We start from the raw sequence: 57,671 nt of genomic DNA, 5'->3' as shown, positions 1-57,671 counted from the left end.
CTACACCTGTCCCGTGCTGCTATAGGCACCTCACTATTTACGCGTACAACGACCGGCAGTAGGTAAAATTTAAGGTAGGATCGCGGAATATTATTTCAAAGGATTTGTTCTGAAATGAAAAAAATAAACTTTACAGTACTTTTCTACTTTATTTCCTTTCTTCGATGGTGACAATTATTCTTGGGATTAGAATCGCAATGACTTATGTGCTTGAAGGGCCATTCCTGGTATTTTATCTTGCGTTGAGCTTTGTTGGTATTTATTCAATAATCGGACACGGAATTCGAATTTATCGTCAGTTCAAAAAAGATTAAACCTGCCGTAACTTCAGCTGTACCCTGATTCCGTATGGATTTTTCACTACCTGGTTCCAAATGCGTCAGGACGTTTTTATGGGAAACAAAAACATATCATTTTCCCCTTCAATCTGGAATTCACTTTGCACCATTGATGATCAGCATATAATATTTATAGAATCGCAAGAAATATGAGGATGAAAGTCAGATTATAGTCGAATGAAACATAGAACAAGCATCAAGTCGCTTGACTAAAAATCCAGTCAAGCGACTTGATGCTTGTTTTGTGTGAGTGGTAATCCCCTATTTTACTGTAATGAAAAGGCAGACGTTCGTTTACCACAGTCCCTCTCTGCCTTCAACTCCTCCTGAAAAGAATCAACTTCTCTGGGTAAACCAATTCGGCGTGCGATTTCATGACAGCTATTCCCATTAACATCCCTTGTTTTCACCAGGCAGCCGATGCGATGTCCTTGCTGGTTGGCAAACGGTCCATGAATCAGGCAATCCTTTTGGACAGACAGAAAAAAACCGTCGGCAAACAGACGTTCTGCCGTTGTTTGGTGCTGAATCCAGCAGTTTTTTTGACCAAATCGTGATACCCTAAGGGTAAACAGATCAAGGGAGGAACGCATCATGAACGAAAAAATCCAGCAGCCCCGGTCCGGAATGGGTTATCTCATTCTCTTCATTTCATTGTACTTTCTGGCAATTGCCCTGTTCTTCATTGGACTAAGGCAGACCTATCAGGATTCTATCCTGGGACCGATTCTTATGATCATCAGCGGGATCTGGCTGCTGATCGGCTTTGTTCCCTTCTTCGGCCTGAAAGTCCTGCGCCCGCAGGAAGCGCTGGTTCTCACTCTGTTCGGCAATTATACCGGCACACTCAAGGGCGATGGCTTCTTTTTTGTCCATCCGTTCTCTTCCACCGTCAATCCGGCGGCCGGCACCCGATTGGGTCAAAGCGGCGATGTGGAAGTCGACAAGAAGCGGAAGAACGTACTCGAACTTGGCACCGGCACCATCCATTCGGCCGAAAAGCCGGACAAGCGGATTTCCCTGAAAGTGATGACCCTCAACAATACTCGGCAGAAAGTGAACGATGCCCTGGGAAATCCGGTGGAAGTCGGTGTGGCGGTGATCTGGCGGGTCGTCGATACAGCCCGGGCGGTATTCAATGTGGACAATTACAAAGAATATCTGTCTCTGCAGTGCGATGCCGCGGTTCGGGACATCGTCAAAATCTATCCTTATGATATTGCTCCCAATGTTGACACCACCGGTGACGGAATGTTTGATGACGGCAGCCTGCGGGGTTCCACCAGCATCGTCGCCGAGCGCATCCGACAGGAAATCCAGGTTAAGGCGGACCTGGCGGGGATCGAAATCCTGGAGGCCCGCATTACCTATCTGGCTTATGCGACGGAAATCGCCTCCGTAATGCTGCAGCGGCAGCAGGCCAGCGCCATCATTGATGCACGGACCATGATTGTGGACGGAGCCGTCAGCATGGTGGAAATGGCTCTGACCAAACTCAGTGAAAACAACATCGTGGAGCTCGATCCCGACCGCAAGGCGGCCATGGTATCAAACCTCCTGGTCATCCTGTGCGGCAACCGGGATGCCCAGCCCATCGTCAACAGCGGAAGCCTGAACTAAGCCTGAATTCCCCGAAGCATCCCGGTTCAGCCGGAGACTGCTTCGAACCACGAAAGGAGTCTCTTATGCTGCAGATCCAAATCCCCGGCTGGAAGGAACTGGCCTTACACCACCTGGTCCTCGACTACAACGGGACCATCGCGGTGGACGGCCGCCTGCTGGAGCCGATCCGGCCACTCTTATCCCAACTGTCCAGTCAGCTCGCCATCCATGTCCTGACGTCGGACACCCGGGGAACGGCCCGGCGGGAACTGGCCGGACTTCCAGTCGTGCTGGAGACCTTCGCCGGCGACGCGGCCAGCATCGCCAAGGAAGCCGTCGTGAACCGGCTGGGAGCTGATTCCTGCGTCTGTGTCGGAAACGGCCGCAATGACACTCGCATGTTCCAGGCAGCTGCCCTGGCCATCGCTGTCCTGGAAGAGGAAGGGACCTGCGCCAGCCTGATCCCACATGCTCATATGCTGGTTCGCTCCAGCCAGGACGCCCTGCTCCTTCTGCTTGATCCCCAGCGCCTGATCGCGGGCCTGAGGGGCTGACTTGATATATCAACTCCACGGCAGCACATTTCCATTCAGCACTCTCATCAACTGAAGCAACTAAAACCGGTCTGGCGCCTCATCGTTTGAGGCACCAGACCGGTTTTTCAATTGAACGTGCTGTCCCGTTGCCCCTCATTGGTTGTTCCCTGAGAGCGGCGTCCACCGTTCCGAAACTGACTGCAGCTTCTTCCCGGAACGGGTTATCACCGGATCCATTCAAGATAGACATTTCGGTAGATAATATACGGAAACTGGTCCAGCAGAACGGTAGATTTGGCACCCTCGGCGATATCCTGGGCCACCGGCTGATTCTGAGCCATTGAGGTCTGGTCAAAGATTTCCTCCAACGTTTCCGGTGAGGAAACGGTCTTGCTGTAGTACGTCTGAGCGTTGGGGCCGATGTGGCGAATCACCAGATCTCGAATTCCCGGACCCTTGGGCGATGTCACGTAGTAAAGTCGGATCCTGTGAGCGCCGCCCTTCTCGGCTCCGGGCGTGTTAATGGTCCGGCCCAGTTCCGATCCTTCTATGTTGTCTGTTCCGTTCCAGCCATAGAGTCTGGCTTCGGGATCATTGGCATAGTGCGATTCAAACCAGGCTCTGGCGTCCTCCCCCTGGGTTTCATTCTCAAACAGTATCTCCACTACAGGCGGATTGGACGGATCATCTTCCCGATGATACCGGGCATAGAGATAAGCCAGACCGTCAAAGGGATGAACTGTGCGCCCGGCGATGTTGCCGATCAGATGCCAGTTCCCGGCCGGATCCGGAATTTTGTCCGATGGGGTCTGATTCTGCTGCAGGAACACCAGTCGAAGGGCGCTCACTGTCATTTCAGAGGGAACAACGGTAAGATGCTGATTGGCATACTCCACATAGGCTTTCTGATATTTTTCTCGGAGGGCGGAAGTCGGAGCGAATTCCCAGATGGGGACCAGCCCGCCGTCTTCAAAATCACACAGATCCGGCTCACTGGCCACGCTGTCCCGCCAGTTCTTCAGCACGGCCGGGTCATACTTCATACTCAGTCCATCCACCCCGTTGCCGCCGAAGGTCATGATGGATTCATCGATGTGCTCGCTGAATTCTTCCGATACGGTGGAGGTTGACCCTTCATAATCCATGCCCAGGGAAGCGAATCCGGCGTTAAATTTTGCTTTGGCTTTGATCTCAAAGTCTTCCTTGTCGCTGACGAACCGCTTCTCAATCGCAATGTTGTAATTAAGCCGTCCTCCGACCCGGATCGAGCGCAGGACGTGGGTTCCCTTTTCGCGGAATACCGTCAAAGGATCTGTCTGTTCCATATACGCCAGAAACGCCGGATTGACATAATTTTTCAAATCCGTCATCGGATCGATGTAGATCTTGTAACGGGAAATATCATAGAAGATCGTCCCGAAATAGCTGCTGGTCTGCTCCAGATGAGTGGATGTAAAGCTGGCTTTGGTGCTTCCTGAGAAGAACAGGTAATTGCCCTCTATGCCGATGGATTTGGCAACTTCCCTGGAATAGCTGCGGGCATTTTCACTAGATACCATGCGATAGTCGCTGTGTTTGACATCATCGCGAAACAGTTTGCCATCGGCCAGCAGACGTTCAAAATCAAGGATTTCCGTTTCCTTGACACAGCCTCGCATGGCATAGTAGGAAAAGATATCGTAGCCTCGGCCCAGCGTGCTCAAAGCCGGCAGATCTTTGTCCGCCAGAGTCAGCGCAAACAAAGAATGTGATGTGGCATTCGTCTGACCGGGTCGGATGGAACCCAGGTTCCCCCAGAAGCTGCCCGGCTTGATGCCCAGCTTGCTGAACAGGATCGAATTGGCAATCTGCTTGTGTTCGGTGCTGGCAGGTGCTGAGAAGCTTCCCGGCAGTTTGATTTCCACATTGCTGGCGTAGTCTGAAGGCTTTGTAACTGGCGTTGTAGTCGCAGGAGTAGTGGCAGGCTGAGAATCCGGCGTTGTCAGGGGCTGAGTGTCCGGTACCGTCTGGGTCTGGATCGCCGATGGAATTTCAGTGGTCGTCTGAAGTGAGGCCTGCGGATCCTTGCCGCCGGAAGCCTGCGCCTGCGTCGTCAAGAAGGAAATTCCGGTTGTCGGAGTCTGGCCGGTTGTTGCGGGCGAGCAGCCAGTCAGCAGCATCCAACAAAGCACAATTCCGGTGATTCGCTGGGAATAGACTGCAGATTTCATAATAAGAAACTCCTTTCCGTAGGAAATGCATTCCCTTATTTTGATCTTACTCCCAGGGAAAAGTATGTTCAAGACAGTACCTCGACCAATTCTCAGACTGGAGGGATCCCCTGTCAGACTCCCTGAACTCCCTGAAACAGAAACAAGGATCCTCCTCATGATAAACGCACCGGTTGAAATGATATACTGGTTGTAGTCGAAACAGGACATTGGGAGGTACCGGTATGGGAATCAGGGAAAAACTGCTGGGATGGAGGACGGGGAATCGTGAAGAGCGGAACAGAACCAGTCCCCAAAAGCATGACACAGCGGTTCTTTTTGAAACGATGACGGATACGCAGCTCCTGGCCGCACTTTCTCAGCGCATCGCTCCGGCGATCCGAGCCCTTAATGAAAGACAGGTGGTCGAAGGGTTGGATGGGCCAGCCAGAACCCTGTATCTCCTGAATGCCTTTGACCGGGAAATCCGAGGCGGCGGACTCTGTCAGTTCTTTGTAAACTCCAGCCGCGCCCTGGCGCCTTGGATTCCCGACGCTTTACTGCAAATTGAAGCGTCGCCCTATGCCCAGCTCTACACCGATTTTACCCGCCGACACCAGATCGACCTGAGTGACCTGGATTCGTTTGCCATCCGCAATTTGAAAGAATACGAGGGGCAGGCTGCCCGTTATCCCTTCGATGACTTTGACCGACCCTTCTATGATCTGGAGCAGGTTCGGCCGTTAGCATCCTACCTTGCCGATTATGCCCGCAAGCATCGGTCAGAATTCTGATTGTCTTATTCAAAGAACCATCCAACGAACCATCCAACGAACCATCCAAAGAACTAGTCAATGAGCCTTCAATGAATTAATCAAAGAACCATTCAGTGAAATAACAAATGATCCTTTCGAAAAAGGAAAGCAGACCAGTCACCGCTGGAATCCACAAGGATTCGGTGACTGGTCTGCTTTGCTTTGAATCGTAGTCATGAAATGTCTGATGCCTGTTACTGTTTTCCGACCTGGCGCAGCCCCTTGATCCCGCCGGTGATGACACTGGTCGCAAAGCCGGCCCGCTGGAGCATGGAGGCGGCCGTGATTGCCCGGTTGCCGGAGGCACACAGCAGGTAGACCAGTTTGCCCTTGGGAATTTCCGCCAGCCGATCCCTCAGTTCTTCCAAGGGAATCAGCAGTCGGTTGGGGGGATCTCCCGCGTCATACTCATGCTCCTTGCGCAGATCGAGAAGGACAGAATCCTTTGCCGGTGAATTCATGAACTCTTCGGAAGAGATCGTATCCAGCCGCTCCAGCCGGCATGCGGAGGTCTGCCACTCGACAATGGCCTGAGGAATGAAGCCCCGGATCTGTTCAAAGCCGATCCGCCGGCTCTGTCGGAAGATGTCCTCCAGTCGACTCAGCTGAGTAGGATCAATGATGAGGGCCAGTGGCGTGTCCGGATCCAGAATCGTGCCCAGATGGACGGACCAGTTGTCCATGTTCAGATAGATCGAGCCAGGGATATGCCCGCCGTTGAAAGCTTCCTTGGGACGGCAGTCCACCAGGACCAGCTCCTGGTCCGCGGCTTCCTTGAGCGTCACCGGCAGAATCGCCATCCCCAGTCCCAAGGGCTGTGCTCCCGTGACATTGTACCGGCGCATCCGGTCAAAGTAAGCCGGGCGAAGCCGCATCCGGCCAAACCGCTGAATAAAAGCACTGCGTGACTCATCCTGCAGCTGTGCGTTATAGCGCCGTTCGTAGCCCAGAGTGGAATACGGCCTCTCTTCCATACTCTGACCGCAAGCTGAGCCTGCGCCATGCGCCGGCATAATCAGCACCTCGTCTCCCAGGGGCAGCAGCCGTTCAAAGACCGTCTCATACATCAGATTCGTCATGGATTCGAGCTGCTCTGGGCCATACAAATCGGTTCTGGCCAGATCTCCGATGAACAGACTGTCTCCGGTAAACACCAGGTACGGCGTCTCCCGGCCATCTTCATACAGCGCATAGGACAGATGCCCCAGGGTATGGCCCGGGGTATGGATCGCCTTTAAGGCAATTCCACCCAGCTGCAAGGAAAAACCGTCCCGGATCCGATTGCCGTAGACATGCCCCACATCCTCATGACCGGAGATGTAGATGTCAGCCCCGGTCAGCTGACGCAGCTCCTGGCTGCCCAGAATCATATCCTCATGCCGGTGGGTCTCCAGGATCGCCGTAATCTTCCCCCCGGCCTGTCTGGCCAGCTCCAGGTACACCCCGACATCACGCCGCGGATCAATCACCGCCAGATTTCCGCCATCGCCCACCAGGTAGGAATAATGGGCCAGGCCCTCACTTACAATTCGCTGTAGTATCATACGATTCTCCTTATCCTGCAGCTCTCTCTGCATTCATACGCTGCGTTGATTTTTTGCTGAATGGTTACTGAACCGACGGTCCGGTAAGAAACCGCTTTAACCCAAGCCATCTGACATCCCAAATTATTAGGTAATCTCCACTGGCAGAAACCACCGGATTGTATCTTGATCATACAACAAGAATCCTTCCAGTTGAATCCCGTTTCAGGACGTGGTTGAGGATCTTGATGTAAGTTCCTTACCCCTGGTTGTCTTTGACAGTTCATTCACTTTGGTGTTATTCTCGTCAGCCGCACAGGCGCTCAGATCTCAGATCTCAGGATCGAGTGAATCGCTGTCCAGTTCCAACTGGAAGGACTGCAGTTTGTTTCGGCTCTTTTTTTCATAGGACAGAGGAACACAGGAAATCCAGATCCATCATCCTGAGACACGCTCCCTTAAGCGGAGCTTAAAGAAATCAAAGTTCCAAAAGAATCTGATGTCCCGCAGCTGTTGATGTGTGACCCAATCCAGGCTGGTTGAACCCTGTCCGCAAAAACTGCTGCCCGATCCCCCCACTTTCCTGGTTGAGAATCGGACAGCAGTTTCTCAAGCGTTGACAGATGATAAAAAATGACCTAAATCACCCTCCGTCCCAGCCTGTTTATGTTCGTAACCCCCTGACTCTGATCAGGCAAGCCGCTGCGAAACCTCGCAGCGAATGATTCAGCTGATTAATTCAGGGGTTCCTTTGACGTTTCCATGGCAGCGTTCTCATATTTGAAAACACCTGCCACCAGGATGACTGCCGAGATGATAAACAGGTACAGGCCGCTTCCCGCAGCATTCACGGTAGACCCAAAAAGCTCCACATTCTTTGAAAAGGCAAAGTAGAGACCGATGATGACGGCCAGAGAACTTGAAATCAGTCCAATAATTTTATTCATGGGCTTGTCTGCCAATACTACATAGACCGGATAAGCAAAAAGGACTAAGAACAGATACCCTTCTTGTTGGAAACCGGAAGCACTGAAAATTCCTAAATCAACCCATTTCAAGAACAAAGAAAAAATTGCCAGGCATAAAGCTATAAAAATTAGCTTTCCCCCAAGACTCCAGCGATTAAAATTAAACTTCATTTCAATCCTCCATCCTAGTTTCGCGAAAATTTCGGCCATTTAACAAAAGTATAGCATTTTTCTGAGAATTAACCATTCATTTTCGAGATATAAAACTCTTTCTCTCACTGGATCTTTGTTTGGCCCGATCCCTACCATCGGAGGCCAATCACAGATTTATCGGTCATCCGTCGTTCCTGGTCGTTCCCTGCTCGGAGTCAGCATTGCGCCGGTACCCCCGTCATGGCGATGCTCAAGATCCGCTGGCCCGATCGCATGAACAGCTCCGGATAGGAAAATTTTGCCCGGTACTTTGCCATCAGCTCCGGAGGCAGCGAAGTAAAATCATCCTCCCCCAAACCACACACAAAGAAAGTTCCGGCAATGATGTCATAATCCTCCAGCGACCGGTTCAGCGGCAGTCCAATCAGCTTCCCTTCCTCATGACAGATCAGAGCCACCGGATCATCATACGGATACACCGCCTCGATGGGTCCCCCCACCACTGCCTGCATGGCTGCCAGTCCGCCGCTGATGCTCTGTTCATAAGGGGTCTGCCCCGGTTCAATAATCAAGATGTCCATCGTCTTCTCCTTTTATTTCCGTTTGGTGTTAGCATTCCAAAACTCGCCGGTTTTTATTCATTTTTTTCAGATTGGATGTTTCCCGATGAACTGAAACCCAAAACAAGCCAGTCGGCTGATCCTGGGGATCAGCCGACTGGCTTGCTTTATTCCTCATGATTGATGAAAGGGGGTTGAAAACACCTTTCATCGCCTGCTAAATGCGCCGCAGGTTCCTCAGGATGTCGTCGAAGGTTTTGCAGTACTTGTCTGCTCCGGTGAAATTCTCCACCTGCTTTAACCCGTCAAAGGCCGCCCCGCCGATCAGCATGGTTGGGGTCCGCGTGCCGAAGGTTTGCTTGACCTTCTCAATGATGAGCTTCACGCTGTCAATGTGAGGAGACATGGTGACGGAAAACAGGACGGCATAGGGCTTGTTTTCCCGAATTGCCTCCAGAATGCTGTCGGTGGGAATGTTGTGGCCCAGAAACAGGATCCGGTAACCTTCTTCCTCCAGCCGGTCTGTAATCATCCGGATTCCGATGGTGTGAAGCTCCGCCCCGGGCACAATGGCAAGGATCAGGCGGCTACCCGATCGCTCCTGAATCCGTCGGCTCTTGATCAGGGTCAGGTTCTCCAGCGTTATCTCCGAGATAAAATGCTCCTTCCAGACCGGTAGCTCTCCCCGGTCCCACAGCCGGCCGACTTCTTTCAGGGATCGGCTGATCCACTGTTCATGGATGACCTGGGTGCTCAGCCCCTGGTCGAGCAGGCTGGAAATGATCGTCCGAATTCTTGACTTATCGCAGCGTAGCAGGCTGGACATGTAGTCATCGAATCCGATGGGCTGAGCCGGATGCTCCGGGACACTCTCCGCCGCTGGGGCAGTGACTGCCCGCCCCAGCAGATAATCTACGCTGACCCCGAAGAGGTCACCGATTTCCTTCAGCTTGTCCAGATCAGGCAGACGGGTGCCGTTTTCATAGTTTGCCACGGTCGTCTGACCGATGCCCAGGGACTCAGCGACGGTTTTCTGAGTCCAGCCTTTTTCTTTTCGTACTTCTTTCAGGCGGGTTGAAAATATCTGATTCATCGCATACTCCTGTGGTTCTGATTGTTTATCTGTTTCTGTTCGTTGTATAATACTACCAATGGTAAGATAACTATTTCTCAGATTCTTTATCTAAATTAAACCACATATCGTGTTACTAAACAAGATTTAACTCGTTATGAATTATTATTATTACATTTTGTGTTATACTGAGCCTGAGAAGTAAACCAGGGAGCGAGTCAGACCAGCCCGGTATGCGGGCGGGAACCGCTCATTATCATAAAAAAAGAGGTGTACTAATGAATCGTTATTTGAATGATCTCCTCCGCATCCTGGAGACCGAGGATCGCCTGGAAGCGCTGCGCTTCATTCTGGACCTGATGGATCAGGACAATCTGTCCGTTCAGGAAATTCATGAAGAGCTGCTCACCCCGGCCCTGAACAGCATGGTTCCCTCCGGAGATATCAATATGGACATCTGGAAAGAACATGTACGAACATCAATCATTAAATCCGTCATCGAAAATCTGCTGCCCTATGTCGCCAGGGAGCGCGCCGCGGTTTCGACGCCCAAGGGGAAAACCGTTGCCGTGCTCTGCCCGCCTGAGGAATATCACGATATAGGCGCTCGAATGGCCGCGGATATCCTGACCATTCACGGCTATGAAACGATCTTTGTCGGCGGCAACACCCCCCTGCGGGTGTTTGAAGCCGGACTGGCCACCCTGCCCATCGACTATGTGGCGATCAGCATTTCCAATCCCTACCATCTGGTATCTGCCCGCAACATCATTGAAGGCATTCGGTCCAAATCACCGGGTGTGCGCATCATTGTGGGCGGCAATGCCATTGAGAAGCTGGGCGAACGGGCTGAAGTCCTGAAAGCGGATCGCTTCGTGCATTCCCTGAATGACCTGAAAGACCTGGAAGGAGGTGTCAGCCATGAGTCTCGCGTTTAGCATCGCGCTGCGCTTCTTAAAGTCGAGCAAAGGTCAGACCCTGCTCATCGCGCTGGGCATCGCCATTGGCGTATCGGTTCAGATCTTTATCGGATCCCTGATTCAGGGACTCCAGATTGACCTGGTGGATACGACCATCGGCCGCCAGCCCCAGGTTACGCTGGCCTCCAATACCGACGACAAGCTGATCGAAAACTACCAGCCCATTCTGGATGATGTCGCTGTCAATTATCCCGGAGTCAAGCATGTCTCCCCGGCAGCCGACGGTCCCGCGCTCTTTACCATTGACGAAGAAAACTACAGCGTGCTCGTGCGCGGGCTGTCCTTCGAACAAGCCGACGGCATCTATCAGATCGCTTCCAGCCTGAAAGAAGGCTCTCTTCCAGTCCAGGGGGACGAAGTCATGATCGGACTGGACCTGGCGAAGGAAACCGGCCTGGCCATCGGCGATACCGTTGAAGTCCTGGTGGGATCTCCTGAAAAGTCCACGATGAAGATTACCGGACTGTTTGACCTGGGGGTTTCCAGCCTGAACAAATCCTGGGTACTGACCACACTGGCCACCGCCCAGAACCTGTTTGATTATGGCGACCGGCTCACCGGCATCGAAATGCAGGTGGAGGATGTGTTTGCGGCGGATACCATCGCTCAGTCCATCCAGAAGAATCAGAGGGAAACCATTGAGACCGAGAACTGGAAGGATCAGAATGCCTCGCTCCTGTCCGGCTTGAACGGCCAGAGCGTATCCAGCCTCATGATCCAGGTCTTTGTCATGATCTCCGTCCTGCTGGGCATCGCCAGCGTACTGGCCATAACCGTTGTCCAGAAATCCCGTCAGATCGGCATTTTAAAAGCCATGGGCATACAAGACGGATCCGCCAGCCGGATCTTCCTGTTCCAGGGACTGATGCTGGGTCTGGCCGGCGCCATCCTGGGCATCCTCCTTGGTCTGGGACTGGCTTATGCCTTTACCCGGTTCGCGGTCAATCCCGACGGCACCCCGGTCGTCCCCCTCTTCATCGATCCCCGCTTCATTGCCCTGTCAGCCGGCTTTGCCGTTCTGGTCTCCACCCTCGCCGCCCTCATTCCGGCGCGCAAGTCCTCCCAGCTCAATCCAATCGAGGTGATCCGCAATGCCTAATGTCATCGAACTGAAAAAAATCAACAAAATATACGGTTCTGGTCAATATCAGACCCACGTGCTGCACGATTTGGATCTGAACATCGCGCAAGGCTCCTTTACCTCCATCATCGGCCAGTCCTGCAGCGGCAAGAGCACCCTGCTCAACATTGTCGGCACCCTGGATCAGCCCAGCACCGGCGAAGTCTATATCAACGGCCGCCGGACCGACCAGATGAAAAAAAAGGAACTGGCCGTGCTGCGAAATGAAACCCTGGGCTTCATTTTCCAGTTTCACTACCTGCTTCCTGAGTTTACCGCCATGGAGAATGTGCTGATGCCCTACCGCATCCGCAGCGGAAAAGTTCCGCCGGCCGATCTGGCCCGGGCTCATGACATCATGGATCTGGTGGGACTGAGCAAGGTCAAGGACAACCTGGCCACCAAAATGTCCGGCGGGCAGCAGCAGCGTACCGCCATTGCCCGGGCTCTGATGAACCAGCCCAAGATTATTCTGGCCGATGAACCCACCGGTAATCTGGATTCCGATACCACCGAAACCATCTACGAGCTCCTGCGTGAAATCAACGCAAAGCTTGACACCACTTTTGTCATCATCACCCATGACCGGCGCATCGCCGAAAAAGCCGACCGGATCATTGAAATCAGGGACGGACGGATTGCCCTGGACGTGTAGGAGGCAGCCATGATTCATGACACCCGGATTCAACCGCTGAATGACCAGGTCATTCGATCCGACGGCAACTACGTCCTGTACTGGATGCAGGCCTCCCAGCGGACCCGCTGGAATCACGCCCTGGAATTCGCCATTCGCGAGGCCAACCGGCTGGGGCTTCCGCTGGTCACCGGTTTCGGCCTGACCGATGCGTATCCCGAGGCGAACCGGCGCCATTACACCTTTATGGAAGAGGGACTTTTGGACATAGCCGACGCGCTGGCCAGACGCTCCATTCCTTTCCTGATCCGAGCGGCCTCGCCGGAACAGGCGGCCATTGACTGGTCCGGTCAGGCCGCCCTGCTCGTCACCGACCGCGGTTACCAGAAGCATGAAGTCGCCTGGCGGGAAACCGCCGCCCAGTCTGTTTCCTGTGCCATGATTCAGGTGGAGACCAATGTGGTGGTTCCGGTGGAGACCGTCTCGGCCAAGGAAGAATACGCCGCGGCCACCATCCGGCGCAAAATCGAACGGCTCCTGCCCGAGTATGGTTTGTCGCTGGATGAGACAGCCCTTCAGACTCAGGCCTTGCCGGCTCACCTGGAGCCCTGGCGGGCAACCCCTGAATCCATCCGCTCTCTGTTCAAAAACCTCCGGGTGGATGAGAGCGTACCTGCAGTGTCTCTGTTCTACTCCGGCGGCGAGCGCGAAGCTTCCCGTCTCTTGGAGGAATTCATCGAACAGCGCCTCGACGGCTATGCCGAGCTGCGCAACGATCCCGCCCGACACCAAACGTCCAACTTGTCGCCCTACCTGCACTTTGGCCAGATATCCCCCCTGGAGATCTACCTGGCATTGACCACCCTGCACTCGGAAGATAAGCGCTCCTTTCTCGATGAACTCATCGTCCGGCGCGAGCTCTCCATGAACTTTGTCCGCTACAATCCCCATTACGATACCTATGATGCCATCGGCTCCTTTGCCCGCCTCACCCTGGACCAGCATGCCCTGGATCCCCGCCCCGTCCTCTACTCGCTGGAAGAGCTGGAGCAGGCCAAAACCCACGATCCCTACTGGAATGCAGCCCAGCTGGAAATGACCCTGACCGGCAAAATGAGCGGCTATCTTCGAATGTATTGGGGCAAAAAAGTCCTGGAATGGTCGCCTTCCCCGGCCCAGGCCTACCACCGGCTGGTACTGCTCAACAACAAATACAGCCTGGACGGCCGGGATCCCAACGGCTACGCTGGCATTGCCTGGTGCTTCGGCAAGCACGACCGGGCCTGGTCGGAACGCCCCATCTTCGGCAAAGTCCGCTACATGAACGACAAAGGGTTGGAGCGCAAGTTCCGCATTGGCGACTATGTCCGGCAAATAGAGGCTATCCAGTCCCGCCTGCGCGAACCGGATCGATCCCGGCCTTAGGCGATGTAACACTGGGACCAGGCCGGCCACGGCGCCATCGGACGGACCCCGGCCGACCGGAATGAAAGCTCCTCATTGATTCCGGCCCCGGCACTTAAATCCGTTCCATAGAATAGCCCCGCAAACCAATGAACGTTCCCAGGATTCACTGCCTGCCCCGCGAGACACTGCTTTCCTCCGGACTCATCAGAACAAAGCAGTCACTTCTTCCTTATTCTTCTTGATTCCAGGAGCGACACCCCCATTTTAATCCCCCGTGAAATCCCCCGTGAAGTCCTCCGGCAAAACCAGGAAATCACGGGGGCTTTTGTCATTTCCCATTCAATCCTTCTCAAAGGATTGGTAAAGAACTGGAGCTTAGATTATCAAACCTCTATATTTGCGAAGGTTGGTCGATAATTGCCGGTTTATTATGGGGATGATAACGTTTTTATGATAGACTATTATCAAATAATGGGATCATTATCATTGTCTGAACGCTGTTTGAGGAGGGAATGCAATGAAACGCGCCTTACTGCCCTTGCTGTTGATCTCCGCCCTTTTGACTGGCACCGGCTGTACCGCGAAAACGGAATATCTGTCGGCCAAGGACTGGGAATCAAAGCATCCGGACATCCATGCTTCCTACCTGGAAAATAAGGAAATGGAAGCGACGACCTACGGCGGATCGATCCAGGTGGATTATCTGGAAAAGTATCCTTACCTGAAGACCCTGTATGAGGGGTACGGCTTCAGCATCGAATATCTCCGGGCCAGAGGACATGTCTACGCTCTGGAGGATGTCATGGGCACCGAACGGCCCAAGCCGGGAGCCAGCTGCCTGTCCTGCAAAACCAGTGATTTTCTGAAACATCTGGAGGAAAATGGGGTCAAGGGCAATGCCATGAAGTTCGAGGATGTTGCCAAAGCGGAAATGGAGACCATCAGCTGCTATGACTGTCACAAGAACGAGCCCGGTACACTCCACGTGACCCGGGAACATCTCAATGTCGCACTCAAGGGAATCAACAAGGAATTCAAGCCGGCGGAACTGGCCTGTGCTCAATGCCATGTGGAATACTATCTGGAACCGGAAAACAAGGCGGTGGTCATGCCCAGCGTGAACGGCCAGACACCGGAGGCAATGCTGGCTTACTATGACCAGGCCAAATACTCGGACTGGGTACACCCGCGCAGCGGAACGCCGCTGGTGAAAGTCCAGCATCCGGAATGGGAAACCTTCCAGGACAGCCTCCATGACAAGATGGGATTAAGCTGTACCGACTGCCACATGCCGGACGCAAAGAAGGCCGACGGCTCGGTATTTCCCTCGCATCACTGGACCAGCCCGCTTAAAACCATCGAAGCCTCCTGCCTGCCCTGCCACAAAGACGATACGGCAGACAGCCTGAAGCAAAAAGTCGAAACGCTGCAGGGCGGAGTGGAAACTCAGATGAACGCAACGGCAGAACGGATTGTCATCCTGATCAATGAACTGGATGCCGCCACGAAAGCCGGCAAACCCGAAGCAACCCTGACCCAGGCCCGGGAGAAACACCGCCAGGCTCAATGGTATTGGGATTTTGTCTTTGTTGAGAACAGCGAAGGCTTCCACAACAACGCCTTGTCCAAACGCCTGCTGGATCAAGCTGCCACAGTGACAGAGGAAGCCCTGGCACTGCTCAAATGATCTGCCGCATCGTCCGGGGCTCCGATTGTAAGGAGCCCCTTCTTAATTAGGAGGTTCCCTTGAAACTGCATCCCGTTTTTCGCAAACTGACCCGCCTGGTTTCCTCCATGAAATTCGGCATGATTCTGCTGTCTTTCCTGGCGCTTTTCTCCATCACCGGCACGGTGCTGCCCCAGGGCCGGCCGGAAAGTTACTACAGGTCAGCCTATCCCGCCTGGACCGGTCTGATCCGGATCTTCCATCTGGACCGGGTGTTCACCTCCTGGTGGTTTGTCCTGCTGGTGGCTCTGCTGGCTCTGAACCTGACGTTCTGCAGCCTGCGCAGCCTGCCCAGCCTGCTGCATCGGATGAAAAGCTGGCGCAGTGCCGATCAGATCCGGGCCCACCCGCCGGAATACCGCCGCAGCCTGCCCGACAATCTGTCCATGGAAGAAGCCTTCCGCCTGACGGGGTTTACAGTTCAAAAGTCCGCTGACGGCCTGTTCCGGGCCAGACGTCATAACATCGGCTGGCTTGCCTCCTGGCTAACCCATGTCGGCATTCTGCTGATCATCATCTTCTATGTCTTTGGCAAATGGTTCGGGTTTGAGACCATGGTCTACGGAATTCCCGGTTCCTCCGCACCGGTCCTGGAGACGGGCTATACCGTTCGGTTTGATGACTTTGACATCCTCTACCGCGAGGATTATTCCGTCCACCAGTACCTGACCGACGCCGCGATTCTCGACTCAGCCGGCCAGATCGTCCGGCAGGGTGTGCTTCAGGTCAACCAGCCGATGACCGGTCCCGGGTTTGACCTGTTCCAGTCCGGAACCGGCTGGGCACTGGCTGCCCGGCTGGAAAAAGACGGACAGGAACTCTCCCATCGGACCCTGTTCCAGTCCGAGGCGTATGCCCAGGACGGGGAAGACATTGTGCTTCAGTTTATGGACTTTTATCCTGATTTTATCCTGCGGGAGGGTCACCCGTACACGAGGAGCCCGTTCCCTCAAAACCCCCGAATCCTCTATGCCATCTATCACAAGGGACAGCAGGTTCAGATGGATCTCGCCGTGCCGGGAACTCCCCTGCGCTTTCTGAATTACACCTTCCATCTGGAATCCCCCCGGCTCTTCACCGTGCTTCAGGCTGTCTCAGATCCCGGGATCCCCGGAGTCCTGGCAGGCGGTCTCCTCCTGCTGGCCGGCATTTTTCTGAGCTTTTACTGGATCCCCCAGGAATTTTACGGAGTCACCGAGAACTCCGGAGCATCCTGGATCACCGCGACCACCCGCCGCAATCAGGCTCTGTTTTATGAAGAGCTTGACCGCAGGCTCAAGATCAACCCATCGGGAGGAACCAACGTATGATGCTGCCGCTGCTTGAAATGGAAAATATCCTGTTCTACGGAGCGTTTTCACTCTATGTCCTGGGCATGGTCCTGTTCTTCGTGTTCCTGGTCGGAAAGAGAGAAGGCGCCGGACTTTGGGCCACCCGAGCCCTGTGGGCCGCATTCGCCTGCCATAGTCTGGCACTGGCAGCCCGGGGCTTGGGAGCCGGCCGAGTTCCCCTGTCGAATCAGTATGAGTTTGCCACCAGTTTCGCCTGGGGCATCGCCCTCTTATTCCTGATCTTCGAGCGTCGCTTCCACTTTAAGGCCATGGGAGCTTTTGTTGCCCCGGTGGTCATCATCGTGATCGGCTATGCCGCCATGCAGAACAAGGATGTGCGCCCCCTGATGCCGGCGCTGCAAAGCGCCTGGCTCGTATTTCATGTCGCCACCGCCGTCATCAGCTACGGCGCGTTCGGGGTTGCCTTCGGCATTTCCGCCATGTACCTGATCCGGGGCCGAATGAAAGAGGATGACTTCATCGCAAAGCATGTGCCCAATCTGGAGATGCTTGACTTGATCAGTTATCGGGCGGTGGCCTTTGGCTATCTGTTCCTCACTCTGGTCATGATCACCGGCGCAATCTGGGCTCAGAAGGCCTGGGCTCGCTACTGGGCCTGGGATCCCAAGGAAACCTGGTCCTTCATCACCTGGATTATCTACTCCATATACCTGCACATGCGCGTAGTCAAAGGCTGGCGCGGCAAAAAAGCCGCCTGGTTCGCCCTCATCGGCTTTCTCTGCGTGCTGTTCACCTACATCGGAGTCAACACCCTGCTGCCCAGCATCCACAGCTACGCCGGGGCAGTGTCCACCATCCTGTAATCCTTCGTTCCGCTCAAACCGCCCTGCAACGCAACGCGCCTCCGGCAGAAAATCTGCCGGAGGCGCGTTGCGTTCTATTGATTCAGGTTGCGGAATTTATACCAGAGACTGGTTCATGAACCAGATTTGCTTGTCATATCCGGCTACATGATCTTCCATCAGGTTCACCCAGGCAAATTCATCCTTTTCATCTGCCTCGGACCGGATCTTCAGAGCCAGCTCTCTCATATGCTCCAGGTAGTTCTTGGCTTCCTTAAGAGCTTCTTCAATGGAATAGGCCCGAACTTCCAGTTCCTTCATGTCCGTATCGGCCATGTATTCCTTGATTGAAGCGGTTGGCATCTTGCCGTCCATCTTCATGCGCTCTGCCACTTCGTCATATTTCGCGAATGCGTCGTCGTACAGGAATTCCAGATATTCATGAATCTGCTTGAACGCCTTTCCTTCTACATTCCAGTGCAGGTTGTGCAGCATGACATTTCCGACCATTAAATTAGCTAAATACGTTTTTCTCATTTCATACCTCCGATGGTTGATTGAATGGTTTGATTCCATTTTCAGGCTATGCGCCTGTTTTTTCCTACAACTCTATTTTAGACTGATTCTATTTTTAAAGCAATTAATGAATGGTAAACTTCTCGGAACATTTCATTTACAATTGCAAAAACCCTTGATATGGGGCGATTTCCTACCCCTTTCAGATCCTCGGGCATTTCCCGATTGGTTCGTGTATAATGAGGACAAACTACTTCCCATCAGGATCCCGCGCAGCTGTCATCTGGCTTAAAGTCCTGTCATTGATCCAACTTGAGGACACCCCTTCTTCGGTTGCCCGGGGCTCCAGCCATGGACCGACTGCATCCAAATCCACATTCTACTGAAAAAGGAGAGATCCCATGAATCCGTCATTTCCCGCCATCGATGCGATCCGGCAGCGCACCAGTGTCCGCAACTATTCCGACCAAGTGGTCGAGGCTGAGAAACACCATGCCCTCCGGGACTTTGTGCAATCCCTGGACAATCCCTTCCACCATCCCATTCAGTTTCACTTTCTGGATCTGACCGCCTCCTCCGAGGGAGAAAAACTGGGTACCTATGGAGTGATCCAGGGAGCCCGGCATTATCTCGGAGCGACTTTGACCGAGGGGCCCCATGCCATGCTGGCTCTGGGCTATGAAATGGAACTGGCGATTCTCTACCTGACTCATCTTGGTCTTGGAACCTGCTGGCTGGGCGGAACGTTTGACCGAAAAGGCTTTGCTCAGGCCATGGCCATTGCCCCCGGAGAATCCTTTCCCATTATTACCCCTTATGGGTATGCCGCAGCGAAAAAACACCTGAAGGAACGGGCGATGCGGAAAGTCATCCAGGCAGATCAGCGCAAACCCTGGGAACAGCTGTTTTTTCAGGACAACTTCCAGACACCGCTGACGAAAGAAGCAGCGGGAGCATATTCCGTTCCCCTGGAGATGGTTCGCTTGGGACCATCCGCTTCCAATAAGCAGCCCTGGCGAGTATTGCTCCATGAAACTACATTCCATTTCTATGAGTCAAAAGCTGTCGGATACAGCGCCGCTTTCCCTTATGACATTCAGGAAGTTGATCTGGGAATTGCCGCCGCCCACTTCCATTGCTCGGCTCTTGAGCTCGGCCTGCCTGGAACGATCACGCTCTCACCACCCGACCTTCCCTGTCCGGATCCCATGATTTACCGGTTTAGCTGGCGGCCTGACCGAGATGAGGCTAATTAGTCCAGTCTTGGATCCGTTCATGACATTTCGTGGTATTTTTTGAAATCCGGCTGCTGCCGCTCGCGGTTTATTCGTTGTATGATACAATTAATTAATGAATCCGTCGACTGAACCAACCGAAGAGCAGTCCAGAAATCTGCGGAACAAGCACCCGAGGAAACAGCTAAGATTTGGCCGAAGAGGCAATTGAGGAGCTGCCAACAATCGGTCCATCAATCGGCTGCCTATTTCAGCGATTGGTTCAGTCACAATCCAACCAGACAGGAGATGAAATAAATGGCGAGTGTTGAAATCAACCGCCCCGCCCCGGACTTTGAACTGACAGACTATCAGGGAAATTTGTTCAGACTGTCAGCGCTTCAGGGAAAAAACAATGTTCTGATCGTACTCAACCGCGGGTTTGTCTGACCGTTCTGCCAGCGGCATATGATGCAGTTGCATCAAGATCTGGGTCAGTTTACCTCACGGGATACCGTTGTTGTTACCATTGGGCCGGAATCACAGGATAAATTCCGGGAATACTTTGAAAAGAACCAGCTTGGCTTTGTCGGCCTGCCCGACCCCACTCAGCAGGTTCTGAAACTGTACGGGCAAAAGGTCAATTTATTCAAATTAGGCAGAATGCCAGCTCAGATGATCATCGACAAACAGGGCCAGCTGCGCTTTGTCCACTATGGTCATTCCATGCAGGATATTCCGGACAACGCCGAAATTCTGGCCCTCATCGATCAGCTGACTTAAGTGTGCGCTGTGAATTGGAAATCGTGACTATTGTTATCACAGAAAAAGATGTGATAGCGAGTCTACTAAAAAATCAACACCATGTGATTACCGACCTACGGCAAAGAGGATTCCCGCTCAACATCCTGGCGCAAGAACAGGTAATACCCTGACCGCCTGATTCCAAACCCCGAGCCTGATGATGCCAAACCAATCAAGCTTATAATACGATCAGGATCTGATCAACGAGCAGAGAGCTTCTCTGCTTTTTTTCATTGGAACAATTGCTGACCCCTTATCCCTTGAAGACACCTGAAGACACTTGAAGACACCTTATGACAACTGATGACAACTGATGACAACTGAAATCGCTTGAAGACACTGGAGGACCGCCGCAAGTCTTTCGGAGAAAAAATTCAGCCCTGAGCTATCCGGTCGCCGTCCATGAAACCTGGACGTGCGGACCTCCAACTGATGACCGGGACCCAGCCGTCAGGCTGAATGAAGCACCCTGGCTCGATCACAGGTTCCTCGAAACTCCACTCCTGGAAATGCAAAAAAAACAGATTGACAGATATATCGCCATGCGATATATTGAAATCAGATGATACATCGCTTGACGATATATCGAGAGGAGAGTGATGGAATGCCGCTGACCGAATCCACCTATTATATTCTGCTGGCACTGGCAAGACCGAATCATGGTTACGGCATCATGCAGCTGGTAGAAGAAATGACTGCCGGGCGGGTCATCCTGGGAGCAGGAACACTGTACGGCGCATTGAACACCTTGCTGGAAAAGCAATGGATTCGTCTGGTCCGGGAAGAGGAAGAATCCCGGAAAAAGAAGGAATATGTTCTGACGCTGATGGGAGAAGCCATCCTGCTACAGGAAATGGAACGATTGGAAGAATTGCTTAAAAATGGAAAGAAGGTGCTGATGCAACATGGTCAAATTCAGACTCTACTATGATAAGGATAAAGAAGAGGTCTTCCTGAACTCAATGGCCAATCAGGGGTGGTGCATGGAGCGGTTTATTCTCGGCTTCTACCGCTTTCGCCCCTGTGAAAAAGGCGAATATACTTACCGCATTGATCTGACCAACGACAAATCCGCAGCGGAACTGCGGGATCTGTTTGAACTGATTCAGGATTCCGGCGGCGAAGTCGTTCAAACCTGGGGGGTATGGACAATCTTCCGCAAACGGGGTTCTTTTGAACTCTATACCGACCCGCAAAGCAAAATCAGCCACTACACCAGAATTCGGAACCTGTTTTTCATTCTGGCACTGGCGGAAACAGCCATCACCGTTTCCAACCTGATGTCTGCCGGACGCACTCAGTTCCCACTGATTCCTGGCTTGCTGCTTGGCCTGATCAGCATCGTTTTCTGGGTTCAGACCGTGCTGTCTCAGCATAAGATCAATCAGATCAAGTCTGCCTTATAGGCTTCCCCGCCCCGGCAAGGGCCGATGTCTGATCCTTCCGTTCCTCTATTTCATCCACCTGAAGCAAAAAGCCTGCCGCGATGGCAGGCTTTTTGCTGTATTTACTCGCTTGAAACTGTTCGTAAAATCCAGCATTTAGTCGTTGTTTGATCGTTAGAGCATTTCAAGGAACGCCGCGACTCGTGTCTCGAGCTGACCGGTATCCTGGGTGGAGTAGTCCGTCTCGATCTTCATAAACGGAATTCCGCTCCGCTTCATTGCCTGCTCCATCGAGTAGGATTCGATATTGAAGGTATGGCAGGCCTGGAGAATGACATCGATGACGCCGTCAGCCTGGTATTTTTTTACCATTTCCAGCGTATTGTCCATCCGCTGGGTATTGGGCGTCATGACGGAGCAGTGCACATCCAGATAATGGTCGGCGATGGCCTGGCGAATATCCTGAGCTGATTCATCAATCAGCTGGCGATTCGTCCGCTCCCCGGAACAGTCATCCAGACACACGATGACCCCTCCGTTTCTCTCGACCAGTTCCCCAACCTTTTGGATTAATCCGCCAGTGGGACAGCCGGTCAGCAGAATGCGCCGGGATGCCTTTGGCACCGCCGATGACGTCTGATCGAGCCGTTCCTGAATCAGCGCCTTCATCCGGCTGGTGTATTCTGCCGGGTGAAAGCTGAACCCTCCGGAATGCAGGGTGACCATCATTTCCACCCCGGACAGAGCGGGTGGATGGGACTGCTGGAGGTCAAACAGGGCACATTTTGTCCGGCGCAGCTCATTTCTGACACGAGATGCTTCCCTCAGCTTCTCGTCGGTGATCTGCACCCCAAAGGTTTGTTCGAGGTATCCGGCCAGTCGGTCAATCTCCTCGCGCCAGATCTTGCGGGCGTACGGGCGATCCTGCCCCTGAGGGAGATGCAGAACATAAGTGGGTTTGATGGCGTTCAGCAGTTCATACATTTTTTTCTTGCCGTCACAGGTGGTCTCGCCGATGATCAGGTCAGAAAAATAGGTAAAGGGGCACTTGTCGGCAACCGCAAACCCATAAGTTGACTTAATCAGGGGGCACAAATTCTTCGGAAGAACCGTTTCCGCCGCCGGAATGGTTTCATTGCTGGTTCCGCACAGGCTGATGGGGCTGAAACCAGCGGCATCAAGAATCTCCAGTGGCGTATAGGTGCAAAGACACCCGGCGATTCTTCCTCCCCTCTCCTTAAATTCCTTGGCGGTTAAAAAGGCCTGTTTTCTTTTCTCATCATACTCCTCAAAGTTGACCGGGAGGGGGGTCAAGTTCTCATTCATAGCTGCGCTCCCCTTTCGATCTCGCTTCCCTCAGGTTCCAAATGTTCGTTGAATCGTTCCAGATCCGACAGCAGCTGCTGATTTAACCGGGCAAACTCCGCCAGTGACCGATTCCGCGGCCTGGGAATATCAACCGTCAGATCCCGTTCGATGAATCCCTGACGCCGGCTCATCAGGATGATCCGGTCGGCCAGATAGACTGCTTCATCCACACTGTGCGTCACAAACACAATGGTCTTGCGGTGAGTTTCCCAAAGGTTCAGCAGCTCTTTCTGCAGTTGAATCCGGGTATAGGCGTCCAGCGCGCCGAAGGGTTCATCCATCAGCAGAACATCCGGATCATTGGCCAGTGACCGGGCGATGGCTACCCGCTGCTGCATGCCGCCGGACAGTTCATGGGGATAGGCGGCGCGAAACTTGTTCAGTCCGACCATTTCCAGGTACTCCTCGACAATGGCTTTCTTTCGGGCTTTATCGGTCCGCTGGAACGCAAGGCCCAGCCCGATGTTGTCTTCCACATTCAACCAGGGCATGAGCGAGTAGTTCTGGAATACCATTCCAATATTCCGTCCGGGTTTCTGGTAGGGTTGATCGCGATAATAAACACTGCCGCTGGTGGCAGGTTCCAGACCGGCCATAATGCGCAGCAGGGTGGATTTTCCGCACCCCGAAGGACCTACCAGGCAGACAAATTCATTCTCCCGAATGTCCAGCTGAATGTCCTTCAAAACCTCAAGGGATTTGACGTCCCCCCGGGACTGGTATGTTTTATGAATATGATCCAAAGCAATGACAGTTTTCATATACGTTCGGCTCAAGCGCTCTGCCTTGACCCCCGGACGGAATCAATTCCGCTGCCAGGGGCGGCACGCCTTCTTCAGCCTGTCTCCCTTCAAGATTAATCAATATTCTGATCCGGATTCTTCACCCTGAGGCTGGCCGTGTTGCAGCCGGTTGCTCTTAGCGAACTCTGTTTTCCCAGGAAAAGTACCGTTTCATAATGACTCGAAACACCAGATCCAGAAAAGCCCCAATCGCCCCGATGCAGATGATTCCGGTAATTACCAGGTCCATTCGCGCCAGTTCATAGGCATGCGTGATCAGATAGCCTACCCCGCTCATGCTTCCCGGAAGCATTTCGGCTGCCACCAGACAGACCCAGGCAGAGGTCAGCCCCATACGCAGGCCGTTCAAAATGGTGGGACCTGCCGCCGGCATCAGGACATGAAAGAAAATATCCTTCTGTGATGCGCCGAGCACGCGGGCGCTCTCGACCAGCACCGTCCGGACATTGCTGACGCCAAACATGGCATTCCCCCAGATCGGGAAGAAAGACCCCAGGGCGATCAGAAAGATCATGGAGAGCTTAAAGTTATCAAGCAAAGCATAGGTCGCTCCGTAGGGAATCCGGAAAATTCCAGCCAGACTGCTGATTCCAAACCAGCCCAGGACCAGCGGCATCCAGGCAATGGACGGAATTGGCTTGAACAGAGTAATAAAGTTTTCAAACAGATCCCGCACTGGTTTGAAATAGCCCATGAGCAACCCCAGGGGCAGCGCGATCAGCGCACCCAGCAGATAGCCGATGAATACTCGAACCATGCTGTATGCAATATTTTTGGGGATACTGCCAATTCCGATGAAATTATCAAAGGCATTGGCAAAATTATGAAATACGGTGCCGACCGTCGGCAGGATGGCCTGATTCCCGATGCTTCGGGCAGACAGTTCCCATCCTGCCAGGAAGATCACCGGAAAAATAAGTGACAGGACATTCAGGCGGATCTTTTTCATCTTCATGCGTATTAAAGGTGCTTTCGGATTTCTCGGAAAGCACCGTCTCCTTTCATCGGATTGCCAGACGGACCATTTATTTTACAAAAGAGAAATCGAACACGCTCTTCATGACGACATCCATGGGCTGATCCTTCAGCCGGCCGGTAAACTTGCCGATCTCCGACATGGCCTCATAGTAGGTATGCATGCCATTGGTGAAATGCTCCGTAATGGCCGTTTGATACGTCGTGTCGTTCTTCATCAGAACTGCCTTGTCCAGGCCGATGAATTCTGTCATCAGGTCAGCGGTTTCTTCCCGATGCGTCTGGGCATACTCACTCACATCCTTGGTTACCTGTACCATAGCGGCTACGACCTCAGGATATTTGGTCTTGACCGAATTCATGACATTCATGGTGCAGCATGGGAAATCGACCCATTTGCCTTCCGGCAGCTGATCCAGACGGGCGATGATTTTTCCGATGTTCTGAGCCTCGGCATTTTGCGGATTGGGTACCGGACCTGCCCAGATCTCCACCTGACCGGAGCTCATGGACGGAATCAGGTTGCTGATGCCCTTCAAGTCAGTCAGAACAACATCTGCTTCATAGTCTGCGGTATTTTCTGTTACCTTCAAGCCGGCATCCCGAAGTGCGTATTCCAATACAATCCGAGGGCTGCTGATGGCCGAGTGATATCCGCCGCGAATCGGCTTCTCGCTTGTTTTAGCATATTCAACCAATTCTTCAAACGTATTGTAGGGTGCATTGGCAGCCGCTACGATGGCAACTCCGCCGCTTTGAATGGGACACAGAACACTGACATCGACGCCGGAATCATAGGCGGTCATGATGGCTGTGCTCGAGCAGTAGGCCAGATCCATATGACCCTGTGACATCATCGTGACACTTTCGGCAGCGCCTTTGGAGTGGATAAAATTAATATTTGCAATCACTTCACCGTCTTTGATTAATTCAAGCTGCTTGTCGTTCAATGGCTTTAAGTGGATTGCGCGATCCGCAAACAACTCAGGCTTCAGAAAATTCAAATGCATGTTTCCGGTATGCAGTTCATTGCTCCAGCCTACATTCAGAGTCGGAACCTCTTTCTTCACAGCTGCAGTCGTCTGCCCCGCTTCGGTATTTCCGGCTGGTGCAGCTTTGGTGCCGCAGGCGCTCAGCAGCAGCGTTGACGCAAGTCCAATGGTCAGTAATAGATTTCTCTTTTTCATCTCTATCCCTCTCTCATTTTGTTAAAAATATGTTTAGTACGGTCACATATTATCACGCACCTCACAATTAAGTCAATTATATAAAATTTTCTATCTTTTCTGAATTGACTTATCATGATACAATATTTAACAATATATTCAATATGCGCAATTATTATTAACCATTCTTCTTTAATAACTGATCCTGATTAATTTTTAATACTTCCCCATTTTAACATTTCACAAACGGGCGTAATTACAACGCCAAAGATACTATTTCCCTTCAGAACTCTGACTTCTGTTATTCATTGGGGTTCTTCGTCTCAGGCCTCTTCCTTCTCATGGCTCATGACGCTCATGGCTCATGACGCTTATGGCTCATGACGCTTATGGCTCTTAGGTCATGGCTCTTAGCTCGCACAATCGAACTATACTCCAGACAGAATAAAAACCGCCGAATCCGGCGGTTTTTACTCTGTGGTTATTATCAACTCTTTTGATTAGTCATCCTGACGGTCATCATCGTCATCGTCATGGTCATCATCGTCATCGTCATGGTCATCATCGTCATGGTCATCATCGTCATCGTCATGGTCATCATCATCGTCATGGTCGTCGTCATGGTCATCATCATAGGTAATCCGATCGACATCCACTTCGATGATTTTTCCAGTATAGGCATTGATCGTAATGTCATACTCATTCCCATTGGCCTGAATCTCGACTTCATAGTGATTGTCATCCAGCTCCAGTTCGGTTACTGTTCCGCTGATTCGGTTCAAAGCAATCTTTCGGGCTTCGTCCCTGGTTATTCTGCTGCGCGTTTCCGTCACCTGAGGCTTTGCTGGTGCGGAAGCTTTCTGAACGACCATTTTCGATTCGGTGAATTTCTCGATTTGTCCCGTGTAGATGTTGATTTCAAGATCATATTCCTTGCCATCGGCGCGAATTTCGACTTCATAGCGGTGATCGTCCAGTTCCATTTCCACAATGGTTCCATTCACTTTTGCCAAAGCGATCTGGCGGGCTTCCTCCCGTGTGATCCGCTGCTTTGCTGCCGCTTCAGTCTTATCATTAGCAATGCTGACTGCCGGCTTTGTTGCCGTCACTTTTTTGGATTCGACTCGAAGCACGTCTCCGGTATAGGCATCAATCTTTAATTCGAATTCTTTTCCATCAAAAAGAATTTCAACCTCATACCATTTCGAATCGTCCAGCTCCAGCTCAGTGATGGTGCCGCTATACCTCGCCAGTGCAATTTCGCGGACCTGCTCTCTGCTCAGACGGGTCTTTGCCGCAACCGCTGCTTCTGATCCGGCACTCCGTACAACATCAGATGTCTGAGTGATCGTCAGCTCCGGAATCACCGACAGCTTATCCTTGGAACTTGCCAGTGTCAGAACATCCGGCAGGAAACCTGCAACCAGAGCTGCCAGCAGCAGGATCGGCGTCATCATCATTAGCTTCTTAAGTATCTTATTCATTAGATATCCCTCCCAGGTATTTGATTTGTTACCTGGTTAACTCCGGAGCATCTCATTTTATTGCATCAGATCCAAAACTTTTTTTCTTACCGCTGAGTCCCCATCTTTTTTCTAATCCTCATTGTCATCGTCGTCGTCGTTGTGGTCATTGTCGTCGTCGTCGTCATCGTCGTTGTCGTCGTTGTCGTCATCATCGTCGTCATACAGGTCATCATCATCGATTTCGTCAAAATCCTGACTTTCAAACAGTTGATGAAGATCCACATTAAGTGCTTTCGCCATCTTGACCAGATCATGGACCGACATGTCCTTCAGTACCCCGGGCTGCAGCTTTGGCGCCTGCTCGATCAGCTTGCGGATCAAGGTAGCCTTGCCTTCTGAATCATCGAGTTCATCCAGGATCTCCTCATCCAGTGATTGGATCTCCTGAACCAGAACAACCGGCTTGATCTGCTTACCCTGCAGATGCTGATGGATGAGCTGATCCAGCTTCTGCTTCTGCTCCCTGGCCACGCCTTCCCGGCGGTTGTATACGGACAGCAAAATATATTTCTCGGTCTGCGTCAGATATTTTTTTTCCAGCAGCTGATCCATCAGCTCGCCCGTCACTTCCTCCAGGGATTTCCCCCGATATTCAATGCCTTGGACAATTTGCGCGGCATCCGGATTGATGCCTTCCATTCGGATAACCTGTTCCATTTTATTAGTAGTTACCACAATGCTGGGATTGATGTCATAGTATACCTGACTGTCTGCCCAGACATACTGGCTCTGCCACTGAAAGATCAGTCCGATCATCGCGGCGGAAGCCAGTGTGAACGGAATCAGCCGCTTCAAAGCGGATCCTTTGCGGACTTGCCTTGTGATGTCATCATGTGCTGTCATTTTTTCTACCGGACGCTGCCGGAGCTCATCCAGGACATTGATCGGAGCTTGATCAACCGTCTCTTTAAGTCGTTTGAGTATTTCTTTTTCCGTCATGATCTGACCCCCTTCTCCTCCAGATAAGTTCTCAGTTTTTCCAGTGCCCGGCGATATTTGGACAGTGTTGTCGACAGCTTCAGTCCCAGACTGTCGGCAATTTCCTGATGCTTCATGCCGGATACTGCATGCAGCATCACGATTTCCCGCTCTTCCTCCGTCAGCCGCTTCAGAACCGTTTCCAGGACAAGCTTGTCTTCGGCATCCGTGACATAGGAGAAGCGCTGATCATTGGCAATCAGCTCGGGCTCGAGCTGAATCACCCGGCTCTCTTTGCGGTATTTACTGTAATACAGGTTCTTGGCAATCGTAAACAGCCAGGCCAGGGGTTTCCCCATAGGCTGGTAGAGATGCGCCGCCGACATAACCTTCAGATAGGTATCCTGCAGCAGTTCCACCGCAGCATCATGATCTCTGGTCAGCGACACATTGAAGGCGTACAGGGTCCGCTCGGTCTGGTGATACAGCTGATCCAGCGCGCCCATGTCATTCTGCCCGATCCGCCGGAACAGATCTTCATCGATATCAATGGGAGGATCCCTTTGGATCCGGACTGGCTCCGGGGCCAGAACAAAAGTAAACAAAAGCATGGCATAACTCCTTCTGAACGGATAACGCATGAGTTCATCATTTTATTGCACTGTAGCAAAAATTCCTTGTGGTGTCACCTGACCGGACGTTCTTCGTGCAAAAACTGTCTGATATGACGAAAAAACTGTACGGCCGGTGAAATGCAGCCGCAGGAAATATGATAGGATAAAGCATATTGATTCTTCAAGGATGGTACAACATGTATATCGGTGAAATCGCCGCGCTTCTGACCGCGGCCTGTTGGGTAGGGTCCTCGCTCTCGTTTGAATATGCCGGCAAGCGGGTGGGATCCCTGGTATTGAATCTGATGCGGCTGGTTTTGTCTTTTGTGATCATTTCAGTCATCAACCTGATCATTACCGGGGGATACCAAAACATTAACATGACCCCGCAAAGCTTTGGCATTCTGTTTATTTCCGGGCTGATCGGCTTTGTTCTGGGGGATGTGTTCCTGTTCCAGGCCTTCATCGAAATCGGCGCCCGCATCTCCATGCTGATCATGGCGCTGGCACCCCCTCTGACCGCCATCCTGAGCTACTTGTTCCTGGGCGAAACCCTCGGACTCATGCAGGTCATCGGCATGCTGGTCACGGTACTTGGCATCGCCATCGTCATTCTGGGACGAGGCGACCAAGGCAAAAAACTCGTGGTGAAACATTCCTGGAAAGGACTGATCTTCGCGTTTCTCGGAGCCGTCGGCCAGGCGCTGGGCCTGATTTTTTCCAAAATGGGTGTCCGCGACCTCAATCCCTTTGTTGCCACCCAGGTACGAATCTTCGCCGGAATCCTCGGGTTCATCATCGTTCTGACCCTCTACAAGAAATGGGAAGCCTTCTTTCAGACACTGCGCCTGCGCCATGTCATGGGACGAATCACCATCGGCTCGATCTTCGGTCCGGTACTGGGCGTTTCTCTCTCCCTCATGGCCGTCAAGCACACGTCGACTGCCATTGCCTCCACTCTGATGGGACTGACGCCCATTCTGATCATTCCCATCTCGGTCTTTATTCTCAAGGAAAAGATCAAACTTAACGAAATCATCGGAGCCCTGGTCGGTGTCCTCGGCGTCGCCATCCTGTTTCTGGTGTAATGAGCATGGAACCTCCGATTTGCGGAAGGAAGCCCCCTGGTTCGCCGCAGTCAAAGAAGAGACCGTAAACCCCTGGTTTACGGTCTCTTCTTGCTATGTATTTCGTATAGGTTCATTCCGGGTACTGAATGGGCGTTTGATCCGTCGGCCGTTGATTCCCGGCAGCGATTCACAGGTGACAGGTATAAACCGAGTAAAAACTGAACTCCCCTTTGAGAAACTGATTGCTGATATAGATCCCTTCCACGACAAAGCCAATGGACTTGGCTGACTGAATCAGTACCGACTTGTTGTCTTCAATGCGCAGAACGACCTGCTCGGTTTTGCCGCCCCGGCCAATCCACCGGATCAGATCACGCAAAGTTTCCAGAAAGTATTCTGCTCCGCAGGCTGTTTCCTCCAGCCAGAGAATGATTTCTTTGGCCCGATCGATTCGTTCATAGGTTCGTACGGCGGCATATCCCAGAACAGTGGTGAAACGCGGATCATAGACCAGAAAGATCTGGGCATCGGCTTCCTGAAGCGTTTGCTCGATCCGGGTGATCTGATCGGATCCCTGCCGCAGTGACAGTTCCTGGATTAAGTTGTCTTTCATTTTTTCATCCGCTGGAACCAGCTGTATCCCGATCGCAGATTCAATGGCCATGGTCTCACCTTCTTTCAACCCTTGATATTGCTTGCTTTGACTATATTATAAGCTTGTTCACATAAAAGATACAGATAGTTAACGTTTAATTATGAATTGCATATTTTCCAAGGAAAAATGCAGCTCCGGCTTAATTAGTCGGAAATGGATTCCGTCTCTGAATTATGATTTTTCAGCCCATTCAGCTGCAGTCTCGGCTGAAAAACCGTCTCGCTGCATGGGAATGCAGGGAGACCCGATTATCTTTTGATTTCGAGGAGTCAAAAAGAATGAACTCATCGATCCTGACCTGAATTACGATCGACAGATTCATCCACGCGGAGGGACTCATCAATGCTGCCGGACTCATCCAGACAGATCGGAGGATCAGCTTCCGGTGTTGTTTTGTACCCGATAAGATCCCGAAGGAAACTCCGGCAGCTGCGCACCTTTGGGTCCAATCGTCAGCTATAATTGAGGTAACAGGTGATGGGGGCAGTCCCTACGCCATACCCGTCGACTCACCGGAAGGGCCGGGTAAAAGGAGAAATCATGAAACGAATCTTCGATCTTAATGGGTCTGATCTGGAGAGTTTGGATAAGGCAGCGCTGCTTGGGCTGATTCGGACATCGGAAGGCCGTACCGTGGTGGCAGAAACGCTGGTTATGTCTCAGCCGCTGACGGACGGAGTTTCCAATCCCGAACTGGCGGGGGCATTCGGAGCCGATTTGATCCTGCTCAACCGCTTTCATTGTGAACGCCCCTTTGTGTTTGGGCTGGATGACGGCAATGCTACGCTCTCGAGTCTGGAAGATTATGCCAGCCACATTGCCCGCCAGACGCTGTTGAACCGACAGAATCCCGACTATATCCGCTCCCTGCGCCGGCTGATCGGGCGTCCGCTGGGACTGAATCTGGAACCGGTTCCACCCGGATCCGACGTTCCTTCGGGTCATGCCCTGAACCAGTCCAATCTGGAGTATATCCGGGACCAGGGCTTTGACTGCCTGGTGATCACAGGCAATCCGGGAACGGGCGTGACTGAACGACAGATCCTTGAAGGCATCCGTCAGGCCCGCTCGATCCTCGGGGAGCAAATGGTAATCGTCGCCGGAAAAATGCACTGCGCCGGAACCGATTCCGTCCTCACGGACACCTTTGTCGAATCCTATCTTGAGGCCGGGGCTGACATTCTGCTCCTGCCGGCGCCGGGAACGGTCCCGGGGTTCACGCTCAGCGTGGTTACCGACCTGATCCGACTGATTCATCAACGCGGCGGCCTCGCCATGACCGGCATCGGAACCTCCCAGGAGGGAGCCGGTCCTCAGGTCATCGAACAGATCGCGCTGATGTCCAAAATGGCCGGAGCGGATCTCCAGCACATCGGAGACGCCGGACCGGGCGGCATGGCCCCACCGGAGAATATCATGGCTCTGTCCCTGGCGATCCGGGGCCGCCGCCATACCTATCGCCGCATGGGGGCTTCGATTCTTCGCTGATCCTGCTGCTCCTCAAACCACTTCCGGATCATTCCGCTAAAAAATGCCCTGGTGCCGATGGATTGTCGGCACCAGGGCATTTTCAAGTTTCCTTCAGTTTTTTGGTTCGACTGAGTTCATTCGCTCCGTACGGAAAGCTGCTCTCCGGTTCTTGTAACCGGCTGCCAGCTGATGGGAACCGCTTTATTTGCACTTTGCCTTGATCAGGTCCGCCAGCTCGTGAGCCATGCGGTCGATCTCGGACTGGTCCTCCCCTTCCAGCATAATCCGCAGCAGCGGTTCGGTTCCGGAAGGACGAATCAGAACCCGGCCCTGTCCGTGGAGGACCGCTTCCATTTCCCTGATTTTCTCTATGACCTGGGGGTCCGATTCATGAATGGTTTTCTTATCCGCCCGGACCCGGACATTGACCAGCACCTGGGGCAGCTCTTTCATGACACCGGCCAGTTCGGACAGCTTCTGTCCCGTCTCGTGGACGATGGACGCCAGCGCCAGGCCGGTGACAAGACCGTCGCCGGTGGTGTTGTGTTCCAGGAAAATGACATGGCCGGATTGCTCGCCGCCCAGGGAATACTGGTTGCGGATCATGTTCTCCAGGACGTAACGGTCACCGACCTTGGTCTGCTCGATTTTTACGCCGTGGGCTTCACAGGCCAGCTTCAGTCCCAGGTTGCTCATGACCGTGACCACCAGGGTATCGTCATGGAGTTTGCCGCGGCGTTTCAGATCCAGCGCGCAGATCAGCATGATGAAATCGCCGTTGACGATGCGTCCGGCTTCATCCACCGCCAGGCAGCGGTCGGCATCGCCGTCGAAGGCCAGGCCCAGATCGCAGTTTTTCTCCACGACGTAGTGCTTAAGCTCATCCATGTGGGTCGAGCCGCAGTCCTTGTTGATATTCAGACCGTCCGGATTGTCGTTGATTACATAGACTTCGGCACCCAGCTTGCGCAGCGCGCTGACCGCTACCCGGGAAGCCGCGCCGTTGGCGCAGTCCACTGCAACTCTCAGGCCGCGCAGATCATTCTCCAGCGTGCCGGCGGCGAATTCCACGTATTCAGCCTCGGCTGAGGTTTCGTGGATGATCCGGCCAAGTCCGCCCCCGGTCGGGGCAGGCGTACCCTCGAGCTTGTTTTCGATGATTGCCTGAATCTGATCCTCAATGCGGTCACTGAGCTTGAGTCCGTTCTGGTCAAAAAACTTAATGCCGTTGAATTCTACCGGATTATGGGACGCAGAGATCATTACCCCGGCATCCGCCTTATACTTTCTGGTCAGATAAGCGATGGCCGGAGTCGGAATCACGCCGACCGGGATCACATTGGCACCCGCCGACAGGATCCCTGCCATCATGGCAGCTTCCAGCATGTCTCCGGAAATCCGGGTATCCTTGCCCACCAGGATGGTCGGCTTATGCGCGCCCTCCGTCAGGACAAAGGCGCCGGCCTTACCCAGCTGAAACGCCAGCTCCGGGGTCAGCTCCTCGTTCGCGATGCCGCGGACACCGTCCGTTCCAAATATTCTTGTCATTTTCACTACCTCGTGTTTTATAAACTAATATTCTCATTTTACCCTAAAGCCAACGAGAATCCTATACTTCAGTTTGACCTGTCATTTTTCCGCTTCTTCCAAGGATCCGCTTTGTGGCCGGCCACTTGTTTCACGGCTAATCCAGCGTCCTGACGGCAGGGAATCTGAATGATGCCGGCTAATCCAGTCTCAGATCAGCGGATCAGTTCTTATCCTGGGTTTCCAGCATGCCTTCGGTTTCGCGGCGGCGGAAGAAGGGATTGTCCAGCTCCCGGATCTGATCATAGACCTGCTTGGTCTGCATCAGCCAGACTTCGCCGGTACCCCGATACACGTGCAGGAAGCCTTCTCCGGCCACGGCGGTTCCCACCAGGGTGCTGGTGGAGCGCTCCACGGTAAAATCAATGGTTCCGCTGCGCAGGAAGGCAATATTGCCATCGACTTTCAGCGTATCATTATTGAGCTTGTACTTGAAGATCTCCTGTTCCGGTACGGGCACTTCCAAAACCGCGATGCCCGGGCCCTTCAGGCTGGTCTGGAAGAGAGTCTCCCGGCCCAGAACGGCTCCGGAAATGCTGCGGATGGCTTTGGCACCCAATGTCACGGTTCCCTCCGCCGCAAAGAACATCCGGTCATCTACAATGACTTCCTCGCCTTCCTCCAGGGAAAGCAGCACATAGTGGTTGAAGGAAGGTTCCAGAAGCACTTCTCCGGTGCCTGAAAAGAGCGGCTTGATGACATGCTCTCCGGTCAGCGTCGAGCTGATGAACTTTTTGACCAGGCCGCCCGGACCGCCCACATTGGAGGAGGCATCCAGGTTGCCCCGCATAAAGGACAGCGCGCCGCTCTCCACAAACACCGACGAATCATGCAGGGAGATTTTCACCTGCCGCAATTTTATGTTGGCACTGCGCATATAGCTAAGCATAAACGCGCTGGACAAATCCGAAGACCCCTGCAGGTCATCATACTCCAGAATTTGGAATTTAGCGGATGAACTCTCCATTTCAGACAACAGGGTCAGGGCGTTGGAAATATTGATATTGGTTTTCATGCCGTTCCTCCTCTGATCTAGTCAGGCAGCCCGGATCGGACAGCCCATTGATTCCATTATATCCCCATCCGGGCGCTCCGTGACCCCCGGTTTAAAAAATCAGGGGGTCACGGAGTGGAGTCCATGGAAAAAAGGCCCCCGAAGCGGGAGCCTTTTGAGTGTTTGATTATTTCTGGATGGATGCATTCTCAAAGAACAGGAAGCCCAGCGGGGACTTTCTGACACCCTTGACGTAATCCTTGTAGGCTACGACGTTGGTGTAGAAGTAGATGGGGATGATCGGGAGGTCGTTCATCAGAAGAGCCTCGGCGTCATGCAGCATCTGTGTCCGTTTTGCCGCGTCAAGTTCAATCTTGGCTGAAGCGATGAGCTTGTCATACTCCGGATTGTCGTAATGAGCGTCGTTGTTGCCCCAGATGGCAACGTTGTCCTGTCCGGATACCCACATGTCAAGGAATGTCATGGGGTCATTGTAGTCCGCGATCCAGCCGTGTCTTGCGATTTCATAGTCGCCGTTGATACGGGAAGTCTGGAATACAGCCCACTCTTCGTTGGCCAGCTGTACATCGATGCCCAGGTTCTGTTTCCACATAGCCTGTACTGCAACTGCGATGTTCTGATGTCCGGTGCTGTTGTTGTATTTCAGAGTGATGGTAGGGAAGCCTTTTCCATCCGGATAGCCGGCTTCGCCAAGCAGTTTCTTGGCTTCGGCGATGTCGCCTTCTGCCTTGTCGAGGTATTTCTTGGCTTCGGCAAAGTTATTTCCCTTGTCATCCTTGATGCCCATTGGCACATAGCCCCAGGCCGGGATCTGCTGTCCCATGGAGACGTTGTCTACGATCTGCTGTTTGTTGATGGCCAGTGCCAGAGCCCGGCGAACCTGCGGCTTGTTCAGCGCTTCATAGACAGCGGCGTTCTTTTCTTTCAGTTCCGGTCTCATGTTGATGACATAGAAGTAAGTTCCCAGGTAAGGCAGAACTTTCGCGGTGCCATCCTTGATCATGGCCGGGATGTCCTGTGGTGGGGGGGACTCGATCATGTCAACTTCACCCTTTTTGAAGGCAGCCAGATACGTCTGGGCGTCATCGGTCAGGTGCATTTCAATGGTATCAAGCTTTACATTGGCTGCGTTGTAGTAGTTCTCGTTCTTCTTCAGCACGAGGGTTGCTTTCTGAGCGTGGGATTCAAACTTGAATGGTCCGTTGGAAACATGGGTTTCCTTCTTGTCCCACCAGAGGTTGACATCTTTTTCGACCATGTCCTGGCGTACCGGGAAGTAGGTCGGGAATGCCATCAGCGCCAGGAAATAGGCACAGGGAGCTTCCAGGGTTACTTTCAGAGTCTTGTCGTCAACGACTTCGATGCCGACATCTTCTTTCTTAGCTTCTCCCTTGTTGAATTTCTCAGCGTTCTTAATATAGAACAGCTGGTAGGAATATTCAGAAGCGGCGGGCTTGGTATTCGGATCCAGAGCACGGAACCATGCGTAAGCAAAGTCTCCGGCTTTGACCGGCTGTCCATCCGACCACTTGGCGTCTCTGAGTTTAAAGGTATAAACAAGTTTGTCTGCCGAGACTTCATGGGATGCTGCCATACCGGCGATCGGCTGGTCGTTTTCGTCCGTCTTCATGAGACCCTCGTAGAGGTTCTGCAGGACGGTTCCGCCATCCACCGCGGTATTGAGCGCGGGATCCAGAGTCTTGGGGTCAGCCCCGAGGTTGTACTTGACGATGGAACCTGTGGTGGTTCCCGGAGTCGTGGTTCCGGTGTTTGCTGCGGTGGTGTTGTTGCCCGCCGGCGTACAGGCTGCCAGAAGGGATGCGGTGATGGTCAGGGTGGAGACGATAGAAGCTACCTTGAGTAACTGTCTGTTCATTAAACTTCCTCCTTGTTGTTCTTTGCGTAGTCTTGTTGGTCACGGTAAAGGTGGCAGGCCACATCGCGGCCCGTGCCTTTCACTTCCAGAAGCAGCGGCTGTTCCTTGGCGCAGATCTCCATGGCATGGGGGCATCTGGTCCGGAAATGACATCCGGAAGGAGGGTTGATGGGTGACGGCAGTTCGCCCTGCAGCACGATCCGCTGGTGCTTCCGGGTCGTTTCGGGATCCGGAATCGGAACGGCGGACAGCAGTGCTTTGGTGTAGGGGTGCATTGGGGTGTCATATACATTAGTTGCTTCACCTACTTCCACCAGCTGACCAAGATACATGACTCCGATGTCATCGGAGATATGCTTGACCATGGACAGATCGTGGGCGATGAACAAGTAGGTCAGACCTAATTCTTCCTGCAGCTCTTCCAGCATGTTGATGATCTGAGCCTGGATGGATACATCCAGAGCGGAGATGGGCTCGTCGCAGACGATGAGCTTAGGTTCCACTGCCAGAGCCCGGGCAATTCCGATGCGCTGGCGCTGACCGCCGGAGAATTCATGAGGATAGCGGTTGATATGTTCCTTGTTTAAGCCGACTTTGCGCAGGAGATATTCAATGCGCTCCTTGCGCTGAGGGCCCTTCATGATCTTATGGATGTCGATGGATTCGCCGATGATGTCACCGACGGTCATCCGGGGATTGAGGGATGCGTAAGGATCCTGGAAGATCATCTGCATTTCCCGGCGGATCGGTTCCATCTGCTTCTGGCTGTAGTCGGTGATATCCTTGCCGTCGAAGATGATTCGGCCGGAGGTCGGCTTGTACAGCTTGATGATGGTCCGGCCGGCGGTGGTTTTGCCGCAGCCGGATTCGCCGACCAGACCCAGGGTCTTGCCGCGGCGGATCTTGAAGGAAACTTTATCCACGGCTTTGACGAAGGTGTCCTTGGCATTGAAGATTCCGGTTTTCACAGGGAAGTACTTGCACAGCTCCTGGACTTCCAGCATGACATCATCCGTCGCTGAGGCGGTCGGGACGTTCGGTTTATTTTCCATTGTCCTCACCTCCTCTGAGCTCGACTTTGGGTGCATTGGCATGGTTGAGCCAGCAGGCTGCTTCATGGGCATCCCCCACCGGGAACAGCGGAGGCCGCTTGGTCAGGCAGATGTTCATGGTGTGAGAGCAGCGGGCAGCAAAGGGGCAGCCCGCGGGGGGCTTGATCAGGTCCGGCGGGGTTCCCTCGATGGGAATCAGCTTTTCCTTGGAGCCGGCCTTGGGATTAGGCACTGAATTGAGCAGGCCCACCGTATAGGGGTGATGAGGCCGGTAGAAGATATCATCGACTGAGCCTTTTTCCACCAGGGTGCCGCCGTACATGACATTGATGCGGCTGCACACGTCGGCTACGACGCCCAGGTCATGGGTAATCAGAATGATCGAGGTGCCGGTTTCTTCCTTGAGCTTTTTCATCAGCTCCAGGATCTGCGCCTGGATGGTTACATCCAGTGCCGTCGTCGGTTCGTCGGCGATGATCAGCTTCGGTTCGCAGATCAGGGCCATGGCGATCATGACGCGCTGGCGCATTCCGCCGGAGAATTCATGGGGATACTGCTTCAGCCGCTTTTCAGGGCTGGGGATCCCGACTTTCTTCATCATTTCAATGGCCACTTTGCGGGCCTCGGCTTTGCTCATGCCGCGATGCTCCATGAGCGGTTCCGTCAGCTGATAGCCGATGGAGTACACCGGATTCAGGCTGGTCATGGGGTCCTGGAAGATCATGCCGATCTCATTACCCCGGATTTTTCGAATTTCCTCATTGCTGAGCTTGGTCAGCTCCTTGCCGTCAAACTTGATGCTGCCTTCGGTCACTTTGCCGTTGGCGTCCAGAAGACGCATGACGCTCATCATGGTCACCGATTTTCCGGAACCCGACTCGCCTACGATGCCTATGGCCTCGCCGCGGTTCAGGTCGATATCCACTCCGCGGATCGCCTGGACGGTGCCGGCATGGATATAGAAGTTCGTATGGAGGTTTCTGATTTCAAGTAAATTTCCCATCATCTGTCCCTCCTAACGTGACATTTTCGGATCCAGGGCGTCGCGCAATCCGTCACCCAGTAAGTTGAAAGCAAAGATAATCAATGAAATGGCCAAGGCCGGAATAATCAGCTGATAGGGCTGCTGCTGGTAGATCTGCATCGCTTCGGATACCAGGGTACCCAGGGAGGCCTCTGGGGGAGAAATTCCGATTCCGATGTAGGACAGGAAGGACTCCGTAAAGATGGCGGACGGGATCAAGAGTGTCGCCGTTACGATAATGGATGACATGGCGTTGGGCAGCAGGTGCTTGAACAGGATTCGCTGGTTGGTGGCGCCAAGCGTCTTGGCCGCCAGAACAAATTCCGATTCCTTCAGCTGCATGGTTTCACCGCGGACAATCCGCGCCATGGACAGCCAGGACGCAACGCCCAGCGCGATGACGATGGGCAGGATGCCTGCCTTGTTGTCCCCCATGGCCACCATGATCAGAATGACATAGATCTGCATGGGCACGGAGTACAGGATATCGACAAACCGCATCATCAGAGCATCGATTCGACCACCGGCAAAACCGGCGATGGCGCCGTAGAGGACACCGATGACCAGGTTCAGGATCGTAGCCGCGAAGGCAATGACCAGAGAGATCCGCATGCCATAGAGAACCCGGACGAAGATATCGCGGCCGTAGAAGTCCGTTCCGAACCAGTGCTCCGCATTGGGCGACAGGTTCATGATGGAGAAATCCACCGTAGCGATGTCATACTTTGACAGGATCGGTACGAGAAACGCCGAGATGCTGGCAATAATGATAAACAGGAGACTGAGCAGAGCCAGTTTGTTGCCCTTGAACCGCCGCCAGGAATCCTGCCAGTAGGTCGTCGCCGGACGAAGGATTTCTTCGGCATCCAGGCTTTTGCCCTGGATGCGGTCAAAAGCGTCCGCGTTGAGATTGTCAATCACATAATCTGCATGTAAGTTACTCACGATCAGGCCTCCGATCCGTCAAGCTTGATCCGCGGATCAATGACGACGTACAGAATATCCGTGAAGAAATTCAGGAGGATCAGGAAGGTCGCGTAGAAGATGATGACGCCCTGCAGCATGGTGTAGTCACGCTGCTGAATCGCCGAAACGAATTCACGGCCCAGACCCGGGATCGAGAAGATTCCCTCAATCGCGAAGGATCCGGTCAGAACGCCGGCCACCAGGGGTCCGACATAGGTTACTACCGGGATCAGGGTATTGCGCAAGGCGTGTTTCCAGATGACCTTGCTGTCCTGAATTCCCTTGGCCCGGGCCGTCCGGATGTAGTCCGCCTTAATGACGTCCAAGAGTCGGGATCGCGTCAGCCGGGCGATAAAGGCGATGGGATAGCCCGCCAGAGCAATGGAAGGCAGGATGTAATGCTTCCAGGAACTGAGGCCCGTGACGGGCAGCAGATCCAGTTTCAGGCCGATGAACAGGAGCAGCAGAGAGGCCAGTACAAATCCCGGAACCGAGATTCCCACCGTGGCGATGATCATGACGATACGGTCAATGATCTTGCCCTGATTAAAGGCAGCCAGGATGCCCAGCAGCATGCCCATGACCATGGCCAGAATGACTGCCACCGCACCGAGTTTGGCGGAAGCCGGGAACAGATAGGCGATGTAGTCGGAGACCATGCGGCCCGGTTTCTTGAGCATGGGACCCAGGTTGCCCTGCAACAGGCCTTTCATGTACATGAAGTATTGTTCGAGCAATGGCTTGTCCATGCCGAACTGCGCTTTCATATTTTCCAGAACCTGTGGCGGTACATTCCGTTCACTGGTGAACGGACTGCCCGGCATCAGTCGCATCAGGAAAAATACCAGGGTAATGATGAGCCAGATCGTGATCAGACTCATGATCAGTCGCTTGATGATGTACTTGGACATTAAATCTTCCCCCTTAGCCAGTACAGTGAGTTGTCGAATCGATAGGCTTATTATTGCATTAGCGCCCTTAAAAGTCAAAATGACATTGCGGTATTCACAATATCGTATCGTTTACTCAAATCATGTTTCTAATTCTATAATCAATTAACGGCAATTCGTTAAATAATGAGCCCTAAAATGAAAAACTATAAAATTAGGGGGGTTCAATCGGTTTAATTTTGTACAAACTGTTAATGGTCAAGTTAATTTTATGAACGCAGTTCACAATTGAAAAATGAGCTCTTTTAAAATTTAGTTCATTTATTTTGGGTATTTATAATTATTACGGCACAAATCCACGTTATTTTCATAGACTTCCATTCATCATTGCCAAGTGGTTAATCATCCACCACTTCATTGAATATTTTATTGCATATCTCATTATTTTCTGCATATTAATGCAAAGAAAGCACCCAGATCCGATCCTTAAATCGGACTGAGTGCTGATATAACTAATAAATATATATTCTTTGGATAACAGCCTGGGCGGCTATTTTATACGGTGAATCCCATTCCGCTCTGAATTGCCTTCTCATTGGCGGCATAGAACTTCTCTTTTCCATGTTCCTTCAGAGATTTCAGCAGCGCTTCGGTTGGGACAATTCCTGTATTTTTCACCAGGGCGCCCAGAAGCACCATGTTGGCAATGGTCTTGGAGCCGATTTCCTGAGCGATGGTCTGGGATGGGATCCGGATCACCCGGATATCCGTCCGCAGGGACTCATCCGGAATCAGGTCTGCGTCCATGATCAGAAGACCACCCGGTTTGACAGTGGGCTCAAACTTGTCGAAGGAAGGCCGGTTCATGACAATGACCGTGTCCGGGCTGGTAACAACCGGGGAGCCGATCTCATCGGTGGACAGGATCACGGAACAGTTGGCTGTTCCCCCGCGCATTTCCGGGCCGTAGGACGGACACCAGGTGACCTTCATATTTTCATCCATTCCCGCGTAGGCAAGGAATTTCCCCATGGACAGGATGCCCTGTCCGCCGAAGCCGGCAAATATGATTTCCTGCTGTGCCATTTATTTCGCCTCCTTCACCTGGGCATCTTTGTCTTTTTTCACGCCCAGTTCGTAGAATGGAATCATGTTGTTTCTCAGCCAGTCCATGGACTCCTGCGGATTCAATCCCCAGTTGGTGGGACAGATCGACAGAACCTCAACAAGGTTATAGCCCTTGCCGGCAATGGCATTCTGGAAGGCCTTCTTGATGGCACGCTTGGTTTTTGCCACGTTGGGCACCGTGTCAACCGAGACACGTTCAACGTAATGAGCTCCTTCGAGCTGAGCGATCATTTCGGAGAAACGGATCGGGAAGCCCTGCGTCGCTGTGTCGCGGCCATAGGGTGAAGTCTCCGTCACCTGACCGGGCAGAGTCGTCGGAGCCATCTGGCCGCCGGTCATGCCGTAGATGCAGTTGTTGACAAAGATGGTAACGATCTGCTCGCCGCGGGCTGCCGCGTGAACGGCTTCCGCTGTTCCGATGGCCGCAATGTCGCCGTCTCCCTGATACGTGAAGACCACGCGATCCGGCAGGGAGCGCTTGATGCCGGTGGCGACTGCCGGAGCACGGCCGTGGGCCGCTTCGAACATGTCACAGGCGAAATAGTCGTAAGCCAGAACCGAGCAGCCGACCGGAGCGACTCCGACGGTCTTTTCGATGATGTTCAGTTCTTCCAGAACTTCTCCCACCAGGCGGTGGATCAGGCCGTGCGTACAGCCCGGACAGTAGTGGGTCGGTACGTCAAGCAGAGCTTTGGTAGGCTGGAAGAGCACTTTCACTTCTTGTTTTTCCATCTGCATCTTAGTTTCCTCCTACCATTGCTTTGATTTTTTCAAGGATCGCGTCCGGGGTCGGGATCATTCCACCGGCACGGCCGTAGAAGCCAACCGGTTTTCTGCCCAGGACAGCCAGCTTGACATCTTCCACCATCTGTCCCATGGACATTTCAACGGAGAGGAAGCCATGCTTTGTGGAATTCACAGTCTTTTCGAATGCTTCAAAGGGGAAGGGCCATAAGGTGATGGGACGGACCAGACCAATCTTGAGACCTTCGGCTTCGGCCAGACGGATCGCATTTTTGCAGATCCGGGCGGTGGTGCCGTAGGCAACCAGGATCAGGTCGGCATCGTCACAGTTGTAGAGTTCGTAGCGAACTTCATTGGCCTTGATGGCGTCAAATTTCTTGAACAGATGAATGTTGTGGTTCTCCAGCTCATCCGCTTTCAGGAAGAGGGAGTTGATGACATTGTGCTTCTTGCGATCGCCCAGTCCGTTGGCTGCCCATTCCTTCACGGGCAGTTCCCGTTCTTCGACATCCGCAAATTCCACGGGTTCCATCATCTGTCCCAGCATGCCGTCGCCCATGACCATGACCGGTGTGCGGTAACGGTCGGCCATATCGAAGGCTTCTCCGATGAAATCAACCATTTCCTGAATCGAAGCCGGTGCCAGGACCGGAACAAAGAAGTCACCGTGTCCCAGACCGCGGGTTGCCTGATTGTAGTCGGACTGTGCCGGCTGAATCGAGCCAAGGCCCGGGCCGCCGCGGACGATGTTGATGATGACGCAGGGCACTTCGGCTCCGGCGATGTATGAGATTCCCTCAGATTTCAAACTGATTCCTGGGGAAGAGGAGGACGTCATGACGCGGATTCCGGCGCCGCCGGCTCCGTATACCATGTTGATGGCAGCTACTTCAGATTCAGCCTGGAGGAACACCCGTCCCATTTTCGGCATCTTTTTTGCCATGTAGGCCGCAACTTCCGTCTGCGGTGTGATCGGATATCCGAAGAAACACTGACAGCCGGCACGAAGCGCCGCCTCGCCAATGGCTTCATTTCCCTTAATTAGTACTTTTTCTCCCATTTAGCTATCCCCCTATTTATACACTGAAATACAAAGATCCGGACACATGCGGGCACAGGATGTGCAGCCGATGCACTGTTCCATCAGTTCCGGCCGGATGGTGGCTGGCTTGTATCCCTTGTCGTTGAGCCGGTCAGCAAAGGATATAATGTGCACCGGACAGACCGTCACACAGTGACCGCAACCCTTGCAGCGATCTTCCCTGAAATTCACTCTTGGCATTTTTACTTTCCCCCCTTATTAATCCACCCACGGTGGCTTCATGGTAATATCGATGGGAATCATTTCCCCGGCGACAACGCTGCGGGCTTCTTCGGCCAGATCCCGCCGCACAGCCGTAAAGGCATGAGGCAGGCCGGTCTGTTCCGACAGCTGACGAATCAGCTGTTCTCCCGCCTGTATGTCGCTTAATGAAGTAGCTGTGCCCAGGTTGGTGTTGTTGACCAGCTTGGATACCTTCAGACGCGATGAATGCTCAATGGCGTCCAGATATTCCCTGACGCCGGGCAGATCCCGGGTCAGCGGGCGATTGATGTTGACGACAAAGAACATGTCATAGTCTTCTTCCCGAAAGAAACGGTTGTATTGGCCGAGAGCGGTCGCACCCATGTCATCTCCGCCTACATCAAAAATTACCGTATGGTCCTTCTGCTGAAAGGCAGCCATAACCTCTGCCGGAACGACCATCAGTTCGGCATTGGCCAGGTGTCGGCCCTGGGAGATCACGCGGATTCCCTCTTCCTTCAGTTCATCTTCCAGATCCCTGGAGCAGAAGTACGGATTGACAATGTCCAGGTCTACAATGGTGACCTTGGCAATTCCTTCCTGCTTCAGTTTCCTGGCATAGTTGATGGCGATTTCGGTTTTTCCGCTTCCGAAATGGCCTGTAAACAGATTGATGCGTTTCATTCCTACCTCATTTCCGTACGGTTTATTAACCTATTCTAATTTTACAATAGAAATTATCAATTCACTAATTTCGAGATTGAAATCAAAAAGATAATTTCTTTATTAATATTTATTATACCATATGCTTCCTGAATCAAATGTTCATCAGCGATGGTCAAATGTTATCAGGTTGGAATGTAAAGGTTGTCAATCCATGATAAAAAGAAAATCAATAAATACATTTTTCACAAAAATACCAATGGCTTTTTGGATTTCCCGAGGGTTCGGCGTATTTATTGAAATTCTTTCGCAAAGGGTCTAGTAGACAGCGACTTCCTCTTCTCCGTTCAAGACGCGCAGGCCGCCCTGAGCCAGGGCCAGGAGCTCATCTTCGCCCGGATAGACGGTGACCGGGGCAATGAAGCTTACCCGCTGGGTGATATAGTCCGTCATTGGCTTGGAGTAGGCGATGCCTCCGGTCAGAATGATCTGATCCACCTTCCCCTTGAGGACACAGGCGCAGGCACCGATCTCCTTGACGGTCTGGTAGGCCATTCCCTCAAAGACCAGTTTGGCCTTTTCGTCGCCCGCTGCCATGCGTTCTTCTACTTCCATCATATTGTTGGTGCCAAGATAGGCGACCACGCCGCCCTGGCCGGTGATCCGGCGCAGCAGCTCCTCCTGGGTATACTGGCCGGAGTAGCACAGCTTCACCAGATCGGCCACCGGCAGTCCGCCGGCCCGTTCGGGCGAGTAAGGTCCTTCCCCGTTCAGTGCGTTGTTGACATCGATGACGCGTCCCTGTTCGTGAGCGCCGACGGATACTCCCCCGCCCAGGTGAACCACGATAAGGTTCAGATCCTGATACGCCTTGCCGATGGCATGGGCATAGCGCCGGGCTACCGCCTTCTGATTGAGGGCATGGAAAATCGATACCCGCTCAATCTCCGGCATTCCCGATATTCTTGCCAGGGGATCCAGTTCATCCACGACTACAGGATCCACGATAAAGGAAGGAATGCCCAGCTCGTCACCGATTTCGCGGGCAATCAGACAGCCCAGGTTGGAGGCATGCTCGCCCTTGGTGGGATTGAGCACATCCTTGACCATCTCATCATTGACGGCATAGGTGCCTGATGGGATGAACTTGAACAGTCCGCCCCGGCCGACCACTCCATGGAGTGTCTTGAGATCCATATTGTTCTTCTCCAGAACCTTCAGGATGACATCCTTTCGGAAATGAAACTGGTCCGCCACTTTCGCGAACTGAGCGATCTCTTCGGCGGAATGGCGCAGCGTTTCGATCAGAACCGGCTGCTCATCGTCATAGACCCCGATCTTGGTGGATGTTGATCCCGGATTGATTACTAATACTCTTTTCATGTTTACTTCTTTCCTCCCATGGCTGCTAAAGATGCCAGAGCGATGGAATTGACTTTGGCTTCAAAGGAATCCGCTCTGGATGTCACGATGACCGGAGCGGCTGCTCCCATCAGGATGCCCCCGTGACGCTCGCCCTGACACGTATAGGTCAGCGCTTTGAATACTCCGTTGCCGGCTTCGATGTTAGCCATCAGGAAGATATCGGCATTGCCAGCCACCGGGTGACTGATTTTCTTGTGGGTGGCTGCTTCCTGGTCAATGGCATTGTCAAACGCCAGTGGCCCGTATACGGTGCAGCCGGTGATCTCTCCGGCTTCATTCATTCTGGTCAGCTCCGCTGCATCCAGAGTCGCCGGCATATCGGGATTCACAACCTCGACGGCGCAGACCGGCGCAACCTTGGGATTCTCATTGCCCAGGGCATGAGCCAGCTTCACCGCGTTGTTGATGATGCCAACCTTCTGCTGGAGGGTCGGATACATGGAAAAAGCGGCATCGGTGATATAGATCAGGCGGTCGTAAGGCGGCAGGTCAAACACGCCGACATGGGTGATCAGGTTGCCGGTGCGCAGCCCGACTTCCTTGTTCAGGACGGCCCGCAGGAAATTCTTCGTATCGATCAGGCCCTTCATCAGCATGTCCGCCTGACCGCTGGACACCAGTTCCACTGCTTTCAGGGCCGCCGCTGCCGGGTCGGCTTCATGGATGATGCGCCAGCCGGTCAGGTCCATGTCAAGTTGCTTGGCGATTTCCCGGATTTTGGGCTCATCCCCTACCAGAATGGCATCTGCCAGTCCGTTGGCCTTGCAGAAACTGACCGCTTCCAGAACCGGTTCGTCCTCCGCTGCTGCCACGGCCACTACTTTGTCGGGCAGTGCCTTAATCTGCTGGAATACTTCATCAAAGGATCTGATCATGTTTTTTTGCCTCCAAGTCATAGTTTTTCGCGGTTTCTTCCTTCCGCAGGATCCGCAGTCCGGCTTCCGCCAGGGACTTCATCTCATCCTCGCCCGGTTCTACAATAAACGGCGCGATGAATCCGGCATACTCCCGGATCGTTTCAATGAGCCGTTTGGAATAGGCCAGTCCGCCGGTCAGAATGACCGCCCGGACATCCCCGGCCAGAACCGCGGCGGACGCACCGATTTCCTTGGCAATCTGATAGCCCATGGCCCGGAAGATCAGCTCCGCGTTGTGATCGCCGGCGGCGATCATAGCTTCGACATTGCGTCCGTCATTGGTCTTTAAATACCCCATGAGACCGCCGCCGCCGATGATCTTCTTGAGCAGTTCCTTTTCCGTATATTTGCCGGAAAAAGCCAGCTTGACCAGATCCCCCACCGGCAGGCTGCCTGCCCGTTCCGGGGAGAAGGGACCGGATTCATTGGCATTGTTGGTGTCGATGACTCGTCCCGCTTGCTGAGGAGCTACCGAGATGCCGCCGCCCAGGTGGCAGATGATGAAGTTATCCTTCTGAAAATCGAAGCCCTTCTCCTTGCAGACGCGGCGCGTCACGGATTTCATGTTCAGGTAATGCGAGTTCGAGCGCCGGGTGATTTCCGGCAGTCCGGACAGCCGGGCCACGGGCTCCATTTCGTCACTGGCTACCGGATCTGCGATATAGGCCTGAATGCCGCCGGCTTTGGCCAGATCCCGGGCAATCTGAGCGCCCAGGTTGGAGGCATGGATTCCGGAATATCCCGCTTTGAGATCCTCGATCATCAAGTCGGTCACTTCGTACGTGCCGGTGGGAATGGGTCGAACCAGACCGCCCCGGGAAACGATGATATCCAGGTCCTGCGGCGCAATGCCGATTGACTTGAGCCAGTCCTGGATCGCTGCTTCACGCATTGGCTTCTGGTCTGAAATATCGTCGTATTGCTTTAATTCCTCCATGGAATGGGATAAGGATATTTCATGGGCTACCACTTCATCCTGGAACACTGCCACTTTCGTGGAAGTGGATCCCGGATTGATCGTCAGGATTAAACTCATTCAGATTCCCCCTTGCTTGCAATTGATTTCACCCATCTATCATATCAGATTTCAAAAAGTCATATCTACCGGCGCTCTTCAAAAAAAACCAACCGGCTTTCGCCGGTTGCAAAGGGTGATAATAACAATATAATTTCGTTAATAAACCCCGGTGTCTCACCCGGTGTTTTTAACGAATCAGCGGGCTTGCCGCCTCATAAATGCAAAGTCATTCAGAGTCGGTCGGACGCCCGGTTCGAATTACGGCTTCGGCCGCTTTGATTCCGTCCACTGCCGCGCTGACGATTCCGCCGGCATATCCGGCTCCCTCGCCGCAGGGATAAAGTCCCTGATGCGAAGGACTTTGCAGATCCGCGCCGCGCAGAATCCGCAGCGGCGCCGAGGTTCTGGCTTCCACTCCGGTCAGCAGTCCGTGCTTGTCAAAGCCTCGGATCCGGCGGCCGAAAAGGGGCAGGGCCTGCTGCAGACTGGTTGTCACTGCCAAAGGCAGGGCCTGATGGAGCGGCGCGAAGGCAAAGCCCGGCGTAACGGAAGGATACACCTGCTTTAAGTCCCGGCTGACGCGATTTTTCAGAAAATCAGAAGTCAGCTGCACCGGCGCTTTCCAGTCGGAACCCCCCATGCGAAAAGCCGTCCGCTCCAGCTCACGCTGGAAGGCGATCCCTGAGAGGGGTGCTGTCCCGAAGTCGGCGGGCGATACGGACACCACCACCGCCGAATTCGCGTTGGTCAGGTCTCGGGCATGATAGCTCATGCCGTTGACGCACAGCAGTCCGTCCTCGCTGGAGGCGTTGACGACCTGGCCGCCGGGGCACATGCAGAAGGAATAAACACCGCGGCCCTGGGGCAGATTGGCCGTCAGGCTGTATTCGGATGCCCGCAGCTTGGGGTGGGATGCCCAGACGCCATACTGGTTCTGGTCCAGCTCCGCCTGCAGATGTTCCACCCTCAGTCCCACCGCGAAGGCTTTGCTCTCCATGGCGACGCCATGGGCATGAAGCATTTCATACGTATCGCGGGCGGAGTGCCCGGGGCAAAGGATCAGCGCAGCCGCCTGAATCCAGTTACCGCCGGCGTTGACGTGAGTCACCCGTCCGTTCGCCGTCCGCAGGTCAAGCAGCCTGGTCGAAAAGCAAATCTCTCCGCCCAGCTGAAGAATCTCCCGGCGCAGATTCATGACCACGCCCTTGAGCAGATCGGTTCCGACATGAGGTTTGTTGCGATACAGGATTTCCTCGGGAGCACCGGCCCCGGTCAGCGCGCTGAGCACCTGTTCGACCCGAAGGTCACGGATCCGGGTGGTCAGCTTGCCATCGGAGAAGGCTCCGGCGCCGCCCTCGCCGAACTGTACATTGGCCGCCGGATCGAACGCTCCGTTTTGCCAGAACCGTTCCACGGCGCTGGTCCGCTCTGCCATGGCCGGGCCGCGCTCTAAGATCAGAGGCCGATAGCCGGCCCGGGCCAGCGTCAACCCGGCAAAGATGCCGGCCGGGCCGAAGCCGACGACGATGATCCGGCCGATCAGAGGCGCCTCGCCCGGTACCACCGGTTCGCTGACCTCTTCATAATGGGGCGAGACACCGGACGGCAGGGATCCGGCCGCGAGATAGGCAGCTTCCTCCTTCAGGGACACCAGTACCTGGTAGTTAAAATAGATATCTTCCTTTTTACGGGCATCAACGCTTTCTTTCAGAATCCGAAAGGAGTCGATGGCTGAATCCGATACCTCCAGGCGGCGGCATAGTTCGCCCAGCAAAGCTTCGCGTTCCAGCTCGGTTTTTTCAATATGTAGTGACAGATCACGTACTAAGATCATGGTTGGTTCCTTTCGTGAAATTGGCAGGATGAATCCGTTAGACAGGCTGAGACCATGCGATGCATGGTCTCAGAGCGACAACCTTACGGTTCGATGGTGATGTCGACGGTTTCAGGACTGGTCTTGATTAACGTGTAATCCTTGGGTAGGTCGACTTTGATCGGAACTTTGTGCGTACCGGAATCCAGACCCGTCACGTCGGCGGTAATGATGATCAGGGAATCACTCAGTTCATTGAGTTTGGTCTGAGTGCCCGAAATGGTCACCGTTATGGGAATCGGCACCTGCGTCACGGTTCCCTGGGCGGGCTGGCCGGTCAGGGTGACATTCTTGGTGACGGTCTTGGTGGTGATGGGTTCGGCAACCGTAACCACATCAACGATGGCCTCTTTCGGCTTATTCGCGTCATCCAGCACAATCACGTCGATGGGCAGGATCAGCGGCATGGCCCGGCGGGTTTCACCCGGCTCGATCAGTTCCATGTTCAGCGATCCGGTTTCCACTTCGGAAATGTTTTTCAGGATGTTTTCCTTGGCGGTGATGCGGATCGTGGTTGGTTCGGCGGTAATCCGGACCAGGTTGATGCTGGCGTTGACACCGTCCCAGATGGCAGTAACAGGCACGACTTTCACCGGCTGGGGAATATAAGTGACCTCGACATAGCTTTCGGACAGGGTGACGTTGGGCACGATCTGACCGTCGGAGTCAAGCGCTTCCAGTTTGAGCACTTCCCGGGCCAGCTGGCTGATGTTCTTTTTCTCGGAGATCGGCTTGACGGCAGCGACGCGATCGACGCTGGCCTTGGGGCCGGACACCGTGACAAAATTCGTATCGATCTGGGGCTCGGGCACATAGAAGCCGGGAGCGGCCTCGTAGATCAGGCGGTCCTTCTTGATTTCCACCGGTTTTTTCAGGTATTCATCGACCTGGAGCTTCACCGCCGGATTGGATCCGGTCAGATTGACACCGGAGGGAGTCTGAACATACGTGACCTGAACTTCCTGTTCCCCGACCTTAAGGGCTCGCTGCGTCACATCCAGCGTGACATTGATGGCATCGGCATTAATGGAGTATAGATCATTCGCCGGCCCTTCCAGCGGCACCCGCACGGTCAGCTGCTGGTTTGGCACCAGGATCAGCCCCTTGGCCAGCAGGGTATCCGCATTCTGGACTTGGACGGATACGTTGTTGAACGTCATCCGCTGCGGCGGATTGGTTGTATTGATGATGAACACCCACAGAGCGATGGAAGCGATGATGCATAAAATCTTTATGAGGAGGTCGTTGACTTGTCTTTTAGCCATTTTTTCACCTTCTCTCTCATCGATTCTTCGTCCTTCAGCTGCTTTTTAAACAAGATCTTCAACAATATGGCTTTCAAGCGGTCCTTGTCATAGTTTCGGACCAGTTTTCCGTTCAGCGCCAGGGAGATTACCCCGGTTTCCTCCGATACCACGATCACCGCGGCATCCGATACTTCCGTCAGTCCGATGGCCGCGCGATGACGGGTGCCCAGTTTCTTGGAGATCTCGCTGGAAGTCGTCAGCGGCAGCATGCAGCCGGCGGCGGCGATCCGGTCATTCCGGATGATCATGGCTCCGTCATGCAGCGGTGTATTGGGAACAAAAATGTTCTCCATCAGGGGCGCGGAAACTTTAGCGTCAATCATGGTTCCGGTCGAGATGATTTCCCGCAGCATGGTCTGCTGCTCAATGGCAATCAGCGCGCCGGTCTTCGACTGACTCATGCTCTCCACCGCCGTGGCAATTTCAGTAATCATTTCCTCCCAGGCCCGCTCCTCCGGGGTAATGTGACGATCGTTGAAGGCTGACCGCCCCAGATGTTCCAGTGCCCGCCGGATTTCCGGCTGGAAGATGATGACGAAGGAAAGCACGCCCAGCGTTATCGCCCGGGAGAGCAGGAAATAGAGCATGGTCATGTTGGAAATGTAGGAAATGGGAATCAGGGCGAGAATAATGAGTATTCCTTTCAGAAGCTGCTCCGCCCGGGTCTCCCGGATCAGCCAGTACAGCTTGTACAGCAGCCAGGCAACGATCAGGATCTCAATGATGGAGGCAAATCTGAGGTTCAGCAGAGTGTTTTTGATCATATCGAATTTTTCCATAGTAAAACCTCTTCCTCCCAGTCGTAAATAATCTATTTCCATTATAACAACCAACCGGATGAAAACCAAAAGAAAAGTAAAAGAACCTTGAAAAGCTCACGGTTCCAGACAAACTCGGATGGATTTCCGCATCAGCTGCAATATTTATATTAACCACTGCCAGAATGATACTATAAATGTTCCGATCCATAACACCCCTGTCTAATCCAATATTCATTCCTGGCAAGAATGAGTGAACCTTACATTCACTTGATGGAATCCGAGAATATTACAATCATCTTTTTTACAAATTCCCCTCCATTTAATTTGACAATGATCACCTTATGCTTCCCGGATCGGAAGTATGATTTCGACAGCCAGAGATCGCTTCATTATGAAGAAAGCTTGAAATGAGAGTGTTTCGGACATATTTCTTGAAAACAGCAAATTTACAGTATAATAACCATAGAAACTGCTCCTTCTTTCAGGCTGAACTGACTTTTCTCCCGGGGGCTGCCCCCTGGATCTTGCCTAATTGTATTTTGTGAGGTTTAGTATGAAACGAACCAACCGCCTGCGGGCACCAATCCAAACCTTGGAACAAATCGCAGTGACCGTGCTCTCTGCCTGGCTGATGTCCAGTGCGGTGATGAATCTGGTTCACCGCCGAACCGCGGATTATTTCTCCCTGAGTTATGCTGGATTAAGCGGAACGCTGCCGTTGCTTCTGCTCTTTCTGGGGCTGACGGGTCTGCTCTTATGGACCGCTCCAGCACTGGATGAGTATGTCGGAGCCGATCCCTACAGCAGAATTCTGTATCTGAGCTGGCTGATCTTCTCCACAGGCGTTCTGTGGCGGCTGGACTATGAGATTCCGTCGGTCACTCACCTGATGGTGAATCTGACCGCCTTTATCCTGGCCAGGGAGATCCATCGATCCTCCTGGAACGGCGGCCCGCTGGGTGACCGCATCCTGACTCTGGCCGGCGGACTTCTGCTCATCCGGAATGTGTGGGTGGTTCCCTGGTCCGGACTGGGAGAATCACTGGCTAACTACCTTGGGGTCGAAACAGGCATTCTGTTCCCTCTGCTGCTGGCCTGGTTGGGGTTGGCCGTAATCTTCGGCGTACTGCTTGCGCGGCGAAGAATTCTGCCGCGAACCGCGGGTGCCGTTTGGGGAGTGGCGGCCGCTGTCTTCCTGATCCAGGCCATTCTGCTCGGCCGGATTCTGTATGCCCGGGTGGAAAGCCTCTCCACCCCCACCTATGACTTCAACCTGTTTGCCCAGATGTTCCATAACCTGGCCGAAACGCTGCAGCCGGTCACGACCCTGGAACGGAACATGCCCCTGTCTCACTTCAAGGTTCACCTCTCGCCCATCTATTACCTGCTTCTGCCTTTTTATCTGGTTTTCCGCTCGCCAGCTGCCCTGAATGTGTTTCAGGCAATGGTGGTGGCATCGGGTGTATTCCCTCTGGTCCTGATCCTGCGCCAGCGCCAGCTGAATCGGATGATTCAGGGAATCCTGTGCGGTGTTTTCCTGGTTTCGACGCCCCTGATCACGTCCAACTTTTACGACCTGCACGAGAACTGCTTCCTGGTGCCCATCCTGTTATGGCTGATCTGGTTCATTGAAAAGCGGTCCAACCTCGGCCTTGCCGTCATGACGCTCCTGACCCTGTCGGTCAAGGAGGACGCGGTGATCTATCTCTGGGCTCTGGCCGCCTTCATGATCCTGGATCGGCGGATGGTCCGCCAGGGCCTGGCTATGCTGGGCGTATCCGGACTCTATTTCATGGGTGCTGTCCGTTTTCTCAATGAGTTCGGGGACGGAGCCATGACCGACCGCTTCCACAGTCTGATCAGCGTGCCCCAGTGGTCCCTGCTGTCCGTCCCCTTTGCGGTCTGGCGCAACCCGGGATTCATTCTCTCCCAGATCTACCGGGAAGACAAGCTGCCCTATCTGATTCAGATGCTGGCTCCGCTTGGATTCCTGCCGCTGTTAACCCGCCGTCTCAGCCGCTGGGTGCTGCTCGTCCCCTTCCTGCTGATGAACCTGATGGTAGACTACCAGTATCAGTTTGATATTCGCTTCCAGTATAATTACGGATCCTATATCCTGCTGTTCTACCTGGCCATTCTATTTCTGTCCGATCAGGACAGTCTGACCACCCCCGAACCGGCATCCTTGAAGCCATCCCGGCTGACTGGCCTTCTCCTGGCAGGGGCCCTGGCCAGCGGATATTTATTCTCCGGCTTGCACCTTTTGGACTACGAACAGTATCCCGCGCTGCTCCGCACCGAAGCCGCTTCCCTGTCAGTCATGAAGGAAGCCCTGGCCGAAATCCCTGACTCAGCCAGCGTCCTGGCTTCGGATTTTCTGACCGGTGCGCTGTCCCAGCGAAAAGAGCTGTATGATCTGAGCTACAATGTCACGCCGACCGGCTATTTCCCCGCCGATTACATAGTGGTGGATCTGCGGCCGGTGTATAAGGGAGACCACGAAAAGCTCGTCCCGCGCTTCCTGACAGATGGCTATGTGATCAAAACCCAGCTGGATCAGCAGCTGCTGATCCTGAAATCGCCAACAGCCGGCGATTGAGCCAGCGCCGCTCTGTATGGAGAGGTCATGGGCTCCGAAGAAGCAATCAGCCCCTCGTTGGTCCGAATCCACTGGATTTCTGACAAACGGGGGGCTTTCGGGTTCGATGCGCTTCGGGTTGGATTAAATCGCGTAATCCAGCAGGGACAGGATGCGGCCGCGGGGCTGAACTTCTGAAGCCGGAACGCCGACCACGGTGGTGTAAGGAGCGGTGTCCTTCAGAACTACTGCGTTAGCGCCGATTTTGGTACCGGTAGCAATGTAGATGTCACCCAGCACTTTCGCGGAGGCGCCGATCACGACATGGTCGCCCACTGTCGGATGCCGTTTCCCCTTGTCCCGGCCGGTGCCGCCCAGCGTCGCGCCATGGAACATGGTCACGTCATTGCCGATGATGGCGGTTTCACCAATGACCACCCCCATGCCGTGATCAATGAACAATCCTTTGCCGATCAGAGCTCCCGGATGAATTTCAATGCCGGTCCGCCGGCGGGCAATATTGGCGATCCAGCGGGCCAGAAAACGATGATTTTTCAGGTAGAGCGAATGGGCGATGCGGTGAGCCAGGATCGCCTTGATATGGGGATAAAGCAGGAGGACCTCCCAGCGGTTTTGAGCAGCCGGGTCACGTTCCAGGACGGAATCAACATCCTCCAGCAGGGATCGTATTAATCGAATCATCAGGGTTTCCTCCTTCTAATATTTCACCATGGACAGGTACTTTTCTCCGCCGTCCGGTGAGATGGTCATGATGTTCTTGTCCTGACCATAGCGTTTGGCCAGCTGGCGGGCTGCCGCCACATTGGCTCCGGTGGAGATCCCCACCAGCATGCCGATGGCAGCCGAAACTTCCACCGCCGTATCAATCGCTTCCTCATCGGTGATCGTCAAAATCTCGTCCACATACTCTGACTGATAGTTTCCGGGAATGAATCCGGCGCCGATGCCCTGAATCTTGTGGGGAGCCGGGCCGCTGCCGGACAGAACGGCTGATTTGGCCGGTTCCACCGCAACGGTGCGGATGGCGGCACTATGCTCCTTCAGCCGCCGGGATACGCCGGTGATGGTACCGCCGGTTCCCACCCCCGCCGTGAAGATATCCACCTCAGGCAGCTGACGCAGGATTTCCGGTCCCGTGGTCATATAGTGAATCCTCGCATTGGCCGGATTATTGAACTGATCGGGCATGAACATGGAGGGATCCGCCGCGACCAGTTCCCTGGCCCGTTCGATGGCACCGCTCATTCCTTTGGTTCCTTCGGTCAGGATCAGGGTCGCTCCGTGTGCCGCCAGGATGCTGCGCCGCTCTACGCTCATGGTTTCAGGCATGGTGATGATGACGCGATAGCCCGACATGCGCCCGATCAGAGCCAGGGCAATGCCGGTATTTCCGCTGGTCGGTTCCACGATGGTCCCGTTCTTTTTGAGCAGGCCCTGGCTTTCCGCTTCCCGGATCATGCCCAGGGCTGCCCGATCCTTAACACTGCCGCCCGGATTGAATTTCTCCATTTTAAGATAAATATTCTCTCCCGGCAGCTTGACCACCGGTGTATTCCCTACAAGATCCAATGTAGTTCTGATGTCCATCTGTATAACCTTCTTTCTTTGATTTCCTCTGAAATAACTAGCAAATTCGAGCGTGAAGGTCTGCGAAAAAACAAAAAATCCATCTCTTATCCAAGAGACGGATGAATTCCGCGGTTCCACTCTAATTGCTTTTGCCCACTTTTCCATAGCACGATCATGCTACTCCACGTTAACGGGTGGTTCCGCAGCAGCCTACTTGATTCGGTGCTGTACTCCAAAGGGCACTTCCCCTGTCCTTCCAATAAGCATCCTTTCAGCCGATGAGACGCTCTCTCTAAAAATTCGTGACAGACTACTTTCCTTTTTCGCTGTATTTCCTAGTAATTCAGTTGGGATTATGTTCCTAATTATATTGCTTCCAATCAAAAAAGGCAACGGGCTCCCAGATTTTTCACAAAATTATTTTTTCTTCTCTTATTCCTCAGCATTGACGCCCAGTTCAGTCCCTGGTCATCAGATGCTTCTCCAGGACGATGACCTGATGCGTGACGCCCTCCCCGGCGTGGGTTCTGCGGTCAGTTTCGCGGAAGCCGGCGTTATGCCAGAAACGCAGGGCGCGGTGATTGTCCCTCAGCACAGCCAGCCGGATTCTGACCGCTCCTTCCGACCGAAGCTGCTCTTCCAGCCACCGGTAGATTGCCCTGGACTGGCCAGTCCCATGAAGGGAAGCCGCCGTCATGAAGAGTCCAACGTACCAGATGCCGGCTTCCGGGTAATCCCTGAGCCAGTCGGCCACAGCGGCCGGCCGAGAGCCTTGCCCGGTCTGCCCCTCAATCAGGCAGAACTGCTTGTCGACCAAAGGGTCGCCGGGCGGACGTTCCTCCAGGATCGAAAGGACATCACTCATCTGCGCGGTCCTTCCCTGAAACATCAGAAAATATCCGGGATTGGACTGGAATATCTCAAGGATCTTTTGCCGGTCCTCCTCGCCCTCAATGGAATGCAATTGATAGGTCATTGGTTTCTCTCCTCTTTTATGATCCAACGTTTGGATCCGACAGTATATGGTCCGACTGTTTCTCGATCCGACTGTTTCTCGATCCGACTGTTCCAGAATCCGCTGTTCTTTGCTCCGACTGTACCGTGACCCATTGTTCTTTGCTCCAGCTGTTCCGTAAATCGACTGTTCCGCAAACCGGGTCTTCTGGGATTCAAGCGGACAGTTGGCCGTTTTCAATGAAATGCTTCGATGCAAAAAACCAGGCGAGGCCTGGTTTTTTGAGTTTATTGAAGTTTGGCTTTGCTTACTGGAATACCGGATTAACGGTTTCTTTCAACAAATTTCTTGATTTCAGCCTTCGGTTTGAAACCGACCATGGTATCCACGACCCGGCCGTTCTTAATGGCGAGTACGGTTGGGATGGATCCAACGCGATAACGGGCAGCGGTGGAGGGGTTTTCATCTACATTCAGCTTGGCAAAAGTCACGCCGGCAACTTCACCGGACACTTCTTCAAAGATGGGACCCAGCATTTTGCAGGGACCGCACCAGCTGGCCCAAAAATCAACTAATACCAATTCGCTGCTTTTTTCCACTACGTCAGCGAAATTGGAGTCTGTAACATGTTCGATCATTCTACTTGTCCTCCTCGACTTCAATGTAAATTGATTATATCAGACAAACCCGTCAAATATTTTAAATAAAGGGCGGGAAGTATGAAGAGTTTTTTAATATTTATCGACCGGATCCCCTGCTTCGCTCTGCAGAATGAT

The 57,671-nt window shown here is 53.4% G+C and carries 54 protein-coding genes and 1 other annotated feature (1 of these 55 cut by a window edge); of the genes, 17 read left to right on the top strand and 37 right to left on the bottom strand.

Going from position 1 to position 57,671, the window contains the following annotated elements:
* Positions 1–932: 932 nt before the first annotated feature.
* Both NQU17_15030 and NQU17_15025 read left to right on the top strand, forming a co-directional pair.
* Complete coding sequence (locus NQU17_15030) at positions 933–1,958, top strand: SPFH domain-containing protein (protein ID UUM11905.1); 1,026 nt, start codon at positions 933–935, stop codon at positions 1,956–1,958.
* A 65-nt stretch (positions 1,959–2,023) separates the two neighbouring features.
* Complete coding sequence (locus NQU17_15025; protein ID UUM11904.1) at positions 2,024–2,494, top strand: ATPase P; 471 nt, start codon at positions 2,024–2,026, stop codon at positions 2,492–2,494.
* Positions 2,495–2,700: 206 nt separating this feature from the next.
* Here NQU17_15025 and NQU17_15020 read toward each other — a convergent pair whose 3' ends face one another.
* Positions 2,701–4,686: an MACPF domain-containing protein gene (locus NQU17_15020; protein ID UUM11903.1), complete on the bottom strand. Its 1,986-nt coding sequence runs from the start codon at positions 4,684–4,686 to the stop codon at positions 2,701–2,703.
* 224 nt (positions 4,687–4,910) lie between these two features.
* Here NQU17_15020 and NQU17_15015 point away from each other — a divergent pair, with 224 nt between their 5' ends.
* Positions 4,911–5,459, top strand: coding sequence for a DMP19 family protein (locus tag NQU17_15015; protein UUM11902.1), 549 nt, complete (start codon positions 4,911–4,913; stop codon positions 5,457–5,459).
* A gap of 215 nt (positions 5,460–5,674) precedes the next feature.
* On the opposite strand, the gene NQU17_15010 is transcribed toward NQU17_15015, so the two are convergent.
* The 4 genes from NQU17_15010 to NQU17_14995 form a co-directional block, all read right to left on the bottom strand.
* On the bottom strand, positions 5,675–7,024 hold the full coding sequence (locus tag NQU17_15010; protein UUM11901.1) for an MBL fold metallo-hydrolase: 1,350 nt from the start codon (positions 7,022–7,024) through the stop codon (positions 5,675–5,677).
* A 713-nt stretch (positions 7,025–7,737) separates the two neighbouring features.
* Entirely contained in the window at positions 7,738–8,142 is a 405-nt protein-coding gene (locus NQU17_15005) for a hypothetical protein (GenBank protein ID UUM11900.1), read from the bottom strand.
* 197 nt (positions 8,143–8,339) lie between these two features.
* On the bottom strand, positions 8,340–8,705 hold the full coding sequence (locus tag NQU17_15000) for a DUF3846 domain-containing protein (GenBank protein UUM11899.1): 366 nt from the start codon (positions 8,703–8,705) through the stop codon (positions 8,340–8,342).
* Positions 8,706–8,901: 196 nt separating this feature from the next.
* Positions 8,902–9,777, bottom strand: a complete 876-nt coding sequence (locus NQU17_14995) for a helix-turn-helix domain-containing protein (GenBank protein ID UUM11898.1) — start codon at positions 9,775–9,777, stop codon at positions 8,902–8,904.
* A gap of 257 nt (positions 9,778–10,034) precedes the next feature.
* Between NQU17_14995 and NQU17_14990 the strand changes: the two genes are divergently transcribed.
* The 7 genes from NQU17_14990 (at position 10,035) to ccsB (ending at position 17,778) form a co-directional block, all read left to right on the top strand.
* The gene (locus tag NQU17_14990) at positions 10,035–10,694 is read left to right on the top strand and encodes a cobalamin B12-binding domain-containing protein (GenBank protein UUM11897.1); all 660 of its coding nucleotides are present in this window, start codon (positions 10,035–10,037) and stop codon (positions 10,692–10,694) included.
* Positions 10,678–11,835 (top strand): ABC transporter permease, encoded by a 1,158-nt coding sequence (locus NQU17_14985; protein UUM11896.1) that lies wholly within the window; start codon positions 10,678–10,680, stop codon positions 11,833–11,835. Before NQU17_14990 ends, NQU17_14985 begins: the two co-directional genes overlap by 17 nt.
* Positions 11,828–12,511, top strand: a complete 684-nt coding sequence (locus NQU17_14980) for an ABC transporter ATP-binding protein (GenBank protein ID UUM11895.1) — start codon at positions 11,828–11,830, stop codon at positions 12,509–12,511. Before NQU17_14985 ends, NQU17_14980 begins: the two co-directional genes overlap by 8 nt.
* Before the next feature lie 9 nt (positions 12,512–12,520).
* Entirely contained in the window at positions 12,521–13,915 is a 1,395-nt protein-coding gene (locus NQU17_14975; GenBank protein UUM11894.1) for a deoxyribodipyrimidine photo-lyase, read from the top strand.
* A gap of 499 nt (positions 13,916–14,414) precedes the next feature.
* A complete protein-coding gene (locus NQU17_14970; protein ID UUM11893.1) occupies positions 14,415–15,584 on the top strand; it encodes an ammonia-forming cytochrome c nitrite reductase subunit c552 in 1,170 nt (389 codons plus the stop codon).
* Between the two features lie 59 nt (positions 15,585–15,643).
* Positions 15,644–16,933 carry a cytochrome c biogenesis protein ResB gene (locus NQU17_14965; GenBank protein UUM11892.1) on the top strand — a complete coding sequence of 430 codons (1,290 nt, stop codon included), beginning with the start codon at positions 15,644–15,646 and terminating at the stop codon, positions 16,931–16,933.
* On the top strand, positions 16,930–17,778 hold the full coding sequence (gene ccsB, locus NQU17_14960) for a c-type cytochrome biogenesis protein CcsB (GenBank protein UUM11891.1): 849 nt from the start codon (positions 16,930–16,932) through the stop codon (positions 17,776–17,778). The genes NQU17_14965 and ccsB overlap by 4 nt, the downstream gene beginning before the upstream one ends.
* Before the next feature lie 96 nt (positions 17,779–17,874).
* Here the strand turns inward: ccsB and NQU17_14955 are convergent, their stop codons facing one another.
* The gene (locus NQU17_14955) at positions 17,875–18,294 is read right to left on the bottom strand and encodes a DNA starvation/stationary phase protection protein (protein UUM11890.1); all 420 of its coding nucleotides are present in this window, start codon (positions 18,292–18,294) and stop codon (positions 17,875–17,877) included.
* A 380-nt stretch (positions 18,295–18,674) separates the two neighbouring features.
* On the opposite strand from NQU17_14955, the gene NQU17_14950 reads away from it, so the two are divergent.
* From NQU17_14950 to NQU17_14935, 4 genes are all read left to right on the top strand, one after another.
* Positions 18,675–19,529 carry a nitroreductase gene (locus NQU17_14950; protein UUM11889.1) on the top strand — a complete coding sequence of 285 codons (855 nt, stop codon included), beginning with the start codon at positions 18,675–18,677 and terminating at the stop codon, positions 19,527–19,529.
* Between the two features lie 276 nt (positions 19,530–19,805).
* Positions 19,806–20,270 (top strand): redoxin domain-containing protein, encoded by a 465-nt coding sequence (locus NQU17_14945; GenBank protein ID UUM11888.1) that lies wholly within the window; start codon positions 19,806–19,808, stop codon positions 20,268–20,270.
* Between the two features lie 625 nt (positions 20,271–20,895).
* Positions 20,896–21,222 (top strand): PadR family transcriptional regulator, encoded by a 327-nt coding sequence (locus tag NQU17_14940; GenBank protein ID UUM11887.1) that lies wholly within the window; start codon positions 20,896–20,898, stop codon positions 21,220–21,222.
* Positions 21,197–21,697: a DUF2812 domain-containing protein gene (locus tag NQU17_14935; protein ID UUM11886.1), complete on the top strand. Its 501-nt coding sequence runs from the start codon at positions 21,197–21,199 to the stop codon at positions 21,695–21,697. Before NQU17_14940 ends, NQU17_14935 begins: the two co-directional genes overlap by 26 nt.
* 153 nt (positions 21,698–21,850) lie before the next feature.
* Here NQU17_14935 and NQU17_14930 read toward each other — a convergent pair whose 3' ends face one another.
* The 7 genes from NQU17_14930 to NQU17_14900 form a co-directional block, all read right to left on the bottom strand.
* Positions 21,851–23,002 (bottom strand): double-cubane-cluster-containing anaerobic reductase, encoded by a 1,152-nt coding sequence (locus NQU17_14930; protein UUM11885.1) that lies wholly within the window; start codon positions 23,000–23,002, stop codon positions 21,851–21,853.
* A complete protein-coding gene (locus NQU17_14925; GenBank protein ID UUM11884.1) occupies positions 22,999–23,805 on the bottom strand; it encodes an ABC transporter ATP-binding protein in 807 nt (268 codons plus the stop codon). Before NQU17_14925 ends, NQU17_14930 begins: the two co-directional genes overlap by 4 nt.
* Positions 23,806–23,962: 157 nt before the next feature.
* Positions 23,963–24,796, bottom strand: coding sequence for an ABC transporter permease (locus NQU17_14920; protein UUM11883.1), 834 nt, complete (start codon positions 24,794–24,796; stop codon positions 23,963–23,965).
* A gap of 76 nt (positions 24,797–24,872) precedes the next feature.
* Positions 24,873–26,009 carry an ABC transporter substrate-binding protein gene (locus tag NQU17_14915; GenBank protein ID UUM11882.1) on the bottom strand — a complete coding sequence of 379 codons (1,137 nt, stop codon included), beginning with the start codon at positions 26,007–26,009 and terminating at the stop codon, positions 24,873–24,875.
* A 479-nt stretch (positions 26,010–26,488) separates the two neighbouring features.
* Positions 26,489–27,472 (bottom strand): PepSY domain-containing protein, encoded by a 984-nt coding sequence (locus tag NQU17_14910; protein ID UUM11881.1) that lies wholly within the window; start codon positions 27,470–27,472, stop codon positions 26,489–26,491.
* Positions 27,473–27,583: 111 nt separating this feature from the next.
* Positions 27,584–28,453, bottom strand: coding sequence for a hypothetical protein (locus NQU17_14905; GenBank protein ID UUM11880.1), 870 nt, complete (start codon positions 28,451–28,453; stop codon positions 27,584–27,586).
* Positions 28,450–29,043 (bottom strand): RNA polymerase sigma factor, encoded by a 594-nt coding sequence (locus NQU17_14900; GenBank protein UUM11879.1) that lies wholly within the window; start codon positions 29,041–29,043, stop codon positions 28,450–28,452. The genes NQU17_14905 and NQU17_14900 overlap by 4 nt, the downstream gene beginning before the upstream one ends.
* A gap of 200 nt (positions 29,044–29,243) precedes the next feature.
* Here NQU17_14900 and NQU17_14895 point away from each other — a divergent pair, with 200 nt between their 5' ends.
* On the top strand, positions 29,244–30,134 hold the full coding sequence (locus tag NQU17_14895; protein ID UUM11878.1) for a DMT family transporter: 891 nt from the start codon (positions 29,244–29,246) through the stop codon (positions 30,132–30,134).
* A 169-nt stretch (positions 30,135–30,303) separates the two neighbouring features.
* Here NQU17_14895 and NQU17_14890 read toward each other — a convergent pair whose 3' ends face one another.
* Positions 30,304–30,780 (bottom strand): hypothetical protein, encoded by a 477-nt coding sequence (locus NQU17_14890; protein ID UUM11877.1) that lies wholly within the window; start codon positions 30,778–30,780, stop codon positions 30,304–30,306.
* Between the two features lie 531 nt (positions 30,781–31,311).
* Here NQU17_14890 and NQU17_14885 point away from each other — a divergent pair.
* Positions 31,312–32,259: a hypothetical protein gene (locus tag NQU17_14885; protein ID UUM11876.1), complete on the top strand. Its 948-nt coding sequence runs from the start codon at positions 31,312–31,314 to the stop codon at positions 32,257–32,259.
* Between the two features lie 183 nt (positions 32,260–32,442).
* Here the strand turns inward: NQU17_14885 and glmM are convergent, their stop codons facing one another.
* The 18 genes from glmM to cdaA all read right to left on the bottom strand — a co-directional run bounded on the left by glmM (position 32,443) and on the right by cdaA (position 51,790).
* The gene (gene glmM / locus NQU17_14880; GenBank protein ID UUM11875.1) at positions 32,443–33,789 is read right to left on the bottom strand and encodes a phosphoglucosamine mutase; all 1,347 of its coding nucleotides are present in this window, start codon (positions 33,787–33,789) and stop codon (positions 32,443–32,445) included.
* A gap of 202 nt (positions 33,790–33,991) precedes the next feature.
* The gene (locus NQU17_14875; protein ID UUM11874.1) at positions 33,992–34,843 is read right to left on the bottom strand and encodes an AIM24 family protein; all 852 of its coding nucleotides are present in this window, start codon (positions 34,841–34,843) and stop codon (positions 33,992–33,994) included.
* A gap of 166 nt (positions 34,844–35,009) precedes the next feature.
* Positions 35,010–36,719 (bottom strand): peptide ABC transporter substrate-binding protein, encoded by a 1,710-nt coding sequence (locus NQU17_14870; protein ID UUM11873.1) that lies wholly within the window; start codon positions 36,717–36,719, stop codon positions 35,010–35,012.
* On the bottom strand, positions 36,719–37,771 hold the full coding sequence (locus NQU17_14865; GenBank protein UUM11872.1) for a dipeptide ABC transporter ATP-binding protein: 1,053 nt from the start codon (positions 37,769–37,771) through the stop codon (positions 36,719–36,721). Before NQU17_14865 ends, NQU17_14870 begins: the two co-directional genes overlap by 1 nt.
* Positions 37,761–38,774: an ABC transporter ATP-binding protein gene (locus tag NQU17_14860; protein UUM11871.1), complete on the bottom strand. Its 1,014-nt coding sequence runs from the start codon at positions 38,772–38,774 to the stop codon at positions 37,761–37,763. The genes NQU17_14865 and NQU17_14860 overlap by 11 nt, the downstream gene beginning before the upstream one ends.
* Before the next feature lie 12 nt (positions 38,775–38,786).
* A complete protein-coding gene (locus tag NQU17_14855) occupies positions 38,787–39,740 on the bottom strand; it encodes an ABC transporter permease (GenBank protein UUM11870.1) in 954 nt (317 codons plus the stop codon).
* A gap of 2 nt (positions 39,741–39,742) precedes the next feature.
* Positions 39,743–40,672: an ABC transporter permease gene (locus NQU17_14850; GenBank protein UUM11869.1), complete on the bottom strand. Its 930-nt coding sequence runs from the start codon at positions 40,670–40,672 to the stop codon at positions 39,743–39,745.
* 534 nt (positions 40,673–41,206) lie between these two features.
* Positions 41,207–41,737 carry a 2-oxoacid:acceptor oxidoreductase family protein gene (locus NQU17_14845; GenBank protein UUM11868.1) on the bottom strand — a complete coding sequence of 177 codons (531 nt, stop codon included), beginning with the start codon at positions 41,735–41,737 and terminating at the stop codon, positions 41,207–41,209.
* Entirely contained in the window at positions 41,738–42,496 is a 759-nt protein-coding gene (locus NQU17_14840) for a thiamine pyrophosphate-dependent enzyme (protein UUM13535.1), read from the bottom strand.
* Between the two features lie 22 nt (positions 42,497–42,518).
* Positions 42,519–43,583 carry a 3-methyl-2-oxobutanoate dehydrogenase subunit VorB gene (locus NQU17_14835; GenBank protein ID UUM11867.1) on the bottom strand — a complete coding sequence of 355 codons (1,065 nt, stop codon included), beginning with the start codon at positions 43,581–43,583 and terminating at the stop codon, positions 42,519–42,521.
* Between the two features lie 12 nt (positions 43,584–43,595).
* The gene (locus NQU17_14830; protein UUM11866.1) at positions 43,596–43,805 is read right to left on the bottom strand and encodes a 4Fe-4S binding protein; all 210 of its coding nucleotides are present in this window, start codon (positions 43,803–43,805) and stop codon (positions 43,596–43,598) included.
* Positions 43,806–43,823: 18 nt separating this feature from the next.
* Positions 43,824–44,492, bottom strand: coding sequence for an ATP-binding protein (locus NQU17_14825; protein ID UUM11865.1), 669 nt, complete (start codon positions 44,490–44,492; stop codon positions 43,824–43,826).
* Between the two features lie 297 nt (positions 44,493–44,789).
* Positions 44,790–45,854 carry a butyrate kinase gene (gene buk, locus NQU17_14820; GenBank protein ID UUM11864.1) on the bottom strand — a complete coding sequence of 355 codons (1,065 nt, stop codon included), beginning with the start codon at positions 45,852–45,854 and terminating at the stop codon, positions 44,790–44,792.
* Positions 45,855–45,856: 2 nt separating this feature from the next.
* Complete coding sequence (ptb, locus tag NQU17_14815; protein ID UUM11863.1) at positions 45,857–46,771, bottom strand: phosphate butyryltransferase; 915 nt, start codon at positions 46,769–46,771, stop codon at positions 45,857–45,859.
* Positions 46,755–47,849 (bottom strand): butyrate kinase, encoded by a 1,095-nt coding sequence (gene buk, locus NQU17_14810; GenBank protein UUM11862.1) that lies wholly within the window; start codon positions 47,847–47,849, stop codon positions 46,755–46,757. The genes ptb and buk (NQU17_14810) overlap by 17 nt, the downstream gene beginning before the upstream one ends.
* A 208-nt stretch (positions 47,850–48,057) precedes the next feature.
* Positions 48,058–49,665 (bottom strand): hypothetical protein, encoded by a 1,608-nt coding sequence (locus tag NQU17_14805; GenBank protein UUM11861.1) that lies wholly within the window; start codon positions 49,663–49,665, stop codon positions 48,058–48,060.
* Between the two features lie 83 nt (positions 49,666–49,748).
* Positions 49,749–50,969, bottom strand: coding sequence for a CdaR family protein (locus NQU17_14800; protein ID UUM11860.1), 1,221 nt, complete (start codon positions 50,967–50,969; stop codon positions 49,749–49,751).
* A complete protein-coding gene (gene cdaA / locus NQU17_14795) occupies positions 50,936–51,790 on the bottom strand; it encodes a diadenylate cyclase CdaA (protein ID UUM11859.1) in 855 nt (284 codons plus the stop codon). Before cdaA ends, NQU17_14800 begins: the two co-directional genes overlap by 34 nt.
* Before the next feature lie 535 nt (positions 51,791–52,325).
* Here cdaA and NQU17_14790 point away from each other — a divergent pair.
* Positions 52,326–54,371: a DUF2079 domain-containing protein gene (locus tag NQU17_14790; protein UUM11858.1), complete on the top strand. Its 2,046-nt coding sequence runs from the start codon at positions 52,326–52,328 to the stop codon at positions 54,369–54,371.
* A 123-nt stretch (positions 54,372–54,494) separates the two neighbouring features.
* Here the strand turns inward: NQU17_14790 and cysE are convergent, their stop codons facing one another.
* From cysE to ptsP, 5 genes are all read right to left on the bottom strand, one after another.
* Positions 54,495–55,052: a serine O-acetyltransferase gene (cysE, locus tag NQU17_14785; GenBank protein UUM11857.1), complete on the bottom strand. Its 558-nt coding sequence runs from the start codon at positions 55,050–55,052 to the stop codon at positions 54,495–54,497.
* A 15-nt stretch (positions 55,053–55,067) separates the two neighbouring features.
* Positions 55,068–55,958 carry a cysteine synthase A gene (cysK, locus tag NQU17_14780; GenBank protein ID UUM11856.1) on the bottom strand — a complete coding sequence of 297 codons (891 nt, stop codon included), beginning with the start codon at positions 55,956–55,958 and terminating at the stop codon, positions 55,068–55,070.
* A 90-nt stretch (positions 55,959–56,048) separates the two neighbouring features.
* Positions 56,049–56,276 (bottom strand) — a binding site (T-box leader).
* A gap of 121 nt (positions 56,277–56,397) precedes the next feature.
* Positions 56,398–56,916, bottom strand: coding sequence for a GNAT family N-acetyltransferase (locus NQU17_14775; protein UUM11855.1), 519 nt, complete (start codon positions 56,914–56,916; stop codon positions 56,398–56,400).
* 302 nt (positions 56,917–57,218) lie between these two features.
* Complete coding sequence (trxA, locus tag NQU17_14770) at positions 57,219–57,533, bottom strand: thioredoxin (protein UUM11854.1); 315 nt, start codon at positions 57,531–57,533, stop codon at positions 57,219–57,221.
* Between the two features lie 93 nt (positions 57,534–57,626).
* Positions 57,627–57,671, bottom strand: the final stretch of a protein-coding gene (gene ptsP, locus NQU17_14765) for a phosphoenolpyruvate--protein phosphotransferase (GenBank protein ID UUM13534.1). Its footprint extends 1,596 nt past the window's final position; the window shows 45 of its 1,641 coding nt (coding positions 1,597–1,641); its start codon lies off the right edge, out of view; it ends in the stop codon at positions 57,627–57,629.

Source organism: Clostridiaceae bacterium HFYG-1003 (genome assembly GCA_024579835.1).
Classification (GTDB): domain Bacteria; phylum Bacillota; class Clostridia; order Clostridiales; family Clostridiaceae; genus JG1575.
Note: the sequence above shows the minus strand (reverse complement) of the source record. Positions and strands in the feature narration are given on the sequence as shown.

What these genes read in the sequence shown, in the direction of transcription:
- NQU17_15030 (UUM11905.1), top strand. Translation starts at nt 933, where the DNA reads ATGAACGAAAAAATCCAGCAGCCCCGGTCCGGAATGGGTTATCTCATT.
- NQU17_15025 (UUM11904.1), top strand. Translation starts at nt 2,024, where the DNA reads ATGCTGCAGATCCAAATCCCCGGCTGGAAGGAACTGGCCTTACACCAC.
- NQU17_15020 (UUM11903.1), bottom strand. Translation starts at nt 4,686, where the DNA reads ATGAAATCTGCAGTCTATTCCCAGCGAATCACCGGAATTGTGCTTTGT.
- NQU17_15015 (UUM11902.1), top strand. Translation starts at nt 4,911, where the DNA reads ATGGGAATCAGGGAAAAACTGCTGGGATGGAGGACGGGGAATCGTGAA.
- NQU17_15010 (UUM11901.1), bottom strand. Translation starts at nt 7,024, where the DNA reads ATGATACTACAGCGAATTGTAAGTGAGGGCCTGGCCCATTATTCCTAC.
- NQU17_15005 (UUM11900.1), bottom strand. Translation starts at nt 8,142, where the DNA reads ATGAAGTTTAATTTTAATCGCTGGAGTCTTGGGGGAAAGCTAATTTTT.
- NQU17_15000 (UUM11899.1), bottom strand. Translation starts at nt 8,705, where the DNA reads ATGGACATCTTGATTATTGAACCGGGGCAGACCCCTTATGAACAGAGC.
- NQU17_14995 (UUM11898.1), bottom strand. Translation starts at nt 9,777, where the DNA reads ATGAATCAGATATTTTCAACCCGCCTGAAAGAAGTACGAAAAGAAAAA.
- NQU17_14990 (UUM11897.1), top strand. Translation starts at nt 10,035, where the DNA reads ATGAATCGTTATTTGAATGATCTCCTCCGCATCCTGGAGACCGAGGAT.
- NQU17_14985 (UUM11896.1), top strand. Translation starts at nt 10,678, where the DNA reads ATGAGTCTCGCGTTTAGCATCGCGCTGCGCTTCTTAAAGTCGAGCAAA.
- NQU17_14980 (UUM11895.1), top strand. Translation starts at nt 11,828, where the DNA reads ATGCCTAATGTCATCGAACTGAAAAAAATCAACAAAATATACGGTTCT.
- NQU17_14975 (UUM11894.1), top strand. Translation starts at nt 12,521, where the DNA reads ATGATTCATGACACCCGGATTCAACCGCTGAATGACCAGGTCATTCGA.
- NQU17_14970 (UUM11893.1), top strand. Translation starts at nt 14,415, where the DNA reads ATGAAACGCGCCTTACTGCCCTTGCTGTTGATCTCCGCCCTTTTGACT.
- ccsB (UUM11891.1), top strand. Translation starts at nt 16,930, where the DNA reads ATGATGCTGCCGCTGCTTGAAATGGAAAATATCCTGTTCTACGGAGCG.
- NQU17_14955 (UUM11890.1), bottom strand. Translation starts at nt 18,294, where the DNA reads ATGAGAAAAACGTATTTAGCTAATTTAATGGTCGGAAATGTCATGCTG.
- NQU17_14950 (UUM11889.1), top strand. Translation starts at nt 18,675, where the DNA reads ATGAATCCGTCATTTCCCGCCATCGATGCGATCCGGCAGCGCACCAGT.
- NQU17_14940 (UUM11887.1), top strand. Translation starts at nt 20,896, where the DNA reads ATGCCGCTGACCGAATCCACCTATTATATTCTGCTGGCACTGGCAAGA.
- NQU17_14935 (UUM11886.1), top strand. Translation starts at nt 21,197, where the DNA reads ATGGTCAAATTCAGACTCTACTATGATAAGGATAAAGAAGAGGTCTTC.
- NQU17_14930 (UUM11885.1), bottom strand. Translation starts at nt 23,002, where the DNA reads ATGAATGAGAACTTGACCCCCCTCCCGGTCAACTTTGAGGAGTATGAT.
- NQU17_14925 (UUM11884.1), bottom strand. Translation starts at nt 23,805, where the DNA reads ATGAAAACTGTCATTGCTTTGGATCATATTCATAAAACATACCAGTCC.
- NQU17_14920 (UUM11883.1), bottom strand. Translation starts at nt 24,796, where the DNA reads ATGAAAAAGATCCGCCTGAATGTCCTGTCACTTATTTTTCCGGTGATC.
- NQU17_14915 (UUM11882.1), bottom strand. Translation starts at nt 26,009, where the DNA reads ATGAAAAAGAGAAATCTATTACTGACCATTGGACTTGCGTCAACGCTG.
- NQU17_14910 (UUM11881.1), bottom strand. Translation starts at nt 27,472, where the DNA reads ATGAATAAGATACTTAAGAAGCTAATGATGATGACGCCGATCCTGCTG.
- NQU17_14905 (UUM11880.1), bottom strand. Translation starts at nt 28,453, where the DNA reads ATGACGGAAAAAGAAATACTCAAACGACTTAAAGAGACGGTTGATCAA.
- NQU17_14900 (UUM11879.1), bottom strand. Translation starts at nt 29,043, where the DNA reads ATGCTTTTGTTTACTTTTGTTCTGGCCCCGGAGCCAGTCCGGATCCAA.
- NQU17_14895 (UUM11878.1), top strand. Translation starts at nt 29,244, where the DNA reads ATGTATATCGGTGAAATCGCCGCGCTTCTGACCGCGGCCTGTTGGGTA.
- NQU17_14890 (UUM11877.1), bottom strand. Translation starts at nt 30,780, where the DNA reads ATGGCCATTGAATCTGCGATCGGGATACAGCTGGTTCCAGCGGATGAA.
- NQU17_14885 (UUM11876.1), top strand. Translation starts at nt 31,312, where the DNA reads ATGAAACGAATCTTCGATCTTAATGGGTCTGATCTGGAGAGTTTGGAT.
- glmM (UUM11875.1), bottom strand. Translation starts at nt 33,789, where the DNA reads ATGACAAGAATATTTGGAACGGACGGTGTCCGCGGCATCGCGAACGAG.
- NQU17_14875 (UUM11874.1), bottom strand. Translation starts at nt 34,843, where the DNA reads ATGAAAACCAATATCAATATTTCCAACGCCCTGACCCTGTTGTCTGAA.
- NQU17_14870 (UUM11873.1), bottom strand. Translation starts at nt 36,719, where the DNA reads ATGAACAGACAGTTACTCAAGGTAGCTTCTATCGTCTCCACCCTGACC.
- NQU17_14865 (UUM11872.1), bottom strand. Translation starts at nt 37,771, where the DNA reads ATGGAAAATAAACCGAACGTCCCGACCGCCTCAGCGACGGATGATGTC.
- NQU17_14860 (UUM11871.1), bottom strand. Translation starts at nt 38,774, where the DNA reads ATGGGAAATTTACTTGAAATCAGAAACCTCCATACGAACTTCTATATC.
- NQU17_14850 (UUM11869.1), bottom strand. Translation starts at nt 40,672, where the DNA reads ATGTCCAAGTACATCATCAAGCGACTGATCATGAGTCTGATCACGATC.
- NQU17_14845 (UUM11868.1), bottom strand. Translation starts at nt 41,737, where the DNA reads ATGGCACAGCAGGAAATCATATTTGCCGGCTTCGGCGGACAGGGCATC.
- NQU17_14835 (UUM11867.1), bottom strand. Translation starts at nt 43,583, where the DNA reads ATGGGAGAAAAAGTACTAATTAAGGGAAATGAAGCCATTGGCGAGGCG.
- NQU17_14830 (UUM11866.1), bottom strand. Translation starts at nt 43,805, where the DNA reads ATGCCAAGAGTGAATTTCAGGGAAGATCGCTGCAAGGGTTGCGGTCAC.
- NQU17_14825 (UUM11865.1), bottom strand. Translation starts at nt 44,492, where the DNA reads ATGAAACGCATCAATCTGTTTACAGGCCATTTCGGAAGCGGAAAAACC.
- buk (UUM11864.1), bottom strand. Translation starts at nt 45,854, where the DNA reads ATGAAAAGAGTATTAGTAATCAATCCGGGATCAACATCCACCAAGATC.
- ptb (UUM11863.1), bottom strand. Translation starts at nt 46,771, where the DNA reads ATGATCAGATCCTTTGATGAAGTATTCCAGCAGATTAAGGCACTGCCC.
- buk (UUM11862.1), bottom strand. Translation starts at nt 47,849, where the DNA reads ATGAGTTTAATCCTGACGATCAATCCGGGATCCACTTCCACGAAAGTG.
- NQU17_14805 (UUM11861.1), bottom strand. Translation starts at nt 49,665, where the DNA reads ATGATCTTAGTACGTGATCTGTCACTACATATTGAAAAAACCGAGCTG.
- NQU17_14800 (UUM11860.1), bottom strand. Translation starts at nt 50,969, where the DNA reads ATGGCTAAAAGACAAGTCAACGACCTCCTCATAAAGATTTTATGCATC.
- cdaA (UUM11859.1), bottom strand. Translation starts at nt 51,790, where the DNA reads ATGGAAAAATTCGATATGATCAAAAACACTCTGCTGAACCTCAGATTT.
- NQU17_14790 (UUM11858.1), top strand. Translation starts at nt 52,326, where the DNA reads ATGAAACGAACCAACCGCCTGCGGGCACCAATCCAAACCTTGGAACAA.
- cysE (UUM11857.1), bottom strand. Translation starts at nt 55,052, where the DNA reads ATGATTCGATTAATACGATCCCTGCTGGAGGATGTTGATTCCGTCCTG.
- cysK (UUM11856.1), bottom strand. Translation starts at nt 55,958, where the DNA reads ATGGACATCAGAACTACATTGGATCTTGTAGGGAATACACCGGTGGTC.
- NQU17_14775 (UUM11855.1), bottom strand. Translation starts at nt 56,916, where the DNA reads ATGACCTATCAATTGCATTCCATTGAGGGCGAGGAGGACCGGCAAAAG.
- trxA (UUM11854.1), bottom strand. Translation starts at nt 57,533, where the DNA reads ATGATCGAACATGTTACAGACTCCAATTTCGCTGACGTAGTGGAAAAA.